Source organism: Roseicyclus sp., assembly GCF_018402035.1.
Taxonomy (GTDB): Bacteria; Pseudomonadota; Alphaproteobacteria; order Rhodobacterales; family Rhodobacteraceae; genus Roseicyclus.
Genome location: NZ_JAGYJN010000001.1, coordinates 341,789 through 397,210 on the forward strand (window position 1 = coordinate 341,789; position 55,422 = coordinate 397,210).

The window sequence follows — 55,422 nt, forward strand, 5'->3', positions numbered from 1 at the left end:
CTTGCACCGCCGATTTGAGATGGTGGTAGTCCTCCTCCACCGAACGGAAGACCGTCGGCAAAAGCATGCGGTTATAGACGGTGTAGGCGCTGACGCCTGCGGCCTCGACCCCGTCGGAAAAGGGCGTGCGGCGCAAGCGGCGCGAAGGCGAGATCAACGCCATTCGGGCACCTCATCAGGCATGAAGGGGATATCGGTATCATCGGGGCGCGCACCTGCCGCGGTCAGCATGGCATGCACCTGACCGCGATGATGGGTCTGATGATTGAACAGATGTGCGACGCAAACCGCCGTGGGTTTGGCCAAATCGCGCCCCAGCGCAAAGGAATGCCAGCGGATCTCGCCATCCAGCTCATCTTGGGTCACCATCCACGACCACGCCGCGATGCGTGCATCAAGCTTGGGGCGTTCGGCGCAAATTGTTGGCCAATCATAGCGGTCAGGCGATGCGGTAATCGTGCCACCCGGCCCCTCGGCCCCCTCGAAGCGCGCGATCCAGATCAGATCGGCCCACATCAGATGGCTGAACGTGGCGCGGATCGACCCAAAAAACGCCCCGCGATCCATCTCGCGCGCTCCATCCGTCAGCCCTGCTGCCGCTTGGAATAGCGAATGGTTCTGCCACGCGTTATAGCGCGCCATCATCTGGCAATAGGAAGGCGTGATCATCGCTTACTTGCCCGCGCTGCCCGACCAGTCGATGGCGCAAATCTCGGCGGAACGGCCCGTGAGATCCCAGACGCGCCCGAAATCGCGCACCTTGGATTTCAGACCGCGCGCCGCGATCACATCGGGGCCCATCCAGTAGCGGGTATTGGTCATGACCACGGGCTCATCGGGATTGGCCCCTTCCAGCATCTCGATCTCGCCTTGGATCTTCTTGCCGACGTAAAGGCCGCGACGGCGCCCCTCACGCACGATCTGAACCTTTTCGCGTTCGGCATGGATGATTTCCGATACCAAGATCGTGAACAACCCCGTTGTGCCGCCCGCGGCCCCTGACAAGATCTGCAGCAGGCCGTTGTAAGCCTTGCCGCTTGCAGCCTCATCGATATAGGCGGCGACTTTCCAATTGCCCTCGGCCATGCGGCCGGGGATCTCGACCATCAGCCCGACATTCAGCCCCGACAGGCTTTCGCCCTCGTAATGCCCCTCGTCGATGGCAATGGCCATCCATGCCTTGCACGACCCTTCGGTCGGCGGGTGCTTGCCAAGGCTGACCACGCAGGGGCAAAAGACGGTGCAGTTGCAGTTGAGGAACAATTCTCCCTTGATCGCCCAATCGGTCGGGCGCATCTGGCGGCGCTTGGGGCTGTCCATGCGTTGATCGATGCGTTGGCTGACGGGCAAGCGGTCTGCCTCGGGGCGGTGTCTGAGCGACATGGGTACTCTCCTCTTTATCCGATAAGGCCAAAGCCAAGGCTTGCTGCGCCCGATGCGATCAGCAACACCCCCAAAGGCCGTGTGATATGACGCCCGATCTCGGGCAGTTTTTCCAAAGCCATCAGCACCATCGCCACCGCCATGAAGGCAAGGTTCATCACCCCGCCCACAAATGCGAGCAGCATCAAGGCCCAGCAACAGCCCAAGCAGACAGCACCCAGCCGCACCCCATTGCGCAGCGGCCCCTCGGTCCAATGGCTCATGAAAAAGGCCAAGGGCGCGCGGCATTGCGTCAGACAGGCATCCTTGAGCGCCGAGAATTGATAGGCCCCCGCCAGCGCCAACAACACCCCAGACAGCAGCAGCGATTGGCTATCGCCAAAGATGCTCAGATATCCCAACTGAAACAGCGCCATCTGGAGCGCGGCGGCAAGTATCGCAAACCCCAGCCACACGGCCAAAAAGCCGATGATCAGCCAACCAAAACCGCCACCGGCGCGCGCGCTGATGTCGTCATAGGCGGCGAATGCGGGCAAAGCCGTGGGCGCCATCATCGCCGCCGACATGATCGCCCACATCGCGACAAGGCCCAGATAGCCCGCCGCATCCGGCGTCACGATACACAGGCTTGCCAAGAATTCAGCGCCATAGACCGCACCGGCCGCCCGCAGATCGGCAGGCAAGGCCATCAGGTAAAGCGCGCCCCATGACAGCAAGATCGCACCGTAAAGCGCAAGCCAATGCGGGCTGCCCATGGATCTGATGCGCGCGGCGATCATCGCAATGCCGCCCTCCCCGACGAGTCGTTTTGCTTGCCAAAGAATTGTCAGACTTTTAAATGTCTGACAAATGAAAATCGATCCAGACAATCCCGCCGATCTTTCGGCCCAGATCGCCACAGCGATCCGCGATGCCATCGTCTCGGGGGCGTTGATCGTGGGCGACCGCCTGCCGTCCGAGGCGGAACTGGCCGAACAATTCGCGGTCTCGCGCCCCACGGTGCGCGAGGCGCTGAAACGGCTGGCCGCGCAATCGCTGATCCGCACCCAGCGCGGCGCCTTTGGCGGGGCTTTCATCAATCGGCTGAGTTATGCCGATGCCCATGCCCAACAGATCACCACATCGACCCTGCTTTTGGGCATGAATGACATCAGCTTTGACACCGCCTGCGAGGCACGCTTCGCGATGGAGCGGGCTTGTGCGCTTTTGGCCGCCGCACGTCGCAGCCCCGATCATCTGGCCACGATGCGCGCCGAGATCACACGGCAAGCGCAGCCCGGCCTGAGCGATGAATCGTTCTGCGCCTCCGATGTCGCCTTTCACCGCGCTCTGGTGGATGCGGCGGGCAACCCGGTTTTGTCCTACCAGCTTGCAGGGGCGGTCGAGGCGATGCAGCCTCTGATGAATATGATCACCTTTTCGGCCCGCTCACGCGATGCGATCATCGCGCTGCACGCCCGAATCGCCGATGCAACAGAGGGGCGCGACGGCGACCAAATCATCGCTGCATTGGAAGAGTTGGAGCGTTATACCCGCCAGCTTGCCCAATCCGTGTTCAATGCGCGCGCCGCGCGTCCACAACCCGCGTAACCACCCCTTGGCAAACAAGGGTATCGGCCCTAGTTTCTTTCGCGGTTCTGCCAATATTCACTCCAATAGGGAAATCGCCATCATGACCCATCGCATGGCCCTCGGCACCGCCATGGCCCTCGCGCTCACCGTCCCCTCGATCGCAGCGGCGCAAGACCTGCTCGTGTTCGATTATTCGGGTTTCGAAGAGCCGTCTTTTCACCAGCCCTTTATCGACCAGCACGGCGCAAGCCCCGAGTTCGTCTTTTTCGGCGATGAGGATGAAGCGTTCCAGCGCTTGCTTGCGGGTTTCCGGTCGGATGTGACCCATATCTGCGCAGGCTCGGTGCCACGTTGGCAGGAATCGGGCATTATCGAGCCTTGGGATCGGTCGCGCGTCGCGGCTTATGCATCGCTCAACGCTGACCTGTTGGGCCAAGATGTGCGCGCAGGCACCGCCGATCTGTTCTTCTTGCCCACCGATTACGGCACCACGGCTGTCGCCTATAACGCTGAGACGGTTCCGGCGGCAGATGTCGCCACGCTCGAGATCTTCAACAACCCCGCCTATGCGGGCCGCCTGTCGATCCCCGACAATGTCGATGATGCCTATGCGCTGGCCTATCTCGCCACCGGCGTGAGCGATTGGTCGACCGCGACCGATGCCCAGTTCGAGGCCGCAACCGCATGGCTGCGCGGCATCCACGGCAACCTGCTCAACTACTGGGTCGATCCGGCCGAAATTCAACAGCTCATGGCATCGGGTCAGGTGCAGGCCGCTTGGGTCTGGAACGAAGTGCCCGTGTCGCTCGCTGACGAGGGCTTCCCCGTCGGCTTTAACCGCAACACCGCCGAAGGGTCTTCGGTCTGGCTTTGTGGCTATGTGAACATGGCCAATGGCGAAGGCTCGGAAGATCAGGCCTATGATTACGTCAACGCGATGCATGCCGATGTTTCGGCCCTGCCGCTGTTGGAGAACGGCTTTGGCACCGCGAACCAAGCCGCACTTGTCGCGCTGGGCGCCGAAGCGATGGAAGCGGCTGGCTTGGGCGAAGTGACCGTGCCGGTTCTGGCGCAGTTGCCCATCTCGAACGAACAGCGCGAGCGGCAGGCCGAAGCCTTCGAGCGTATCAAGGCTGGTTTCTGATCCATCGATCATCGATCACGAAAACGGGCGCCCTCATGGCGCCCGTTTTTTTACGTATGTCCGCCACCCAAGCGGCGGTCACGCGCAAGACACGCCGCCTCGGCCCGGTCAAGCCGTGCGCGGGCGCGGGCGGGGCATCCCTCTTCGCGCAAGGCACGCTGCCACAGCCTGAGACAGGACAAGGGCGACCAAGGCAGCGCCGCATGTGATATCCAAGCACGCAATTCGGGCGGCAGACTGTCATAGACACGCATCGGATCGCCCTGCCGCGCCTTGGCACGCAACCGCGTTGCCCCCAGATTGCCTCCGCACCTCATGCGGCGGCCTCTGGCCTTCGCCATTGCGGAAACGGGTCCGGCAAATCGTTGCCATTCATCCCTTCGGACAAAAGGCAGGCATCCAGCCGCGCCTTGAGCGCGGGCCAATCGATGCCTGTGCCGATAAAGACCAATTCTTGCCGCCGGTCGCCCCAAGGTTCGACCCAATGCTCGGCGATGTAGCGGTGCGCGCTGTCATGCGTAGGCCACCGCGCCTTGGGAACGGCGGCCCACCATGTGCCAAGCGGCGTCACCCCCGACAATGCACCCGCAAGCGAAAACTCGGCCACCCAATCGGGGCGCGTGGCGATCCAGAAATGCCCCTTGGCGCGGATCACGCCCGGCAACTCCCCATCAAGCAGCGCAAGGATCGCCGCAGGCACAAAGGGGCGGCGCGCGCGATAGACATGAGAGGTGATGCCGTATTCCTCGGTTTCGGCGGTGTGATCAGCAAAGCCGTTAAGCTCTTTCGCCCACATCGGATGCAAATGGGCGCGATCAAGATCGAACAGGCCCGTTTCGAGCACATCGCCAATCGCCACATCAGAGAAATCGGTTTCCAATATGCGGGCATCGGCATTGAGGCTGCGGATGATCTTGCGCGCGGCATCGACGCGCGCAGCACCTGCTGCGGTCACCTTGTTCAAAACAATCACATCGGCAAATTCGATCTGGTCGGTCAACAGATGGACCAAGCGCCGCTCATCCCCCTCGCCCATGCTTTCGCCGCGCGCCGCGATGAAATCATGGCTGGAATAGTCGGCCAAGAGATTTACCGCATCGACGACCGTGACCATCGTATCAAGCCGGGCGACATCCGACAGGCTGACCCCATCCGCGTCGCGGAAATCAAAGGTTGTCGCGATCGGCAGGGGTTCGGAAATACCGGTCGATTCGATCACCAACGCATCGAAACGCCCCGCTTCGGCCAAGCGCCGCACCTCGATCAAGAGATCCTCGCGCAGCGTGCAGCAAATGCAACCGTTCGACATTTCGACCAAGCTTTCCTCAGTCTGCGACAGCCCGCCGCCTGCGCGCACCAGATCGGCGTCGATATTGATCTGGGCCATATCGTTGACGATCACCGCCACCCGGCGGCCTGACCGGTTTTGCAATATGGTGTTGAGAAGCGTGGTCTTCCCGGCCCCCAGAAAGCCGGACAACACTGTGACGGGTAGGCGTGGATCAGACACGGCATCACCTGTTATGTTATACTATAACAACTCTATGCCAGAACCCCGCCGCTCAGGCAAGAACGCAAACGGGTCGATGGGCAGCGCTTGAAATTCACCGGATGGCTGCGTATGTTCAACAGGCCTCGGAAACGGGGCTATGGACATAAACGCGCTTGGAATAAGCGGCTCGGACCCGGGGGCGGTACCCGGCGGCTCCACCAAATATCCGTCATTTGCGGATCATGGGGCCGAAACAGGATCGACGAACGTCTAAAGAGGTTAGCTTTGTCTCGGTGAGGTACCACCGTTATCGGTCCGAAACGTACAGTTGCAAATGACAACCGTGCTCCGGCAATGGCTCTGGCAGCGTAAGCTGCTCAAGTCGCCGAAACTAAGCCCTTGCGCCTAGCAGCGTAAGGCGGGGTTCGCAGGCACCTGGCAACAGAAGCCTGCACTTTCCCCATTCCCTCGCACGCGCATCCGCGCTGGTTGTTTTTTTCACGCGCAAGTGATCCGCACGCCTTTGGCCTACGTTTAATCAGCACAACCATCCTGTGCGACGGACCAGAGGGCCAATATGACCGCTTTCGATTTTATCAATTACGCGGTTGCGATCCTGACGATCGCTTTGGGCATGATGGGCTGGTTGGCACCACGCTGGACCATGCAACAACTCGACATGCAGGCCGGGCCATCGAACATGGCCTATACCGAGGTCTCTGCCGCCTCGGGCTGCTTGTTCGTAGGTCTGGGCTTGGGCGCGCTGATCTTGGACCAACCGCTGGCTTGGGTCGTGGTGGGGCTGGCCTATGCGGGTGCGGCGACGGGGCGCGTCACCTCGATCCTGCGTGATGACGCGGCAAGCCGCCAAAGCTGGACCTTTTTCGCCTGTGAAGCAGCTTTGGCCGCATGGCTTGTACTGGGCAATTTCCCGGCTGTCTGAGTGGCGCGGCAAAGCCTTGCCTTTCAAATCGCAACGAATCTTCTATGGTGCGTAAGCCATTGCCGGGATGCCACGACCATGTCAGACAAATCGTCCACAATCGCCTATGGTCGCCTCATGCATCGGGCGATGCGCAGCCTGATCCAGAATGTTTTGAGCGATGTGGCGCAAAGCGGGCTACCCGGTCAGCATCATTTTTTCATCACCTTCGACACCGGCGCGCCGGGGGTTAGCTTGGCCGATTGGCTGCGCGACCGCTATCCCGAAGAGATGACCATCGTCATCCAGAATTGGTATGATGGTCTCACCGTCGATGATGATGGGTTTGCGATCATCCTCAATTTCGGCGATAGCCCTGAACATCTGCGCATCCCCTTCGATGCAATCCGCACCTTTGTTGATCCTTCGGTCGAGTTCGGCCTGCGGTTTGAAAGCACGGATCATGGCGATGATGCCCCCGAGCCCGAGGATGAGCCGCCCAGCCCCGGCAATGGCCAAGCCGACAGGGCCAAATCCCCCCCCCAGCATGCCGAGGTTGTGCGCCTTGACACCTTTCGCAAGGGGAATTGATGTCAGTTGCCGCCGTGGATCATGCGCTTCATTGACAGCCATGGGGCAGTTTGGGTGAGGCATGGCGCAGCGTGACTGATTTCGCACTCTTCATGGGCCAGATTTTGCGCCGCCCCGGACAGGTTGTGGCCTTGGCCCCCTCCTCGCCTGCGCTTTGCGCGGAAATGACCGCGCAGCTTGATCCCGCCAAGGGGCCAGTGATCGAATTGGGCGCGGGCACCGGTGTGATCACCAAAGCGATCCTTGATCGTGGGATCGCGCCCCATCATCTCCATACCATCGAGATGAACCCGACTTTTCACGCCCATTTGCAACGCCAGTTTGCAGGGGTGAACCATCACCAGATGAGTGCGGCCGATGTCGGTGATCTGGGCCTGTCTAATGTGCAAGCCGTGATCTCGGGCCTGCCGCTCTTGTCGATGCCGCTGACTTTGCAACGCGCGATTCTGGGCGGAAGTTTCGCCCAACTCGCGCATGATGGTCGCTATGTGCAATTCACCTATGGCGTTACCCCGCCCGTGGCCCGCGCCTTGCGCGATGATATGGGCTTGGAATGGGAGCGCAGCGCGCGGATTTGGCGCAATATGCCGCCTGCCCGTGTCTATCGGTTTTCGCGCAGTACTCCGCCAAACTGAGGCATTGCTGCACATTGCACGGGACAGATGCTGGCGTTAAACGGCATACAACAGCATACCGGAGACAGGCCCATGACCACGACCCGCACCGAAACCGATAGCTTTGGCCCCCTCGAGGTGCCCGCCGACCGCTATTGGGGCGCGCAAACCCAGCGCTCGATCATGAATTTCCCCATCGGCTGGGAGAAACAGCCCGTCGCCATCGTGCGCGCGCTGGGCGTGATCAAGCGTGCTTGTGCCGAGGAAAACAAAGCCAATGGCAAGCTTGACGCGACCCTTGCCGATGCAATGCTCGCCGCCGCGCAAGAAGTGATCGACGGCAAGTTGGACAGCCATTTCCCGTTGGTCGTGTGGCAAACAGGATCGGGCACGCAGTCGAATATGAACGCCAATGAGGTGATTTCCAATCGCGCGATCGAGATGTTGGGCGGCGTCATCGGCTCCAAAAAGCCGGTCCATCCCAATGATCATTGCAACATGGGCCAATCATCAAACGATACCTTCCCCACCGCCATGCATATCGCCGCCGCCGTCACCGCCCATGAGGTGCTGATCCCTGGGCTGGAAAAGCTGGCCGAGGGGCTTGAGGCCAAATCCGAGGCGTTCCGCGACATCATCAAGATCGGCCGCACCCATACCCAAGACGCCACGCCGCTGACCTTGGGGCAGGAGTTTTCAGGCTATGCGATGCAGATCCGCAATGGCATCGCCCGCATCAAGCTGGCGCTTCCCGGCATCTATGAGCTGGCCCAAGGCGGTACCGCCGTGGGCACAGGGCTGAATACCGACAAGGGCTGGGATGTGGCGATTGCAAGCCGCATCGCCGATATCACCGGCCTGCCCTTTGTCACCGCGCCGAATAAGTTTGAAGCACTGGCCGCCCATGACGCGATGGTCTTCATGTCGGGTGCAATCAAGACGGTTGCCATGGCCGCTTATAAGATCGCCAATGACATGCGCTTTTTAGGCTCTGGCCCACGTTCGGGCCTTGGCGAATTGATCTTGCCCGAGAATGAGCCGGGCTCGTCGATCATGCCGGGCAAGGTCAACCCGACACAGGCCGAGGCGATGACGCAGGTCTGCGCCCATATCCTTGGCAATGATGCAGCGATTGCTTTCGCAGGCAGCCAAGGCCATTTCGAGTTGAACGTCTATAACCCGATGATGGCCTATAACCTGCTGCAATCCATGACACTTTTGGGCAATGCCGCCGACAGCTTCACAGAACGAATGCTGATTGGCACCGAGGCGAATGTCGAGCGGATCGAAAAGCTGATGCGGGAATCCCTGATGCTGGTCACGGCCTTGGCACCCACCATTGGCTATGACAACGCCACCACCGTGGCCAAAACCGCGCATAAGAACGGCACCACGCTGAAGGAAGAGGCGATCCGCCTTGGTTTTGTCGATGCCGAGACCTTTGACCGCGTCGTGCGGCCCGAACAGATGATCGGCCCATCTTGACGGCCAAGATCGTCAACCTGTCGCGCGCGCGCAAATCCCGTGCGCGCGACGACAAACGGCAAAAGGCCGATGCCAATGCTGCCCGTTTTGGCCAGACCAAAGCAGAACGCGAGGCCTCAGCGCTTGAAGCGGCGAAAGCGGCCCGCCACCTCGACCAGCATAAGCGCGAGAGCGACGAGACATGACCGGGCGGCCGCGGAAACACTCGCTCACCTTGCGCGGGCATCGTACCAGCGTCTCGCTCGAAGCTGCTTTTTGGCAGGAATTGCAACGCTTGGCCGCAGCGCGCGATCTGTCGGTCAATGAGTTGGTGGCCGAAATCGACACAGGGCGCGGTGTCAGTTCTGGGCTCGCGGCGGCGATCCGGCTTTATATTCTGGAAGCGGTCAAGGCCGGGCGTTAGGGCGCGGTTAACCGGAATCGGCCCAAGCTTGCGCGATGGAGAAACTGTCGCCGCATAAATCGCCCCAAGCTTTTCTCGCCGATGTTTTCGGCTCGAAACTGGTGCGCGATGGCAAGGTGCTGCGCCGGTCCTTGCGTGACATCGAACGCTATTTTGGGCGCGATGCCTTTATCGAAGAGGTGTATCGCCGCGGCTTTCGCGCCATCGAGAATGCGGGCCATGTGATCATATTTTGCAACCAAGAACCCGTGCGCATTCTTCGGCCCAAAGCAGCCCTTCTGAAACAGAGCGGAAAACCCAAGTTTTCCGCACAGGAAATCTCGAGATTTCCCGCGCGTTTTCCTTGAGGAAAACGCGCCTCTCCACGGCCACGCAAATGTGACGCCTTGGCGCGTGACGATTGCCACCCAAACCGCTACACCGATCCTTATGTTCGGGATCGATCTTTTTGACGCCAGCCTTTTGCCCGCAATGCTGGTGGCTTTTGCCGCTGGCATACTGAGTTTTCTCAGCCCTTGTGTGCTGCCCATCGTGCCGCCCTATCTGGCCTATATGGGTGGCATTACCATGGCCGAGATCAATGGCGATGCCCGCGCAGCCCGACGCAAGGCATTGCTTGCCGCGCTATTCTTCGTATTTGGCCTGTCGACGGTCTTTGTTTTCTTGGGCTTCACCGCCTCGCTCTTTGGCCAATTCTTTTTGCAAAATCAAATCTTGCTGGGCCAGATTGCCGGCGCGGTGATCATCATTTTCGGGCTACATTTTCTGGGCGTCATCACCATCCCGCTGCTTAACCGCGAGGCGCGGCTGGATGCGGGCGACCGGGGCGGCTCGGCCTTTGGGGCCTATGTGCTGGGCTTGGCTTTCGCCTTTGGCTGGACGCCTTGTATCGGCCCGCAATTGGGCGCGATCCTTTCCATCGCCGCGACCGAGGCTAGCATCAGCCGTGGCACGACGCTTTTGGCGGTTTATGCGGTTGGGCTTGGCATTCCCTTTCTCTTGGCCGCAGGCTTCATCGACCGGGCAATGGGGGTGATGAGCCGCCTGAAACGCCATATGAAAACCATCGAACGGGTGATGGGGCTTTTACTGATCGGGGTGGGTGTGGCGCTGATCACAGGGGCGTTTTCAACCTTTTCCTTCTGGCTGTTGGAAACTTTTCCAGCGCTTGGGCTGTTGGGCTGACGTTTCGCCTTAAGCCCGCCCTTATTCCGCGCTAAACTCTGCGGCATGACGAGTACCGCGCCGCCGATTGTGATCGCCAAGCGCCGGGTGATGTATATCCCCGGCTATGATCCTGTGCCGCCGCGCGCCTATCGCGAACGCTATCGCCGCGAGGCGGCCCGGCAGGCGGCACTCTCGGGATATACAATCGCGCTCGGGCCGCCCCATAGCAAGGCGCACTTTGGCTGGCATGTCAGCGCAGAGATTGAGGGGCACCAGACCGAAACACAGGTCGCGGTGATGGTCTGGGCCGATATCGTGCGCGCCTCCATGGATCAGGGGGTCTTGGCCAGCTATGGCCAATTGGCGCGCACCGCTTGGGCCTATCTCGGCTCGGGCGCGCTGTTTCGGCTCATGCGGCTGCGCAAGGGGCCGGTGATCGCCGCACTCTACCCTGTGGTGGTGCTGTTGGTGCAAGCCATGCTGGCGCTTTTGCTTGGCTATGGTGCGTATCGCGGCGTGACGGCGTTGGGCCATGGGCTGGGCGATTGGGGTCGCCTCGCGCCGCTTCTGACCGCGGCGGGTTGCGCTGTGGGGACCGTCAGCCTGCTTGCCTTTCTACGCTGGTGCCAAAGGCGCGATCATCTTTTGGCGTGGTACCTGACGCATGATTACGCCTTTTCGGCGCAGGCCCAAGGTGCCTATCCCCCGGCACAAGAGGCGCGGATGGCCCAGTTCGCCGACACCATCGCCGAAGCACTGACCACTGACACCGATGAGGTGCTGATCATTGGTCATTCCTCGGGCGCCTATATCGCGATCTCGGTTTTGGCCGATCTCATCCGGGTGGGCCGTGTGCCCGCCAACGGCCCCGCTCTCGCGCTTTTGACCTTGGGCCATGTGGTGCCGATGGTCAGCTTTCTGCCCCGCGCCTATCGCTTGCGGGCCGATCTGGCCTATCTTGCCGCAAGCGACGCGCTGACATGGGTGGATGTCACCGCCCCCGGCGATGGCTGTTCCTTTGCGCTTTGCGATCCCGTCGCGGTGTCGGGCGTGGCCCCAAAGGACAAACGCTGGCCGCTTGTCATCTCGGCCGCCTTTTCCCAAACCTTGCGCCCCGCGACTTGGGCGGCACTGCGTTGGCGGTTGTTCGAGGCGCATTTTCAATATCTCAACGCCTTCGATAACTTGCCCGGTCGGACGGATGACTACGATTATTTTCGCATTACCGCAGGGCCAAGAACCTTGGCCGCGCGGTTTGCCGGGCGCGCCCCCTCGCCCGCGCGGATTGACCGGGCGGTCAACCGCTACACAGGACGCGCCGCATGAGCGCGCCCGACCTGCCGCCCAAGCCGCAAGCGCGCGCTGATCGCGTCTCGCTTTGGCGCTATATGCGGCTTTTCCGCCAAGATATCCTTTCGGCCCAACCCGCACGGCTTTACCGCGCTTGGATGGCCGAGTTCCGCACACCGTTCTTCCGCTCATACCTGATCAACCAACCCGCGCTGGTCGATGAGGTGCTGAAAGCCCGGCCCATGGACTTTCCCAAATCCGACCGCGTGGGCGAAGGGTTGCGGCCGCTTTTGGGCGCGTCGGTCTTTTTGACCAATGGCGCGGAATGGCAACGCCAGCGCCGCATCATCGACCCGGCCTTTGAGGGGGGGCGGCTACGCGACACCTTTCCCGCGATGTGGGCCGCCGGTGAGGCAGCGGTGGCGCGTATCTCCCCCGGCCTGCGCGAGGTCGAGGCCGATATGAGCCATGCGGCGGCCGATGTGATCTTCCGCACGCTGTTCACGCTGCCTATCGAAGACAAGATCGCGACCGAGGTTTTTCACCAGTTCCGCGCCTATCAGCGCACCCAGCCGATCTTGAACGCAGCGGCCTTTTTGCCCCTGCCCAAATGGATGCCGCGCGGTCATCGCGCCAAGACGCGGACCACGGCAAAGGCCATCCGCGCGCTCATCACGCACCTGACACAAGCGCGGATGGATCAGATCCAGGCAGGGACCGCCCCCGACGATCTGGCGACCAAGATCATTACAACCCACGACCCCGAAACCGGCAAAGGCTTCAGCACCCAAGAGATGGTCGACCAAGTCGCGATCTTTTTCCTTGCGGGCCATGAAACAAGCGCCTCGGCCCTTGGTTGGGCGCTCTACCTTTTGGCACGCGACCCATCATGGCAAGATCGTCTGGCCGAGGAGGCTGAGGCGGTTTTGACCGACAGCCCCGATTTCGCCGTGATGGGAAAGCTGCGCCTTGCCCGCGAAATCTTCCGCGAAGCGCTGCGCCTTTATCCGCCCGTGCCCATGATGGTGCGCGAGACGACCTGCCCCGAACGGTTCCGCGACCGCGATCTGTCCAAGGGCAGCCAGATCGTGATCTCGCCTTGGCACCTACACCGGCATGAACGACTTTGGGACAATCCCGACGGTTTCGACCCCGCCCGTTGGGTGACCGAGAACGGCAAGACCTGCCTGCGCGAGGCGTTTATTCCTTTCTCGACAGGCACCCGCGTCTGCACCGGCGCAGGCTTTGCCATGGTCGAGGGGCCGCTGCTTTTGGCCATGCTCATGCGCAAATGGCGGTTTGCGACGATCCCGGACCGGGTGCCCGTGCCGGTTGCCTATCTGACGGTGCGGGCCAAGGATGGGATCTGGCTGGAGGTGAGCGGCCGCTAGGGGCGCGGAAAACCCGGGTTTTCCGCACGGGAAATCTCGAGATTTCCCAAGCGTTTTCCATTAGGAAAACGCATCCCTAGCTGAACAGCACCATCGCGCGCGGATCCCAGGCCAACCTTGCCCGCGCGCCAAAGTCGAGCACTTTACGGCCCGGCATGTTGCGCATCGACACGCGCACAGGCGCGGGCGTGCCGTCGAGCAAGATATCGTAATAGGTCATGTCCCCGTAATAGACGACTTCGCGCACCGTGCCCGATGCCTCGCGCCCGCCCTCGGCCGTCTGGCCATCATAGAGCAGCGTCAGGCTTTCGGGGCGCACGCCGATCTCTGCCGTACCGGGCTTGGCACCGCTGGGGCATTGCGCGGCTTCCAGCTCGGCGGGGCCAAGCCCCTGCACCTCGACGCCCACGCGGCCGCCTGCCTCACCCTTAACGGTTGCGGGCAGGAAATTCATCATCCCGATGAACTCGGCCACGCGGCGGGATTTGGGGCGGCGATAAAGGGTTTCAGGATCGTCGAGCTGGGCAATCTCACCCTCGAACATCACGGCGATCCGGTCGGACATGACCAGCGCCTCTTCCTGATCATGGGTGACAAGGATAAAGGTGATGCCCACCTCGCGCTGCAGCTTGATCAACTCGACTTGCATAACCTCGCGCATCTTCTTGTCGAGCGCGGAAAGTGGCTCATCAAGCAGCAACACCTTGGGCTTGAGGATCAAGGCGCGCGCCAAAGCGACCCGCTGGCGCTGACCGCCCGAAAGCGCATGGGCCGCGCGGGTTCCGAATTTGCCAAGCCCCACCATCTCGAGGGCTTGGCCAACGGCGGCGCGCTTTTCGGCCACGCTCATCGACGATTTGCGCAGGCCGAAGCCCACGTTTTCAGCCACGCTCATATGCGGAAAAATGGCGTAGGATTGAAACACCATATTGGTGGGGCGACGGTTCGGGGCCACCCCTTCCATATCCTTGCCATCAAGCAGGATTTGCCCTTCGGAAATATCCTCAAACCCCGCGATGGCGCGCAAGAGCGTGGTCTTGCCACAGCCCGAGGGGCCAAGCAGCGAGAAAAACTCGCCCTGCCCGATATTGGCGGTGATGCCCCTGAGCGCGTGATAATCGCCATAGTATTTCTGCACGCCGGTCAGCGTGACGATCGGGGTGCGGGTGCTGGTCTGGCTCACAAAAAGCCTCCGGTATCTTTGAGGCCCACGCGTTTAAGGCCGCGTCGGCGAAAGGTTTCGGCAATGATCAGAAGGGCGACAGAGAGCAGCACCAAAATGGTGCCAAGCGCCATGACAACCGGCAAGCGCGCAGGAAAGCGTAGCTGGCCCCAGAGATAGACAGGCAGCGTCGGCTCGTTGCCTGACAGGAAGAATGCGATGATAAACTCATCAAGCGAGATGGTGAAGCAGATCAGAAGGGAGGCAATGATGCCCGGGCTGACCAAGGGCAGCGTGATCAGGCGAAAGGTTGACCAAGGCGTTTCGCCCAGATCGATCGCCGCCTCCTCGAGGCTTTTGTCCATGTTGGAAAAACTGCCCTGCAAGATCGCAATCGCAAAGGGCGTGCAGATCAGCGTGTGGCCCGCGATGATCGACCATGTGCCGCTGTTCAGCCCAAGCTGCATCAGCACGATCAACAGCGAAATGGCGACGATCACCTCGGGCAAGACCAAGGGCAGCATGATGAAACCGACGATCCCCCCCTTGCCGGGAAAGCCGTAGCGCGTGGCGGCGCGCGCGGCGAAAAGCCCAAGGATGGTCGAGAACACCGCCGTCGAGATGGCGATGATGAGCGAGTTCAGCGTCGCCTCGTGCAAGGCGGGCGTATTGAGCAAGGCCGCGAACCACTCCAGCGTAAAGCCCTGCAGCGGAAAGGCGATGATCGTGCCGGAATTAAAAGCAAAAAGCGGCAAAAGCGCGATGGGCGCATAAAGCACCAACAGGTAAAGCACGGTGAAGACCGCCAGCGCGTTGAGCTTCATATCCCCCACCTCCCCTTGGGCAGGCGGAGCAAGATCGCCACCGACAGCGCGGTCGCTGTCAAGACCAGCGCAATCGACGCCGTGGCCGGACCCAAAAGCGCCGGGCCATGCAAGAATGCCGCGCGGATCGCAAGGACCTCGATCAATGCAAGGCCACAAGCCACCAGCGTACCGCGCGCGCCACCGCCCATCCGATCTGCCAGCCAGAGCCAGAACCGTGCCCGCGAGATGCCCCAAAGCAGCACCATCGCCACCAAGAGCATCGCCAGCACAGCCAGCGTCGCCCCCATCGGCCGGTCGTTCAGATCGAAAATCTGCGCATAGATCATCGTGGCGATCATCGTGCCGCCCGACCCGCCGACAAGGCGCGGGGTGACGTAATCGCCCACCGTCGGGATGAACACGATTAACACCGCCGCCAGCACGCCGGGCATCGCCAAGGGCAGCGTCACGCGCAGAAATGTCATGGCGTAGCTTTCACCCAGATCGCGCGATGCCTCGAGCAGCGCGCGGTCGATCTTTTCCAGCGTCACGAAAATCGGCAAGATCGCAAAAGGCGCAAACGCATGGGCCAGCGTGATCACCACCGAATTGGCGTTATAAAGCAGCCAGCCCAAGGGTTCATCGATCACCGGGCCGCGCAACACCCCACCCGCGGGCGCCACCAGCCAGACAAGACACGCCGCCCCCGTCAGGCCAACAGCGGCAAGCAAAGCCCGCAGGGATAGCTGCCCCATCATCCAAAACACCAGCGCGCCCAAGGCGATAGCGGCCAAAATCAGCGTGACGATGGCGATCACCGGAACCAAGGTCAGCCCGCTATTGATCGGCCCATCATAGGCCAAGATCACCCGCCACAAGAACACACGGATCAGGTAGCTGGTCCAAAAGGGAATGGTGATCAAAAACAGCCAGAGCGATTTTCGCTCGGGCCTGACATGGAACGAGATGAAATAGGCCACCGGAAAGGCCAGCGCGACGGTAACCAGCGTCACCGTCCCCGAAATCCTGAGCGAGCGCAGCATCAACTCGCGGTAAAGAGGATCTGTCAGCGCCTCGGTGTAATTGGCCAAGGTGAAATCACGCTGGATGGTCAAAAACTGCTGGGTCCAAAAGCTCAACAGCACAATCGCCGCCAAGGGGGCGGCCAATAACAACAGCGCATAAAGAAAGGTGGGGCTGACAAGTGTCAGCCCCTTCGCCGCGTCAGTGCGCATCAGCTTCGTGTATGTACTCACCCGTCGCCGACCCTCACGCTATGGGCTGATTCCGCCTCTGAAAATGAGGCTTTCACGCCTGCGCCGCAAGCGGTTTGCTGCATAGCGGCAAAGCGACAGGGCATGAGGCCGCCAAGACGCGGGAAAGGAAAGAAAAAGGGGGGCTGAGCCCCCCTTTGCTAGACCGCAGATAGGGTTTCTACTGTGCAGCCACCGGGTCATCGTCACGCAGGCGCAAGGCCCGCATGTAATCGGGGGTGCCGATGACCGCCCCATTCTGGCCGCGCCCGCGCTTGATGGCATCGACCACCTCCATGCCGCCGACAACTTGCCCCACGACGGTGTATTGCCCGTCAAGAAATGGGCCCGGTGCAAACATGATGAAGAATTGTGAATTGGCGCTGTTGGGGTTTTGCGCCCGCGCCATGCCGATCACACCACGATCAAAGGTAATCTCCGAGAACTCAGCCGGTAGATCGGGGTATTGCGAGCCGCCGCGCCCAGCATAGCGCATATCTTGGCCCATGCGGCCATATTCGACATCACCCGTCTGCGCCATGAAGCCATCGATCACGCGGTGAAACACGACCTCATTATAAGCCCCTTCCTGCACCAAGGTGGCGATGCGCGCGACATGCAGGGGGGCAACCTCTTCGAACAGGTCGATGATGATCGTCCCCTCCGCCTCGCCCGCGATGTCGATCTCCAGACCCGTGGCATAGGCCGGACCACAAAGCAGGCAAAGCGCAAAGACCAGCTTACGCATCGGCGGCCACCTTGACCGAGATCATCTGATCGGGATTGGCCGGCGGCTCACCGCGCGTGATGGCATCGACATGTTCCATCCCTGCAATCACGCGCCCATAGACGGTGTATTGGCGGTTGAGAAAGTGATTGTCGGAAAAATTGATGAAGAACTGGCTATTGGCCGAATTGGGATTGGACGAGCGCGCCGCACCAAGCGTGCCGCGATCATGCGGAATGCCCGAAAACTCGGCCGGAAGATCAGGCTTGTCCGATCCACCCGTGCCCGCGCGGCGCAAATCGCCACCGGCAAGCCCATGCTGCACATCGCCGGTTTGCGCCATGAAACCATCAATCACGCGGTGAAACACCACGCCATCATAGGCACCCTCGCGGGCCAATTCCTTCATCCGCGCGCAATGCGCAGGCGCGATATCGGGCAAAAGCGCGATTGCCACCGTGCCGGATTTCAAGGTGATCACAATCGTGTTCTCGGGATCTTCATAAGCCGACATGCGCCGTGCCTCCTATTTAATATTAATGACTTTTGTTGGGATACTTCACATCGAGCGCCGCTTTGACCGCCGGTGTGACAAAGGGTGAGACATCGCCGCCCAGCCGGGCGATCTCTTTGACCAGTTTCGACGCGATGGCTTGCCGGTCAGCCTCGGCCATCAAAAAGACCGTATCGACGCCCGAGTTCAGTTTTCGGTTCATGCCGACCATCTGGTATTCATATTCGAAATCCGCCACCGCGCGCAGCCCGCGAATGATGATCGAGGCGCCCACATCTTGCGCGCAATCGATCAACAGATTTTCAAAGGGATGGGCCACGATCTGGGTGCCGGTCAGCGCGGCAAGCTTGGCCGATTCCGCCTCGACCATGGCGACGCGCTCTTCCAGAGTGAAAAGCGGGTGCTTGTCGCGGTTGATGGCGACACCGATCACAAGACGGTCGACCAACAAGCTTGCGCGCTTGATGATATCGATATGCCCCAGCGTGATCGGGTCGAATGTCCCCGGATAAAGACCTGTGCGCATCGCCTAACCCCCGCCGGTGCCTTTCCTTGCGGGCCGGACCCAACCACCCGGTGCGCGCCAATGCAAGCCCCCGCTTGGCACAAAGGCCAAAAAGACTGTGTTCAGAAACCCTTGATCATGCCTTCAAGCGCCTCTTTCTCCATCTCAAGCGTGGCCAGCTGCGCCTTGACCACATCACCGATCGAGATCAGCCCGACCATTTCAGCCCCCTCAACAACCGGCAGATGACGAAACCGGCCCTGCGTCATCAGCCCAAGCACTGCATCCGCCGTGTCGTCGCGCCGACAGGTCACGATATCGCGCGTCATCACTGCGTCCAGCGTATCGGCAAGGCAGCCCACGCCTTTATGGGCGATCTCGCGCACGATGTCGCGCTCGGATACGATGCCGACGACCCGCTTGCCATCGGGCGAGACCACGACCGCCCCGATCCGCCGCGCCGTCAACAGTTTCGCGGCCGCCGACAGGCTTTCGCCCGGCGCAATGGTGACGACACCGTCATCGGATTTGGATTTCAGAATTTGTTGTACCAGCATCTGGCCCTCCCTTGGTCCGCGATGGTTGAGAGTGCGAGCGTCCACGCGCAGGGGTTGTTGTGTCAAGCGTCCTTCGCGCCTTGGGCGACAAAGCTCTCACGCTGCGCGATCTCGGCGCGCAGCCCATCGCGCAAAAGTCGCGAGACAAGCCCCAGCCGCGCATCGCGTGGCCCTGCATGGGTGACAAGCCAAAAACTGCGTTTGAGCCTGAGCCTGTCGGGGAAAAGGCGCACCAGTTCCGGCGCATTGGGCAAAGCGAAATCATGCACGATGGCAAGCCCCGCCCCCGCGCGTGCAAGGTTAAGCTGCACCGACACCGCGTTCGAGGCCAAGGCCACGCGGGTGATGCCGAACTGGGCCAGATAATCCAGCTCGGCGTCAAAAATCATGTCGGGAATATAGCCGATCATCCTTGCCGCCTTCAAATCCTCGGGGCCAGACGGCGCGCCATGCGCGGCCAGCCACCCGCGCGAGGCGGCAAGCGACAAGTGATAATCCGACAAAAGCTCGGCCTGTAGGCGTTGGGTGGCAGGCGGTGAGACGGTGATGGCCAAATCCGCCTCGCGCCGCGACAGGTTAACCACGCGCGGCAGGGCCAAGATTTGCAGATCAAGCGCGGGATGGTCGGCCGCAATGGCGGCGCATACCTGTGGCAAAAGGTAATTGGCACAGCCATCGGGCGCACCGATCCGGATCGTGCCTGACAATTGCCCTGCCCCATCGCTGCTTTGCGCACCGAAGCCCCCCGATAACGCCACCTCGGCCGCCTCAGCGCGCGGTAAAAGCCGCTGTCCCGCCTCGGTCAGCGTGTAGCCTTGCGGGGATTTGGCGAACAGCACCGCGCCAAGACTTTGTTCCAGCCGCGCGATCCGCCGACCCGCCGTGGCGGGATCAAGGCGCAGGGCCTTGGCCGCGCCTGAGAGCCCCTCGGCCCGGGCCACGGCCAGAAACACGCGCAGATCATCCCAATTCATCCCGCCCGCCCCGTGCTTACGCGTTTTCCGCAAGGAAAACGCACTGGAAATCTCGAGATTTCCTGTGCGGAAAACTTGTGTTCTCCGCCCGCTCCTCCAGCTTTGCATTTTTGCAAAACAACTTTGGCAACCTGCCCCTTCTCTTGGCATTCTTGCAAGGGTAGAAAGCGGCCAATCACAATTATTCCCAAGGGAGACGACGATGTACGAGATCGGACATTGGATCGACGGCAAGCATGTCGCCGGCACATCGGGCCGCAGCGCCGATATCATGAACCCCGCCACGGGCGAAGTGCAGGGCCGCGTCGCCTTGGCCTCCAAGGCCGAGCTTGACGCCGCTGTCGCCTCGGCCGCTAAGGCCCAGATCGCGTGGGGTGCCACCAATCCGCAGCGCCGCGCGCGGGTGATGATGGCGCTTGTGGGTCTCATCAACCGCGATATGGACAAGCTTGCCCTTGCCATCAGCCGCGAGCATGGCAAGACCTTTCCCGATGCCAAGGGCGATGTGCAACGCGGCCTTGAGGTGATCGAGTTCTGCATCGGCGCGCCGCATCTGCTCAAGGGCGATTTCACCGACAGCGCCGGCCCCGGCATCGACATGTATTCCATGCGCCAGCCGCTTGGGGTGGTTGCGGGCATCACCCCCTTCAACTTCCCAGCGATGATCCCCTTGTGGAAAATGGGTCCGGCCTTGGCCGCGGGCAATGCGATGATCCTCAAGCCATCCGAGCGTGATCCGTCATGCCCGATGCTCTTGGCCGAGCTGTGCCAAGAGGCGGGTCTGCCCGACGGCATCTTGCAAGTGATCAATGGCGACAAGGAAGCGGTCGACGCGATCCTTGACAGCGCGCCGGTGCAAGCCGTGGGCTTTGTCGGCTCCACCCCCATCGCGCAATACATCTACAGCCGCGCCACCGCGAACGGCAAACGCAGCCAGTGCTTTGGCGGTGCCAAGAACCACATGATCATCATGCCCGACGCCGATATGGACCTTGCCGCCGATGCGCTGGTGGGTGCGGGCTATGGTGCGGCGGGCGAGCGCTGCATGGCGATCTCGGTGGCCGTCCCCGTGGGCGAGGAAACCGCCGACCGGCTGATCGAAAAGCTGATCCCCCGGATCGAAGCGCTCAAGGTCGGCCCCTACACGGCAGGCAATGACATCGATTTCGGTCCCGTCGTCACGGCGGCGGCCAAGGCCAATATCTTGCGCCTTGTCGAAAGCGGCGTGGCGCAAGGGGCAGAGCTTGTCGTCGATGGGCGCGATTTCAAATTGCAGGGCTATGAGGACGGCTATTTCGTCGGCCCGCATCTGTTTGACCGGGTAACGCCCGATATGGAGATCTACCGCACCGAGATTTTCGGCCCCGTGCTGTCCACGGTGCGCGCGGCCAGCTATGAAGAGGCCATCGGCCTTGCCATGGATCATGAATATGGCAATGGCACCGCGATCTTTACCCGCGATGGCGATGCGGCGCGCGATTTCGCCAACCGCATCAACATCGGCATGGTGGGCATCAATGTGCCAATCCCGGTGCCGCTAGCCTATCACACCTTCGGTGGCTGGAAGAAATCGGGCTTTGGCGATCTGAACCAGCATGGGCCAGATGCTTTCCGCTTCTACACCCGCACCAAGACTGTGACCGCGCGCTGGCCCTCGGGCATCAAGGAAGGCGCGGCCTTTAACTTCAAGGCAATGGACTGAGCGGCTCAGCCGCCGGGGCGTCGGCCCCCGGCACCTGACCCGGTACAAGGATCGGCACCGCCTCGCCATGGGGCGGTGACGTTGGTTTTTGTGCAATGGCAAAGTCCCGCAGAGCCTCGGCTTGCGCCCCGCGATGCTGGCGCGCCTTGTTGCATTCGAAACTGCCCGCGCGAAAGGCGCGGCAAGCCTCGGGGCGGTCATCATAAATGGCACAGACCAAGCGCCCCTCTGGGGTCGCAACAAGCTGGGCGCAATGCCCGCATGACATGGTCATGAAGCGCTGGCCCGCGATGTCGGTCGTGGCTGTGGTGGGGATCATTCGGTCGCGATCTTGTGGCAAAAGCGCGATATAGCGGTCGTGACCGCCAAAGCAGCAGGCCCCGCAGGCCGTGCAATCAATTGTAGGGGAGGACACCGAGGCACCCAATTGCCGCGCCGGCTGGATCGGCACCATGCCGCCCGCGTTGCGCCAACACCTTGGCTATTACGCCGCCACGCCCGCCGCAAGCGGTTGTTTTCGTGCCCCCACCCTTGCAAAATTGCTGCAACAGTCGGAAATTAAACAAGCGTTCAATTCACGGGCAGATCGGGGGGATCGGGGGCATGGATTTCGCACTCAGCCAAGAAGCACAGGCCATGTTCGACATGGCCCATGATTTTGGCCAGGCCGAGATCGCCCCCCATGCACAAGCATGGGAGCGCGCGGGAACAATCCCCAAGGCGCTTTGGCCGAAACTGGCCGATTTGGGCTTTGGCGGGCTTTATGTGCCCGAGGAGAAGGGCGGCTCTGGCCTCTCACGGCTCGAGGCGACATTGGTGTTCGAAGCGCTTTCGATGGCATGCCCGTCGGTCGCGGCGTTTTTGTCGATCCATAATATGTGCGCCAATATGATCGCGCGCTACGGCTCGGACGCGCTACAGGCGCGGTTCTTGCCACGCGCCTTGGCGATGGAGTGTTTCTTGTCTTACTGCCTGACCGAACCCGGCTCTGGCTCGGATGCGGCGGCGCTCAAGACACGCGCAGAGCGGCGCAATGACGGCTACGCGCTGACGGGAAGCAAAGCCTTTATCTCGGGCGGCGGTTATTCGGATGCCTATCTGGTGATGTGCCGTACGGGCGATGCGGGTGCGGGCGGCATTTCGGCCGTCATTGTCGAGGATGGCGCGCCGGGCCTGTCCTTTGGCGGGTTGGAAGACAAGATGGGCTGGCGGTCGCAACCAACCCGCGCGGTACAGTTCGACGATTGCCATATCCCCGCAGAGAACCTGCTCGGTGTTGAAGGTCAGGGCTTTCGCTACGCCATGGCGGGGCTGGATGGTGGGCGTCTGAATATCGCGGCCTGTAGCCTTGGCGCGGCGCAAGCGGGCTTGGACAAGACGCTGGCCTATATGCGCGAGCGCCACGCCTTTGGTCAGCCCATCGACCAGTTTCAAGCGCTGCAATTCCGGCTGGCCGATATGGAGATCAATCTCCAAGCCGCGCGCGTCTTTTTGCGCCAAGCGGCGTGGAAGCTTGACGCGGGCGCGCCAGACGCAACCAAAGCCTGCGCCATGGCCAAGAAATTCGTCACCGAAACCGGCAGCGCCGTGGTCGATCAATGCCTGCAACTGCATGGTGGCTATGGCTATTTGGCCGATTACGGGATCGAAAAGCTGGTGCGCGACCTGCGCGTGCATCAAATCCTTGAAGGCACGAACGAGATCATGCGCCTGATCGTGGCGCGCCACATGCTGGCCGCGCGCTGATGGCAAAGGGCGCATGCGTATTTTTGGAAAGATGAAGGGATAAACAGCGCCATGTCGGATGAGATCGAGATCAAGATCCTGGGCCGCGCCGGGCGCATCACCTTGCGCCGCCCCGCAGCGCTGAATGCCTTGAGCTATGCGATGTGCCTTGCTGTTGAGGCAGCCCTCGATGCTTGGGCGAGCGACGACCGCGTCGCGCTGATCGTGATCGACGCCGAGGGCGAGCGCGCCTTTTGCGCAGGCGGCGATATCGCGCAGATGTATGACGCGGGCATGCGCGGGGATTACGCCTTTGGACACCGCTTTTGGTTCGACGAATACCGGATGAACGCCAAGCTCTTTCACTTTCCCAAGCCCGTGGTCAGCTTGATGCAGGGCTACACGATGGGCGGCGGTGTTGGCATCGGCTGTCACGGCTCGCACCGGGTCGTGTGCGAGACGAGCAAAATCGCCTTGCCCGAATGTGGGATCGGCCTTGCGCCGGATGTGGGCAGCACGCTGTTGCTGGCGCGCGCGCCGGGGCGTTTGGGTGAATACCTTGGCACGACCGGCACAAGGATGGGGCCGGGTGATGCGATCCATGCGCAATTTGCCGACTACTTTGTGCCGCGTGCCGATTGGCCCGCGTTGATCGCCACGCTGTGTGACAGCGGCGATTGGGCGGCGGTCGATCGCGCCGCCCTGCCCCCGCCTGCCAGCCCGCTGGCCGATCAGCAAGCCGAGATCGACGCCTTTTTCGGCGGCGAAACGATCCGCGATTGCGTCAATCTTTTGAAGCTAAGCGAGAGCGCTTTCGCCCAAAGCGCGCTGGCCGCGATCAATGCCGGTAGCCCCTTGGCCGTGGCTTGCACGCTCGAGTTGGTGCATCGCGCCCGCCTGCGCGGCACGATCGAGAATGCGTTGGAACAAGAATATCGCTTCAGCTACCGCGCGATGGAGCATGGCGATTTTCTCGAAGGCATCCGGGCCGCGATCATCGACAAGGACAAATCGCCCAAATGGCGCCACGCCAGCCTTGAAGATGTCGCCCCCATCACCGTTGCGGGCATGTTGATGCCTTTGGGGGCGGCCGGATGGAACATGCAGGCAAAAGGATATGTGGCATGAAGATCGGTTTCATTGGCCTTGGCAATATGGGCGGGCCGATGGCCGCCAATCTGGTGGCTGCTGGCCATGCGGTCACGGGTTATGACATCACCGGGCTTGGGCCTGACGGCGTCACCATGGCTGCCGATGCGCCCGCCGCCGCCGCAGGCGCGCAGGTGGTGATCACCATGCTGCCCAATGGCGCGATCCTGCGCCAAGTGGCCGCCGAGGTGATCGCGGCGATGGCACCCGGCAGCGTTTTGCTCGATTGCTCGACCGTAGATGTCGCCAGCGCGCGCGCCGTGGCCGCAAAGGCCGCATCCGCTGGGCTTGGCGCGCTGGATGCCCCTGTTTCCGGCGGTGTAGGCGGCGCACAGGCGGGCACGCTGACCTTTATGGTGGGCGGGCCTGATGACGCCTTTGCCATGGCCGCGCCGCTTTTCGCGGTGATGGGCCAAAAGGCGGTGCATTGCGGCGCGGCGGGCAATGGGCAAGCGGCCAAGATCTGCAACAACATGATCCTTGGGGCGACGATGATCGCCACCTGCGAGGCTTTCGCGCTGGCCGACAAGCTGGGGCTTGATCGGCAGGCGATGTTTGATGTCGTCTCGACCTCATCGGGGCAAAGCTGGTCGATGACCAGCTATTGCCCGGCACCCGGCATTGGCCCGAAAAGCCCCGCTGACAATGACTACCAGCCCGGCTTTGCCGCCGATCTGATGCTCAAAGATCTTAGGCTCAGCCAAGACGCGGCAGAGGGTGTGGATGCCGACACGCCGATGGGCCAGCTTGCCGCCACGCTTTATGCGCGCTTTGTCGAAGAGGAAGGCGGCAAAGGCCGGGATTTTTCCGCCATGCTGCCGCGATTCGAAAAGCGCGGCAGATCAAAACCATGATTTATCACTGAAAAACGAGCTTGGGATTGCCTGATTTCCATGGCATCCTGAACGCGACACTCCAAGATATGTCCGCAAAAGACCCGGTGCCGTGAAAATTTTTCGGTGCACCTCGACGACGGTGCCGGGTCGCGGGACATAAGCTTTCAGTGCCTTTCCCACGCAGTGTCATGCCATCGGCTTCAAGCGAACTCGATTGCGACGCGGCGGTTCAACCGGCCCTTTTTCTCGATCTTGGCGATGATGATCTTGCCGATCTCGGCGGTGCGCGCGACATGGGTGCCGCCGCAAGGTTGCAGATCGACCTGACCCGCCCCTTCACCGATCCGCACAAGGCGGATGCGCCCTGTCCCACGCGGCGGTTGCACCGACATGGTCTTGACCAGACTGGGTTGGGCATCCAACGCGGCCTCGGTGATCCATTCTTCGCTGACGGCCAGATCACGGGTGATCAGCGCGTTCAACTGCCCCTCGAGGATGGCGCGCGCGGCTGCGTCAGGCATTTCGGGCATGTCGAAATCAAGCCGCCCCTTGTCATGGGCGATGGCGCCACCCGTCACCGGAAAGGGCAAAACGACCGAGAGCAGATGCAGCGCGGTATGAATGCGCATATGGCCATAGCGGCGCTCCCAATCGAGGCGTTGCGCAATCTCGGCCCCGACGGGCGGCAAAGCCACAGGTTCGGCGGGCACCAATACGATGGCCCCACCCTCACCCTTAACGGCGGTGGCGATGGCGATGCGCTGATCGCCCCAGTCAAGCATCCCGCTATCGCCGGGCTGGCCACCTGCGCGGGGGTAGAAAATGGTGCGGTCCAGCACGATCCCACCCTCTTCGGTCAAGCCTGTCACGCAGCCTGTGGCGCTTTTGCGGTAGGGGTCGGTCATGAACAGGGGTTCGGTCATCATGTGGCTTTGTCCTTTGGAACCGTCTCGCTTACTGCCGCGGCCTGCGGCATCGCATGCAGCGCCTCGGGATTGCGCAGCCAAATATCACGCTGGGCAAAGGGGATCTCGATCCCTTCTTCCATGAAACGCTCGGCGATACGGTGGTTGATCTCGGTCTTCACAGCGACCAACTGGTTCACATCACGCAAGATCGCGCGGATACGAAAATCAAGGCTATCGGCCCCAAAGCCAAGGAAATCGACACCCGGCGCGGGATATGACGCGACACCCGGGACAGCGGCCGCGATCTCTTCCAAGATCGCCTGCACGCGGCGCGTATCCGTGCCATAGGCCACGCCCACGGTCACAATCGCGCGCCCGATGGTATTGCCGCGCGTCCAGTTGATCACCGTGCCCGAGATCAAATCAGCGTTCGGAACAATCACATCGGTCCGGTCGAAGGTCTCGATCACTGTCGAGCGCACCGAGATGGCTTTCACGATGCCCATGGTTGGGCCGACCTCGATCCAATCACCCTCTGTGATGGGGCGTTCGATCAACAGGATAAGCCCCGAGACGAAGTTGTTGACCACATTCTGAAGGCCAAAGCCGATGCCGACGGACAGGGCACCCAAAACAACCCCAAGGGCTGTCAGGTCAATCCCCGCCGTGGTAATGGCGATGACTGCCGCAAGCGCAATCCCGACATAGCCCACACCCGCCACCACAGCGTTGCGCGCCCCTGCATCCATTCTTGTGCGCGGCAAAACCGTGCCGCGCAGCGCCCCTTGCAACAGCCGGGTGGCGATCATCCCGATGGCAAAGACCAGACCAACCGCCAAAACGATGGCCGGGGTAATCCGCGTGCCGCCCAGATCGATACCGGCAAAGAACTGGCTGATGATCTCGCTGATCTGTTCGGGCCGCATCCCCCAGATCAAGGCCAACACCGGCAGGGCCACGAAAACCAAAAGCAGGTTGACCAAGACCGGCAAAAGCGCCTGTGCTGCCTCATCTTGGGTCTGGCCGGATACCAGCGCGTAAAGCGCGCGGATCGGGCTTTGCAGCACAACCAACGCGCCAAACAGACCCAAGGTCAGCGCGGTGGGCGTCATCACCGCCTCAGCCAGGTTGAGATACCCCGCCGCCGCAAGGCCAGTACCCAAGATCGCGACCACGCGCACGGCCACGATCACCCCCAAAAGCACGCGCGTGGCAAAACCGCCATCACCCGGCTCGGGGCCATCACGCATCTGGTGGCGATGCTGGCCGAGCAATGCCGCCAACCACAAAAACGCGCCCGCAAGACCGACATAAACCGGCAAGACGAAAACACCGCGCGCCGAAAGCGCGATCACTTCTTGCGCCGAGATTGTCTCGGCCAAGCTGCCCAGCCCAAAAAACAAGCCGATCAACAAGACCGCCCGGCGCAAGGATGGGCGCAAGCCGAGTGCCACCCCAAAGGCCGCGCCAATCGCGTCATTGGCGGGAAACAGCCGCCCCCCCATCCACAGCGCGAGATAGACCGCGACCAGCCCCGAGATCGCCGCGCGCAACAGCGCGCTGCCCGCCTGACCCAAAAGATCGAGCGTGCCAATCGCCGCCCCGAAGATCAGCAGACCGGTGATGGGAAACAACACCTGCAACAACGAGATCGCAAAGGCGAAAGCCTCGCGCCCCGGCCGCGCGGACCCGCCTTGTTGCAAGACATCGGTCCAGCGCCCCACAAACAACCGGCTGCGTAGCACCAAGAACAGCCCTGCAGCGCTGAGCAAGATCGCGAAAAAGGCACGGTCCCAAGGGCTGTCGCCCAAGCTGCGATAAGCCGCGATCTGCGCTGTCACCTCGGCGCTCAGGCGGGCAAGCAGATCGGCCATGCCGGTCAATGCGGGTGGCCAGTTCAGCGGATTGACCGGTGCGGGGTCGCGTTCGAACAGCGCGCGGGCTTGGCGGTCGGCCAAGATGGCGTCGATTTCCGTGATCAACCCATTGGCGCGGTTGAAGGCCTCATTGGCGGTCAGGCGGGGCAGTTGCGCCTGCGCCATCTGCTCGGTCAGCGCCGCGCGCCGCTCGGCAATCGCGGCGGGTTCGGTTTCACCCTCGGCAGGTAGCGGGCCCAAAGCGTCGATCTGGGCCTGTAGCGTCGCAATACGCGCGGCATTGGCATCTTGGGAGGTCAAAAAGCGCGTGCGCCAATTGGCCAATGTGACCCGAAGATTTTCCAAAAACGCCGTCGATGCGGTGCCAGCCGCGATCAGGTTCTCGGCGCGGACAGCCTCGACTTCCCATATCGCATAATCGATCTCGGCGGCTGTGCTTGTGCTTGCGGCTGGTGTGGTTTGCGCAAAAACAGGCTGCGGCGCGCCGCCAAGCGCCAATAGGCAAATAAACAGCGCAGAGATCAGAAAATGCTTCATCAATCTTCGAAGACCGAGGGAATATCCGCCGCCGGGCGGTCCAACCACGCAGGCACCGGCAACCCCTTTTCGCGCAGGAATTCGGGGTTGTAGAGCTTGGATTGGTAGCGCGTGCCATAGTCGCACAGAATGGTGACGATGGTATGCCCCGGCCCCATTTCGCGCGCCATGCGCACGGCACCGGCGAGGTTCACACCTGACGACCCGCCAAGGCAGATCCCCTCTTCGGCGAGCGTGTCAAAGACGATGGGCAGCGCCTCGGCATCGGGGATGTTATAGGCGAAATCTGGCCTGAACCCCTCAAGATTTGCGGTGATACGGCCCTGCCCTATCCCTTCGCTGATCGATGAGCCCTCGGCGCGCAGCTCACCGCTGGTATAGAAATTGTAAAGTGCGGCCCCGTCGGGATCGGCCAGCCCGATCTTGACGCCCTTAGGTTGCAGCGCCATCGCCACACCGGCCAAGGTGCCGCCAGAGCCTACCGCGCAGATGAAACCATCAACGCGGCCCCCGGTTTGTTCCCAAATCTCGGGGCCGGTCATTTCGATATGGGCCTGACGGTTGGCGGTATTGTCGAACTGGTTGGCCCAGATCGCGCCATTGGGTTCGGTTTGGGCCAGCGCCTCGGCCAGTCGTCCCGAGTAGCGGACATAATTGTTGGGATTGCGATAGGGGGCAGCGGGGACTTGGATCAACTCGGCCCCTGCCAGCCGGATCATATCCTTTTTCTCTTGGCTTTGCGTCTCGGGCATGACGATGACGGTGCGATAGCCCATCGAGGCACCAACCAAGGCCAGACCGATGCCGGTATTGCCTGCCGTGCCTTCGACAATCGTGCCGCCCGGCCCCAAAAGCCCGCGCGCCACTGCATCGCGGATGATGTAGAGTGCTGCCCGATCCTTGACCGATTGGCCGGGGTTCATGAACTCGGCCTTGCCCAAGATCTCGCAGCCGGTCAAATCGCTGAGCTTGTTCAGCCGGATCAGGGGGGTATTGCCGATCGCGGCGGCAAGGTCGCTATGGATGGTCATTGGCCGGGCTCCGCCATTGCAATGCGCGTTGACCTCAAGGGATAGGCGCGCAGCACAGAAAGCTCAACCCGATGCGCGCAATTGGGCGCGGTGAAGCTGTAGCCACTGCATACTCATGATCAGCGGCGCATTGGCCATATCGCCACCCGCCAGCATCGCGCAGGCCAGATCCCATGGCACGATATGCGACAAGATATCCTCGCCCTCGGCCAGATGCCCAGCGATGCCCGTGATGTCATCGGGTAGATCGGCCAAGGCCACATAGCTATGGAGTACCTGCGCGATCCCGCCCGGGCTGGGGTAGTAGCGCGCCACATGATGCAACGCGCCAAGCGTTAGCCCCGCCTCTTCCCTCGCTTCGCGCCGGGCGGCAGCCTCAATGCCTTCACCGGCATCAATCATGCCTGCAATCGGCTCCAAAAGCCAAGGATGGGGATCTTGCTGCACATAGGCCCCAAGGCGAAGCTGTTCGATCACCAAAATACGGTCGCGCAGCGGGTCATAAGGCAACACCGTCACCGCGTCCGAGGCACGAAACACCGCGCGCTCTTGTGGGGCGGACATGCGCCCGTCGAATTGGCGATGGCGAAGTGTCACCTCTTCGACGGCGAAAAACTTCGTGTAGGGAAACCTCTGCGCGACCATCGCAACATCGCTGCGCGGCGGATTTGCCCCAACCAAGGCAGGGCGACGCCAAGCTTGTGTGTTGACCATCGCCTGTGCGCGCGAGGCGATGATGCCAAAGCGGCGTCCGACCTCAGCCGGGGGCGCGGTTTGGAGTTGGCGCATCACCTCCTCTGCGGCAAACGCCTCGATCGCGCCCAAATCGCGCGCCCAATCGGCCAGCGACCAAGGGCCATCGGTATCTGGGATGCCCTGCGGCTGATCCGCGACAGGGCGATAGACCGAGACGCTCCGCGCCACACCGTCGATTTCGACCGTCAAAGGATAGCGCGCATAGCCAAAACACGCCTCATAAGCATCAAGCTGGGCGGTCGCCTGCGCATCGGCAAGGATCACCAGACCGCCGAGCCTTTGGCCCTTGGCCGCGACCAAGACAGGCCAGCCCGTCCCCCGCGCAGCCATCACCGCCGCATCTGGCAACGCGGCCTTGGCCACCACCACATCCCCCGCCACGATTCGCAGCACGGGTGCATGGCACAAGGTGCCAAAAACAAAGATTTCCGTCATGTCAGCCTCGCACAAGAGCGCCTTAGCGCCAGCGTCGTGCGACAGCTTCGCAGATCAGCCCACCGATGACACCCCCGGCCAGCAACACGCCCCAAATCGGGATGGTCAGGGATTGCACGCCATAGGCAATGAACTGCACCAAAACAGCCTCCATCGCATCGGCCAAGTCGTCATAACGCATGTTAAGCGCACGGAAATACACCGCGCGCGCCGAAAAAACGACCAGCCCGACAAAGGCCATCTGTACCGCGCAACGCAACCCATGGGCTACCGCAACAGCGCGCCCCTCACCCACACCGCGCCCGGCAACGGACCATCCATACCAAAGGCCGATCATTGCGATGCTCAGGGGGAAATAGGTTGCAGGTGTACCTTGCGGGAAGGTTGCAAGCACCTGCAGCGCGGCAATCCATCCGACGACAAAAAACCAAATGCCACCGGCCAGCCTTGCGGCGGTCGGGATCGCGATTGCGGCATTACGCCCACCAGTTTCCAGCGCAAAAAACATCGCCACCTTCTGGCGGGTAATTTTGGCCAGAATATGGCGAGCGGCTCAATTTGGGCGTGTCACCGTGATCTGGGTCACATCGGTATTGCCGAAATGAAAGGTCGCCGCACAAGACGTCAGGTAGAAATTCCACATCCGGCGAAACCGCTCATCAAAGCCCAGCTTGGCGACCTCGTCCCATTTATCGTTGAAGGTGTCGTGCCAACGGCGCAGGGTTTGGCTATAACTTTCGCCAAACTCGATGGAATGGGCAACGCGCAGGCCCGCGCGCTCCACCTCGGCGCGCAGGATTTTCGGCGCAGGCAACATGCCGCCCGGAAAAATGTATTTCTGGATAAAATCAACACCGCGACGATAGATCTCCCAGCGGCGATCTTGCACCGTGATGATTTGCAGCGTGGCGCTTTTTCCGGGTTTAAGATTGTCGCGCAACGTATTGAAATACGTTGGCCAATAGCGTTCGCCCACAGCCTCGAACATCTCGATGGAGGCGATGCCGTCATATTGGCCGCGCTCATCGCGGTAATCTTGCAGCTTGATCGTGACCTGCTCGGACAGCCCCGCCGCCGCGATGCGTGCCACCGCGTAATCATATTGCTCGCGCGAAATGGTCAGACCCGTCACACGCATGCCGCGTTCCTTGGCCGCATATTCGGCAAAGCCACCCCATCCACAGCCAATCTCAAGGATATGATCGCCGGGGGCGGCCCCCATCTGATCGACCATGGAGGCGTATTTGGCGATCTGCGCCGCCTCGAGGCTTTCTTGCCCGGTGGCAAACAGCGCCGAGGAATAAGTCATCGTCTCGTCCAGCCACAGACCATAAAATGCATTGCCCAGATCGTAGTGATAAGCGATGTTCTTGCGCGCCTGACGTTTAGAATTGGACTGCCACCAAAAGCGCAGTTTCTCAAAGGCGCGGACCACGCCCATGCCCATGAAGCCGTCATAGACATCTTCATTATCGGCATGCACAAGATCCATGAAATCTTGCAGATTGGGCGTAGACCACCAACCATCGAGATAGGCTTCGCAAAAGCCAAGATCGCCCTCGCGGATCAGCCGGGCAAAAATCTCGGGGTTATGGATATGCAAGGCCGCAACTGGACCCGGGCCGTGACCTGCTGCGCGAAACACCCGCCCATCGGGCAACACGATATCGAGCCGCCCATGCTGCATCTTGTTGGCGGTGTCGAAGACGGCCTGAAAATAGCGGGGGAGATTTTGCTCTCCCTTCGTGGTCGTTTTAACGTCCATGTGATCCTCGTATTTGGCACGCGATTTGGGCAGAAGCTTAACGCTTGCACAAGCCCTGATTGTATTTTGCGGGCTCAGAACCCTCTGTTTTCATAAGCATTCAATGCACGCTGCCGCCCGGACGCTGCATCAACCACGGCTTGGGCTGGATAGGCATCGCTTTGTGCCATTGCCCAGCTGCGTGGGATGGCCGCGAAATAGCTTTCGGCCGTTGGTGGTGCAGGCCGCGACAATTCGGCCACCCAAGCGCGCCTGTAGCGGCCCAAGGGGTCGAATTTCTCGGCCTGTGTTTCGGGGTTGAAGACGCGGAAATAGGGCGTCGCATCGGGGCCGGACCCTGCCGACCATTGCCAACCCATCGCATTGCTGGCCGGGTCCCAATCGACAAGGCACTGGGCAAACCAATCCATCCCGATCTTCCAATGCGTCAACAAATGCTTGGTAAGATATGACGCCACAAGCATGCGCGCGCGGTTATGCATGCGCCCCGTGACATACATCTCGCGCATTGCGGCATCGACCACCGCCATGCCGGTGCGCCCGCGCATCCATGCCTGCACATGCGGATGGTCCGGGTCGGTGTTCCAGCCGAATCCGTCCCATTCAGGGCGCCAATTGGCGGTCGTGATGTGCGGGGTGTGATAGACAAGATGATAGGCAAAATCGCGCCAGATCAGCTCTTTAAGAAAGGTCTCGGCCCCGGCTTTGCCCTCGGCCATGGCGCGGCGGCCCGCATGCCAGCATTGGCGCGCCGAAATCTCGCCATGGGTCAGGTTCTCAGACAGGCCCGATGTGCCGTCTTGGTCCAGCCGGTCGCGTGCCGCATCATAGCTGGCAATCGGCCCGTCGATAAACCGCGCCAGCCGCGCTGTGGCCGCCGCCTCACCGATCTGGCAGTGCGGGGCCACGATCGCCGCGCCGCGGTCCATCGCGCGCCCCAGATCCCAAGCGGCAAGCGTGTCACCCGCCGGAAAGGCCGCAGGCGTGGGCAGATGTGGCACCGCCAGACAAGGCGCGACATCGCGGTCGCGCAGGGTTTTCCAAAACGGGGTATAGACCTTGTAAAATCCACCCGTGCCGGTCTGCGCCTGCCACGGCTCATGGATCAGATGGCCCGCATGGCTGGTGGCGGTGATGCCCGCCGCGCGCAGTGCCGATTTGACACTTTCGTCGCGCTGACGGCTCTCGGGATCGTAAAGCCGGTTCCAGTGCACCTGCTCAGCGCCCGTCTCAGCGACCAGCGTCATCAGCACGCTACGCGCATCGCCGCGCCGCAAGACCAGATCGCTGCCCAAAGCGCGCAGCACATCCGCAAATGCCGCAACCCCCACCCCAAGCCGCCACTTCGGCGCAGCACCAAGGCCCGCGACACCCTCATCATTGATAAACACCGGGATCACAGGCGCGCCTTGCGCGCAGGCCGCCACAAGCGCCGGGTTATCGGCGAGGCGAAAATCCCGGCGGATCCAATAGATGACGGGTGCGGTCATGCGGGCGGCTGCTCATTGTTGTTTTCACCCCGCAAGCTAGGGCGCAGGTCGGCGGGTCAAGCATCCGCGCCTGCATCTTTCGACAAAGACGCAAACACGATCTCGTCAGCGGCGCATACTGCCCGGTATTTTCAAGCGCAGGGCGATCAAAACGGCCCTTCTTCCAACACGCCATCAGCCGACATCTGGGCATAAAGCAGCCCTTCGCGCAGGCCACGATCAGCCACGCTTAACCGATCCGTTGGCCATGCCCGCAACAACGCCTGCAAGATCGCGGCCCCCGACATGATCAGCGATTGCCGGTCACGCCCGATGCGCGGATCACGCCGCCGCCCCTCGGGGCCAAGTGTCAGATATTGCTGGATCACCCGGTCGATCTGGTCCGAAGTCATGCGCAGCCCATCAACCTTGTTGCGGTCATAGCGCCGCAGCCCCAGATGCGAGGCGGCGACCGTCGTCACGGTGCCGCTTGTGCCGATGATCTGGAACCCCTCGCGCGCCTGATCGGCGGCATCGTCATAGGGCGAAAAGGCTGCAAGCTTTTCTTCGAAAAACCAACTCATCAGCGCAAACCGCGCCCCGTCATCGGCGACATCGGCATACATATCCTTCAGCGTCGCCACCCCCAGCGGGATCGAGATCCAATCGACCACGCGGGCGCGTTTGAACAGCGTCTCCACATGGTCGAACCCTTGATGCAGCCGCATGATCGCGCGGGGGCGTTCAAGCCGGGGCACCTCGGACAGGTCGATCCAGACCAGCTCGGTCGAGCCGCCACCGATATCGACCACCAAAAGCTGCTCGGTGCGCGTCGAGACCAAAGGCGCACAAGACACGACCGCCAGCCGCGCCTCTTCCTCGGGTTTGATGATTTCCAGCACCAGCCCCGTCTCGCGCTCGACGACCGAGATAAACTCGGCGGCATTGCTTGCGCGGCGACAGGCCTCGGTCGCGACCAGACGCATCCGGCTGACGCGGTGCTTTTCAAGCTTGCGCTGACAGATTTTCAGCGCCCCCACCGCGCGCGCCATCGAGGTGCGGCTCAGCCGCCCCGATGCTTCCAGCCCTTGGCCAAGCTGCACGCTTTTGGAGAAGCTATCGACAACATGAAGCTGATTGCCTTTTGGCTGGGCGATCAGCATACGGCATGAGTTCGTCCCCAGATCGAGGGCTGCGTAAAGATCGGCCGGGTCGGGCCGGGTCTGGGGCGCAGGGCGCCGTTCGACAGGTGGCTCACCCGCCACGACAAGCGGGACGACGGCCGCAGAGCTGGTGAACGGACCGGCGCCGCCTTTGCGCTTGCGCGGCATTGCGGGCCTCCGAAATCATGAGTTGGGGGTAGTGTAGCAATCGCCGCGCGCGCTCACAATGACGATCACAGGCCAGCGATCATCGGGCCGACGCCTGCGTTCAAGATCATCATGAGAATTTTGGGCGCGCGCGCCCCTCGCACTGCACCCCCCGGCGGGCTATTTGTGGAATGTCGTCGTGGTCGCTCCCGCCACGATGAATGTCGAATTCGGCGCGTGAGAGGCCGAGGTGCTCGCCTATGGTGCGCGCCAGAGATGCCGCTTCGGCCAAGCGAAGGATGCTGCGCATGCCCAATGTCACCCATGTCTTCTGGCGCGATATTCCCGCCCAAGTCATCGTGGGCAAGGGCCGCAGCGCGACCAAAGCTGTGCTGCCCGAGCGGTTCGAGCAGGCGATTGATCGCTGCGCCATGAAGATCGGCGCAAAAGATCAAGATGCCTATCTGGCCGAATGGAAGCGCATCGATGCGGGCGAGATGGCGGGTGAACCCGCCGAGATCGCCGCAGCCGAGATTGCGCGTCTGGATGCGACCTATGATGCCGATCACCTGCGCCGCCTGATCGCGGCAGATGGTTTTGCATCAAACGACAACGATACCGCCTAACGGCATGCGCGCGTTCTGGGAGACAGCGATGGCACTTTTGAATTTTCGGAAAAAAGATAGCGCGACCGCATCCGCGCCGCAGTCGCTCGAAACGATTCTTGCGGGCTATTCGATCGAGGTGATGCCGCGCACCGCCGAAAAGGTCGAAGATTTCCGCGCGCTTTTGCCCACAGGCACGCGCGTCTATATCGCCCATATCGACGGCACCCCCTTTGACGAGATGCTGGCCACCGCCAAGCGCCTGCGCGCCGAAGGCTACGAGCCGATGCCGCATTTCCCCGCCCGCTCGATCCCCGACCGCGCCACGCTTGCCGATTGGATCGCGCGCTACCAAGGCGAGGCCGGTGTGACCCAAGGCTTGATCCTTGCGGGTGGCATTCCCTCTGCGCATGGCGAATATCACTCCTCGATGCAGCTGTTGGAAACCGGGCTTTTCGATGGGTTCGCGCGCTTGCATGTCGCGGGCCACCCCGAGGGCAACCGCGATATCGACCCCAAAGGCGGCGAGGCCGAGGTGATGGCCGCGCTGAAATGGAAGCAAGATTTTGCCAACCGCTCTGACGCGGCCTTTGCCATGGCGACCCAATTCGTCTTTGAGGCGGGACCGGTTCTAGAATGGACCGACCGATTGGCCGCACATGGCATCACCATGCCCGTGCATCTGGGTGTGGCTGGGCCTGCGAAACTTCAGACCTTGATCAAATTCGCCATCGCCTGCGGTGTTGGTGCCTCGCTTTCCGTGCTGCAAAAACGCGCCAAGGATGTGACCAAGCTTTTGCTGCCCTTCGAGCCGACCGAGATCTTGACCGATCTGGCCGCCGCGCGCGCCCAAGGGCTTGGGCAGCAGATCGAAGCGATCCATTTCTTCCCGCTTGGCGGTATCAAGACGAATGCCACATGGGCAACCGAACATGGCGGCGCTGCGGCCCGCCCCGCCATCGCCTCCTGAGAAAGGGCAAAACCAGATATGACCCGCACCATTATCGAGTCGAAGACCCGCACCACGATCATCGGCTTTGACCAGCCGTTTTGCGTGATCGGCGAGCGCATCAATCCCACGGGCCGCAAGATCCTGAACGAAGAGCTTGAGCGCGGCGATTTCTCCCGCGTGCAGGCCGACGCCATCGCCCAGGTCGAAGCGGGCGCCACGGTGCTGGATGTGAATTCCGGCGCGGTGTTTTCCAACAAGATGGGCGAAGACCCGCGCTATGCCGATAACAACTTCGTCGAGCCGATGCTGATGCCAGAACTTATCCGCGTGGTCCAAGAGGTCACCGATTGCCCGATCTGCATCGACAGCTCGGTGCCCGGCGCGCTGGAAGCGGGGCTTGCCGCAGCCCATGGCCGCCCGCTCGTCAATTCGGTGACGGGCGAAGAAGAGCGCCTTGAGATGGTGCTGCCCTTGATCAAGAAATACAATGTGGCGGTCGTCGCCATCTCAAATGACGACACGGGCATTTCCGAAGACCCCGAGGTCCGCTTTGCGGTGGCCAAAAAGATCGTCGAGCGCGCCGCCGATTACGGCATTCCCGCCCATGACATAGTGGTCGACCCGCTCGTGATGCCAATCGGCGCGATGGGCACGGCGGGCCAGCAGGTCTTTACCCTTGTGCGCCGCCTGCGCGAGGAGTTGGGTGTGAACACGACCTGTGGCGCCTCCAACATCTCGTTTGGCTTGCCCAACCGCCACGGGATCAACAATGCCTTCCTTCCCATGGCCTATGGCGCAGGTATGACGAGTGCCATCATGAATCCCGTGGCCCTGCCCGTTGGCCCCAAGGCCATCGCGGCCAAAAAGGCCGAGGTCGAGGCCGCAGGCATTTTCCTGCCGCCCGACATGGATGATGAGACATTCGTCAAGCTTTTCGGCATGGGATCAACCAAGCCCCGCCCCGGCAAGGAGATGGAGGCGATCCGCGCCGCCAATTTCTTGATGAACCAAGATAATGGCGGCGGCGCATGGATCCGCTTTAACCAAGACCCCGACGCCGCCCTTCGCGGCGGGCGCGCGGGCGGTCGGCGACGCCGTGAGGCATGATGGCGGTTAACCGCATCTTTACCAATTCCACAGAACTTGGGGCGCATGAACCACATGCGCCCCGTGATCGCTTTGCCAGCCGCCCCTTGGGTGGATCAGGTGTTTTCGGCCAAGGCCGTGCGCTATGGCGGCGTGGTGCGCCGCTCGCTCCATTGGGTAGAGGCCGAAGTGGGCCGCGTCACCTTCGAGGACGAGGTGCGCCGCCGCGGCTGGCATCTGGTGGAATGCAACGGCCAGCTTGTGGTCTTTTGCACCAAGCGCCCCATCAACATTCTTTTTTGACCCGAAAATTCGTACGAATTTTCGCAACACACGAATTTTCGTACGAAAATTCGCAAGATTTGGCCGAGTTCAAACAATGACCCAAGATCCTCTCGTCATCTTTACCCCCTCAGGCAAGCGCGGCCGTTTTGCGATGGGCACCCCCATCCTGACCGCCGCACGGCAATTGGGGGTCGATCTCGATAGTGTCTGTGGCGGGCGCGGCATCTGCTCGAAATGTCAGATCGCGCCATCCTATGGCGATTTCCCCAAGCATGGCGTGACTGTCCATGACGGCGCGCTGTCGGAATGGAACGCGGTCGAGGACCGCTATCAGCGTGTGCGCGGCCTCAAACCCGGCAGGCGTCTGGGCTGTCAGGCAACCGTGCAGGGCGATATCGTCGTCGATGTACCGCCCGAAAGCCAAGTTCACCGCCAAGTCGTGCGCAAAGCGGCCTCGGCCCGCCATATCACCATGGATCCGGCCACGCGGTTGGTGCTGGTCGAGGTGGTCGAGCCCGACATGCATGAGCCCTCGGGCGATTTCGAGCGGCTGCAAGACGCGCTACGCGACCAATGGCAGATCAGCGGCGTGACAGCCCCGCTCAGCATTTTGCAACAGCTGCAACCGGCGCTGCGCAAGGGCAATTGGCAGGTCAGCGTCGCGCTGCATCAGCCAGCAAATAGCCAAGAATTCCAGATCGTCGGCATTTGGCCGGGGCTGCATGAGGGTGGTCTTTATGGCCTCGCGATCGACCTGGGATCGACCACGATTGCCGCGCATCTGTGCGATCTGTCCGATGGGCGGGTCTTGGCCTCCTCCGGCCTGATGAACCCCCAGATCCGCTTTGGCGAAGATCTGATGAGCCGCGTCTCCTATGTCATGATGAACCCCGGCGGCGACCGCGAAATGACCGAGGCGGTGCAAGAGGCCATCGCCAATCTGGCCGTTGAGATCGCGGCCGAAGCAGGGATCGACCCCGCCCTGATCTTCGAGACGGTGATCGTGTGCAACCCGGTCATGCATCATCTGCTTTTGGGGATCGACCCGGTGGAACTTGGCCAAGCTCCCTTTGCGCTTGCCACCTCGGGCAGCATGACCTTGCCCGCCCGCGAGCTTGGGCTGAATACAATCGCACCCACGGCACAGGTCTATCTCTTGCCCTGCATCGCGGGCCATGTAGGGGCCGATGCGGCCGCTGTGGCGCTATCAGAAGAACCCGATCAGGCCGAGGTTTTGACGCTGATCGTCGATGTCGGCACCAATGCCGAGATCCTCTTGGGCGACAAATCGGGCGTGCTGGCCTGTTCCTCGCCCACGGGCCCCGCGTTCGAGGGCGCGCAGATTAGCGCAGGCCAGCGTGCCGCGCCCGGCGCGATTGAACGGATCGAGATTGACCCCGCGACCAAAGAGCCGCGTTTCCGCGTCATCGGCTGCGATCTTTGGTCGAATGATCCGGGCTTTGCCGAGGCCACGAAAGACACGGGCGTCACCGGCATCTGCGGATCTGGCATTATCGAGGCGGTGGCCGAAATGCGCATGGCGGGGCTGCTTGATGCCTCGGGCCTGATCGGCGGGCCGGAGGCCACCGGCACCGCGCGTTGTGAGCCCACAGGGCGCACCTTTGAATACCTGGTCCATGACACGACCGAGACAGGTGGGCCGCGCATCACCGTGACCCAAGGCGATATCCGCGCCATCCAGCTTGCCAAATCCGCGCTCTACGCGGGCGCGCGGCTGCTGATGGACAAGCGCGGCGTTGACCGTGTGGACCGCGTCGTTCTGGCAGGTGCCTTTGGCGCGCATATCAGCCCCAAGCATGCGATGGTTCTGGGCATGATCCCCGATGTCGCGCTTGATCATGTGACGAGTGCGGGCAATGCGGCGGGTCATGGCGCACGGATCGCGCTGTGCAACCGCGCCGCGCGCACGCGCATCGAGGCGGTGGTCAAAACCATCGACAAGATCGAGACCGCGATCGAGCCACGCTTTCAAGAGCATTTCGTCAATGCAAACGCGATCCCCCATGCAACCGATCCCTTCCCGGAATTGGCCAAGATCGCCCACCTGCCCCATGTCGCCTTCGGGGCATCGGGCATGGCACCGGGCGATGGTGGCGGACGGCGACGTCGGCGCGGTTGAGCCTTTGGTCGGGCCTTGACGGGCCCGCCCCTGCGGGACTATGCCAACGCTTATAGGCGGGTATGATGTAATGGTAGCCTGTCAGCTTCCCAAGCTGAACGCGCGGGTTCGATTCCCGCTACCCGCTCCAGTTTCCTGACATCGCATAGACCAAAATCGCTGCGCGCGGTCGGGCAAAATACCCCGAAATTGTTTCCCCATCGCCGCAATGTCGCCGCAACAGGCGGGCATTGTCGGTGTCATGGAAACGGCGGGCGCCTCCCTTCCCGCAATGATCCGACCTCCCTGTCCCTCGTAAGGGCCGCGCTCCCTCCAAGACGCGGCCCTTTTTTTCATCCGCGCCGGGCCCAAACAACCATGACCGGCACCATCACGGTCAGCGCCAAAAGCCGAAACACGTGATGGGCAGCGACAAAGGCGGGCTCTAGCCCCGTCTCGATGGCAATCGCGGCCATCACCTCGACCCCGCCGGGCGCAAAGGCCAAAAGCAACACCGCAGGCGGCAGTCCCACGATCTCAGAGGCCAGCACCGCGCCAAGTGCTGCCACGCCACAGGCGATGAAGGTGCACACGAGCCCCGCCATCAACGCGCCCAGCAATCCGGCACGATCCACGCCAATGAAGCGCGTACCGATGAGTGAGCCCATCGCGATAAAGGCCGCCCCGATCACCCAAGCGGGCAGCGCGCCGGGGGTCAGATCACTCGCCTGGCCCAAGGCCGACACGGCCATCGCGCCCAGCAAAAGCGGGGCCGGGATCTGGAGGCGTTTCAACACCCAGCCCAAGGCGAGCGATAGCGGAAAGATCAGCGCCAAACCCCAAATCGCGATCATCCCGCGATCGGCCAATTGCGACGTCCCCTCAACCCCCCAAAGCGCCACCAAGACCGGCACCACAAGGGTCAAGAGCAACACACGCATGGATTGCACCAAGGCCACGCGCGGCACATCTGCCCCCATATCCGTGGACAGGCCCAGCACATAGCTCAGATGGCCGGGCGTGGCTGATAGCATCGCTGTCATGCGGTCAAAGCGGAATATCCGCTCTAGCGCGATCATCGCAAAGACCAGCACAAAGACCAATGTCACCAGCAAAACAGCCAGCGACAGCGGCCATGCCATCGCGGTCGAGATCACCTCGGGGGTGACCGTGCTGCCGATGGAGACGCCGATCAGCAAAAATACGCCATCGCGCAAGGCGGGTGGAATGATGCAGCGCACCCCAAGGATCGTGGCGATAGACACGGCCGTGGCCGGGCCGGTCAACAAGGCGGCGGGAAAGCCGATGGCCCAAAACAGCGCAGCCCCCGCCGACCCGATGATCAAGGCCATGGCGGCTGCACGCCAGTCTGGATGAATTGCTTGCACGCCAATGGCCTCGCGTTGTCATCGTCCCGTGCAAGATGTATCCGACCCATCGGCGAATGGAAGCGCGATCAACATTGACCCAAGTGCCAAGCCCGGCCCGCAATCTGTTTGCGCATGGGCAGGCGTCGCGCCACAGAAAGGTGATGCAGTTGGATTATCTCACACCAATCACGCCCGAAGGGCTGCGGCGCGCAGGCATTGGCGCACCTTGGGGCTTCGGCATCGCCGACCGCGTCCGCTTTAGCGAGTTGGACGCCTTGGGCCATGTCAACAACACCGCCTATCTGCGCTGGTTCGAGAACTTGCGCCTGTCTTATCTGGCGGCGCGCCATGTCACCGATTACGGCCCCGACAGCCCAAAGCTTGTCCTTAAGCGCACAAGCTGTGACTACATGGCCGAGATGTTCCGCGGGATGGATTACATCGTCACGGGCCGCACGCGGGCCTTTCGCACCACGTCGTTTACCATGGAGTTCGGCGTGTTTTTGCCCAACCACGATGGGCCAGCGAAACAGATGGCGGCGGGCGAGGCGATCTTGGTCTTGCTCAACCGCACGGGCGACGGGCGTTTTCCCATTCCACCCGCTGGTTGCCAAGCCTTTGTGACCGAAGATGGCGCGGTGGCTGAACGCGCCTGATACGCTTCAATGCCGCGCATGCAACCGCCCGTAAGGGGCGCGCCCCTCAGTGACCGCGCACGAAATCGATGAGTTGCCTTGTCGAGCCGTCCTTATCTGCGCCATCGGCCTCGCCTGCCAAAACGGGTTCCAGCGCGGTGGCCAAGACCTTGCCCAACTCCACCCCCCATTGATCGAAGCTGTTGATCCCAAGGATCACACCCTCAACAAAGACGCGATGCTCGTAAAGCGCGATGATTTGGCCCAAAACGAAGGGCGTCAGCTTGCGGTAGATCAAGGTGGTTGAGGGGCGATTGCCCGGAAAAACGCGGTGGCGGGCCTGCATCTCCAATTCCGCGCCGCCCAAACCTTGGCCGGCCATCAATTGCCGCGCCACATCCAAGCTGCGCCCCCGCATCAGCGCCTCGGATTGGGCAAAGCAATTGGCCAAAAGCAGGCGATGATGATGGGCCAGCTCTGGCTCATGGCCTTCGGCGGCGATCAAGAACTCACATGGGATCACCCGCGTGCCTTGATGGATCAGCTGGTAGAAGGCGTGCTGGCCATTGGTGCCGGGTTCACCCCAAACGACCGGGCCGGAGTGGTGGGCAAGATCGCTTCCATCCATTGCCACGCGCTTGCCGTTACTTTCCATCTCAAGCTGCTGAAGATAGGCGGGCAAGCGTGCAAGCCGTTGATCATAGGGCAAAACCGCGCGTGTGGCATGGCCCAAAACCTGATTGTGCCACAGCCCGACAAGCGCCAAGATGACTGGCATATTCTGATCGATGGGTGCCGTGCGGAAATGGTCATCCATCGCGGATGCCCCATCCAAAAACGCCGCGAACCGCTCTGGCCCAATCGCCAAGACCAGCCCAAGGCCGATGGGGCCCCAAAGCGAATAGCGCCCGCCCACCCAATCGGCAAAGCCAAAGACGCGATCAGGCGCGATGCCAAAGGCGCTGGTGCGCGCAAGTGCGGTCGAAACGGCCACGAACTGCGCCGCCGGATCATCAACGCGACGCGCCATCCATGCGCGCGCGGTTTCGGCATTGGTCATGGTCTCGATGGTGGTAAAGGTCTTGGAGGCGACGATCACCAAAGTTGTTTTTGGATCAAGCTCTTGCAAGGTGTCGTTGATATGTGCCCCATCAACGTTCGAGACGTAATGCACCCGTGGTCCATCATGATATGGGGCCAGCGCCAATGTCGCCATCGCAGGCCCAAGATCCGAGCCGCCGATGCCGATATTGACCACATCGGTATAACGCCCGCCCGCGCCCGTGATCGCACCGCTGCGCACCCCGTCGGCAAAGGCGAAAAGCCGCGCGCGCGTGGCCATGATCTCGGGCAAAACATCTTGGCCATTCACGACAATCGGCCCTGACGGCGCACGCAGCGCGCAATGCAGCACCGCGCGCCCCTCGGTCTGGTTGATCGCCTCGCCCGCGAACATGGCGGCGCGACGCCCCTCCAGATCGGCGGCCCGCGCCAGATCGCACAAAAGCGTCAGCGCCTCGGCGTCGAGATTGGTTTTCGAGGCATCAAGCAGCATCTCGCCCAAGCGCCACGAAAACCGCTGCGCACGGTCCGGCGCATCAAAGAGCTCCAAGATACTGCGCGCCGCGGTCTTGGCGGCGTGGTCTTTGAGTGCTGTCCAGATCGCGTCCATCATTCCTACTCCGCCCAATGCACGACCGCTTGGCCCAAAACACAGGCGACAGGCGCCTCAAGCGGTGAAAGCGTTGCGGCCCGTTCGATGGCCGCACGCTTGGCCGCCCCGGTGATCACGATATGGGTCGCAAGTGCCGCGCGCAGCACCGGCGCGGTCAGGGTGATGCGCGGCTCGCCCGCCGCATCGGCCCGCATCGCCATCAAGGGCGGCGCGTCATCGGCCAAGGCCGCGGCCAGATTGTCGGCACCGGGAAACAGGCTTGCGGTATGCATATCCTCGCCCATGCCGAGCAGCAGCACCGAGAGCGGCAAATGCGCCGCTACCCCATCGCAAAGTGCCCCGATCTTTTCCTCAGGCGTCGACGCCTCGGCATAAAGCGGGATGAAGGTTGCGCGTTTCGCCTTTGAAATTAAGAGACGTTTCTTGATCAGCGCGGTGTTCGAGCGCGGGCTATCCTCTGGCACCCAACGCTCGTCGTTCAACACCACGGCGACCCGGTCCCAATCCAGATCTTGGGCCGCCATTACATCGAAAATCGGCCCCGGCGTCGTGCCACCCGGCACCGAAATGGTCACGTGCTCTTGGCTGCGCAGCGCCATGGCCAGATCGCCGGTCAGGCGGTCGGCTAGGGCCAGCATCATCATCTCGCGATCCGGGTAGGCGATGAATTCCATCTCAAATATCCTGCCAGCGGCGGCCATCTTGATGCATCAAGATCGCGGCCTCTTCGGGTCCGGTGCTGCCCGGCGCATAGGGCAAGGGGCGGGTGCCTTGCGCCTCCCATGCGGCGATGATGGGGTCGGTCCAGCCCCAAGCGGCCTCAACCTCGTCGCCGCGCATGAAGAGTGTCTGATTGCCCCGGATCACATCCATGATTAGCCGCTCATAGGCATCGGGCACATCGGCGGCCTCTGGCCCCAATGCCTCGGCAAAGCTCATGTCGAGCGGCACATCGATCAGCCGCATGCCGCCCGGCCCCGGTTCCTTGATCGTGACGCGTAGATCGATCCCCTCGTCAGGTTGCAAACGGATCGACAGCACATTGGCCCGCCGCCCGGCATCGGCATCAAAGATCGAATGGGGCGGTGTCTTGAAATGGATCACGATCTCGGATTTGCGCGCCTTCATCCGCTTGCCAGTGCGCAGGTAAAAGGGCGTGCCGTTCCACCGCCAATTGGCGATTTGCAGCTTCATCGCGATGAAACTTTCCGTGCGGCTGGCGGGGTTTTCAACATCATCCAAATAGGATGGTTTGACGCCTGCCTGATACTGGCCGCGCACGATCTGTTTCTGCGCAACGGGCTCCAAGGCACGGATCACCTTGAGTTTTTCGTCGCGCACGGCATCGGGTTCAAAGCGCGCCGGTGGCTCCATCGCGGTCAGGCACAACAGCTGCATGAGATGGTTTTGCACCATGTCCCGCATCGCCCCGGATTTGTCGTAATAGGCACCGCGCCCGCCCACGCCCACCTCTTCGGCGACCGTGATCTGCACATGATCGACATATTGCGCGTTCCACAGCGGCTCGAACAGCGTATTGCCGAAACGCACCGCCATCAGGTTTTGCACCGTCTCTTTGCCCAAGTAGTGATCGATGCGGTAAATCTGTGTCTCGTTGAAATGCGCGGCCAGCGTCGCATTCAGTGCGCGCGCCGTTTCGCGGTCACGGCCAAAGGGTTTTTCAACAACGATCCGCGCATCTTGGCGCGCGATGTTAAAGTGATGAAGCCGCTCGGCCAGCGCCCCAAACAGGCTGGGCGCGACCGAAAAGTAAAAGGCCTGCACCACATCGGGGCGCATCATCTGTGCCAATTCGGCCCAACCACCCTCGCCCATCGCATCCACGGCGACATAGCGCAGCCGTGCACAGAAAGCCGCAAGGCTGTCTTGGTCGCGCTTTGTTGCGGGCAAGAATGTCTCGATCGCCTCGACCACCTGCGCGACAAAAGCAGCGCTGTCTTGCTCAGTGCGCGCAGCCCCGATGATACTTGCATCAGGCGGCATCTGGCCGTCACAGAACCGCCGATACAGCCCGGGCAAGATCTTGCGCCGCGCCAGATCGCCGGTTGCACCGAAAATCACAAGGTCGAATGGCTCGACCGGGATGACACGCGAAACCATTTTTCGCCTTCCCACTTCAGCAAAACCGAGGCCGTTAGCGCTAACGGCCCCTCTTGCCCCGGCAATATACGCAGCCGCCGCGCAAGTCCAGCAAAAGCGGCGAATGCGCGTTCACGGCTGCATGGCGCAGAGCAGTTCGAACATCACCGACGCGCCCAACCATGCGGTAATGCCGCCGTTGTCAAAAGGCGGCGAGACCTCGACCAGATCGGCACCGATGATATCCAGCCTGCGCAGTGCGCGCACGCATTTGATCGCCTCGAAACTGGTGGGTCCGCCCACCTCAGGCGTACCAGTGCCGGGCGCATAGGCGGGATCGATGAAATCGATATCGAAACTCACATATGTGGGGCCGGTCCCCACCACTTCGCGCGCGATCTGCATGACCTTTGTCCAGCCAAGGTCCATGCATTCCTCGATCGGCATGATCCGCACGCCCCGTTCGATCCCGTAATCGAAATCGGCGGTGTTGTAAGATGTCCCGCGCATCCCCGCCATCACGCAGCGCGTCGGGTCAAGGCAGCCCTCTTCGATTGCTTGGCGAAACGGGTTGCCATGGGTCAGGGTGCGACCGCCGAAATAGGGCGGGTAAAGGTCGGTGTGACTATCAAGCAGCACCAGCCCAAATGGCGCACCACGCGCCGCGCGCAAGGCGCGCAGCACGGTCAGCGTGCATAGGTGATCGCCGCCGACCATAAAGGGCCGGATATTTTGCGCCAGCATGCCCGCGACAAAGCTTTGGGCATTGCCAAGGGCCTCGTCTTGGTCAACCGGGCTCATCGCGACATCGCCCAGATCGGCGATGCGCGCGGTCTTGAACGGCTCTTGCGCGGTGGCGCGGTTGCGCTCGCGGATCATGGTCGAGGCATCGCGCAAAGCGCGCGGCCCATGCCGCGCCCCCGGCCTATTCGATGTCGCCCCATCCCACGGCAGGCCGAATATCCCGATATCCACATCTGCGCGACGCGGGTGGTCGGCCGGCAGATAGGGCAACCGCATGAAACTCGGCACGCCCGCATAACGCGGAAGATCGGTGCCAGAGGGCGGCTGAAAGAATGGATCAGACATGTGCATCGCTTTCGAACAGGGCTGGGGCGATGTTACCGGGTCAAGACGGCGCTGTCACGCGGCCTGCACCTTGAGCGCCCTGAACATGCGCAAGCAGCACAAGCCAGCGGTGGCGATCACGCCTCCAATTCGCTGTCCCAATAGAGAAAGTCGAGCCAGCTTTCATGCAGATGGTTGGGCGGAAAGCGTCGGCCCATGTTGCGCAATTCTTCCGCACCCGGTTGGCGCGGCGGTTTGCGCAAGCTCAACCCCGATTGGCGTAGGCTTTTGGCCCCTTTGCGCAGATTGCAGCGCGAACAGGCGGCCACGACATTTTCCCAGCTGGTCACGCCCCCCCGCGCACGCGGCACCACATGGTCAAAGGTCAAATCGCCCTTTGATCCGCAGTATTGGCACGAGAATTCGTCCCTCAAAAAAAGATTAAAGCGCGTGAAGGCCACGCGCTTTTGCGGTTTAACGTAGTCTTTCAGCACCACAACCGAAGGTATTCGGATCTCGGTCGAAGGCGATCTGACAACCTCGTCATATTCGGCCACGATCTCGACCCGGTCGAGCCATGCGGCCTTCACGGCCTCCTGCCACGGCCAAAGCGACAGGGGATAGTAGCTTAAGGGGCGATAATCGGCATTCAGCACCAGCGCAGGGTGGCTTTTCAATGACCCCGGCGCGCGCACGAACTGGGTTCTGAAATCAATCTCTATTTCCGCGTCCATCAGCTTGTCCGCCTCCAGCCTGCTTGCCCGCGCAACGAGCACCAGAGCGGGCACCCCGCCCCAGACATATCCACACTATATATAGGCTACCTTTCAGGGCAAGCCCAACAATATGCTGTGTCCTTCGCAAGAAGGGCTAGACCGAAACGCTGACAGTTTCGTGACAATCGCGCCTATTCAGTCGTCTCAAAGCGCTCTTGCCCCAGCACTTGGCGCAAAAATGCCAGCGCCACCGATAACCCATCGGGCGCGATCCCATGGCCCGTGCCGCGCATCACATGGGCATAGACCTCTTTGAAGCCTGCAGCCTCCAGCGCCCCGGCCGCCTCGGGCAGGGCTTGGGGCGGCACAACATCATCGGCATCGCCGTGGATCAGCAAGATCGGTGGGCGCACCACCACCTCGTCGATCAGCGCCTCGGGGGCCAACAGCCGTCCTGAGAAACCGACCACACCCGCCAGCGCATCCTCGCGGCGGGGTGCGACATGCAGGCTCATCATCGTGCCTTGGCTGAAACCCACCAACGCCACCTGTTCGGGCAGCATATCGTGATCGACCATCACCCGGTCGAGAAAGGCGTTGAGATCGGCACTGGCGCGCGCAAGCCCTGCGGCGGCCTCCTCCTCGGAGGAGCCATCAAGCCATGGGATCGGGAACCATTGAAACCCCATCGGGTTCATGGCTGAGCGTTCCGGCGCATTGGGGGCCAAAAACATCGTATCGGGCAAATGCGGGCCAAGCGGATCGGCCAGACCCAAAAGATCGGCCCCATCGGCCCCATAGCCGTGCAGAAAAATCACCATGCTGTCGGGCTGGCCCGATTGCGCCGGCACCGTGCCGTAATCCAAAACCCGCGTCACGAGATACCCTCCCGGTTGGTTGCGATCCGGTAGTAGGCCCAAAGCGCGCGCGCGGCAACAGCGCGCACAGGTGCCCATTCTTGCGCCATGCGCCTGAGTGCGGCCTCATTTGGCCGCGCGGGCAGCGCAAAGGCGCGCGCCGCCGCCACTTGCAGCGCCAAATCACCTGCCGCAAAGACATCCGCATGGCCAAGCGCGAAACAGGCATAAATCTCGGCCGTCCAGCGCCCGATACCGGGAAGTGCTGTTAGCTGTGTCACCACCGCCTCGGTCGGCATGGCGCGCAAGCTTTCGTAATCCAGATCAGCATGGGCCAAGGCGCGCGCATAGGCGATCTTGGGCCGCGACAGGCCGGCGGCGCGCAAGACCGCATCGGGGGCATGGCGCAAGGCGCCCGCATCGGTCAGCCCCGCATCGGCCAACCGCGCCCAGATCGCGCTTGCGGCATGGGTTGAGACCTGTTGGCCAACGATGGCTGACAAAAGCGCGCCGAACCCATCGATCTGCCGTCTCAGGGGCAAAGGCCCAACTGCCTCCAGAATGGGGCCAAAGCGCGCGTCGCGGGCCACCAGCACCACAGCGCCTGCCTTTAGATCGGCCTCACTCTCGATCCGTTCGGCTGCGTGTTGCAAATGCGCGCTCCTTCATCTTTCCAAAAAGACGCAGATCCCGCCCTTTGTCACAGCCCGCCCCCCTCTGGACGGGCACTGGCAAAGGCGCTAGGCAAACTGCATGACAATGACAAACACCGCCCCCGCAAGCCCAGCACATGACGACCGCCGCGCCAAGCGTAATGTCGCGGTGCTGGTCGCAGCCCAAGCCATTCTTGGCGCGCAGATGCCGCTGATCTTTACGGTGGGCGGGCTTGCCGGTCTGATGATCGCCCCCTCGCCTGCGTTGGCGACCATCCCCATCTCGCTCATCGTTTTTGGCTCGATGACCACGGCACCGTGGCTTTCGGCCTTGATGCAGCGCTTTGGGCGGCGCTTGGGTTTTGTCGTCGGCGCGATGGGCGGCGCGCTTGGTGCGGGTGTCTCTGCTTGGGGGCTATGGATCGACAGCTTTGCGCTGTTCTTGATCGGCTCTTACCTCACCGGCATCTACATGTCGGCGCAAGGCTTTTACCGCTTTGCCGCGACCGACACCGCGTCCGAGGCGTTTCGCCCCAAGGCGATCTCCTATGTCATGGCAGGCGGGCTTTTGTCCGCACTTGTTGGCCCGCAACTGGTGAAACTCAGCGTCGATGCGACGGTGATCCCCTTTGTCGGCTCTTATGCCTTTGTGGTGGTGATCAATCTGGTCGGCGCATGGCTTTTCGCCTTTCTCGATGTGCCCAAACCTGCCGCTCCCAAACCGGGTGACGCCAAGGGGCGTAGCCGCGCCGAGTTGCTGCGCGACCCGCGTATCGCGGTTGCCGTGATCTGCGGCATGGTCTCTTACGCGCTGATGAACCTGATGATGACCTCGACGCCCTTGGCGGTCGTGGGCTGTGGCTTTACCACCGGCAATGCCGCCGATGTCGTCTCGGCCCATGTGATCGCGATGTATGCGCCTTCGTTCGTCACCGGCCATCTGATCGCGCGCTTTGGCGCGATGCGGATCGTGGCGCTGGGGTTGGCACTTTTGGCCGCAGCGGGCGTTGTGGCGCTCAGCGGTGTGGCGCTGACGCAATTCTTCATCTCGCTGATTTTGCTGGGTGTGGGTTGGAATTTCGGCTTTATCGGGGCGACCGCCATGCTGACCCAAGCACACGCGCCCGAGGAACGTGGCCGGGTCCAAGGGATGAACGATTTCCTCGTTTTCGGCTGCGTCACCTTCGCCTCGCTGTCATCGGGGCTGATGATGAGCTTTGGCGATGATGTACAAACGGGCTGGACAGCGGTGAACCTGGCCATGCTGCCTTTCTTGATCTTGGCGGGTGCCGCGCTGATCTGGCTTGCGCTCCGCCCCAAGGATGCGCTGGCCGCCTAAACGGTCCTACACCTACCAGCGTCCCGTTGCAGCCATCGCGGCCAAGCGCAGAGCGTCGCGCAATCCCGTCCCCGGCAGCGCCCCTGCACCCACCCGCGCCGGATCGGCCTTGGCCGCGCGCAATGTCGCCTCGGCTCGGAACCCCGCGAAAAGCGCCGCAATAGCAGCACGCGGCACCAACCCGCGCGCGCCCCGCGCACGGGCAAGTCGCGCAAGCCCCTCACCCGCGAGATCCGCGACCGCCTCTGCCCTGCCATCGACCAAGGGCAGCCGCCCTGCCGAAGCAAGCGCAGGGATCGCCCTGAGGTAATTGGCCAGCCCAAAGGCCCAGCCTGCATCGCGCAAAACCGCCTCCGCAGCCTTGGGCGCACCCAAGGCGCGGCCCGCCACACAAACCAGCGTGGCGGCGGTGTCGTCCAAGTAGGCATCGAACGCGGCCCTATCGGCAAAGGGTTCGCGGTAGACATCCCACCGACGCGCGACCACCAGCCGATCCAAGCCACCGATCAGCGCAGCCGGGATCGCCGCCGCCAAGGGGGCCACCACCTCATGGGCGCGCGGGGGGCGGCCTTGGGCCAGTTCCTCGATCACATCGCGCCAGAATTGCAGGCGCATCTCGGCGATGATCGGCTCATCCGTGACCCAAGGGGCGCGGCTGACCTCGATATTGAAGGCATAAAGCGGAAAGAGCACCGACCGCGCGGCGACGGGGGCGGCCATCGTCGCGCGAAAGCGGTCGGGATCGCCCCGCGCCACCAGATCAGCGCAGGCCTGAAGGCTCATGACGCGGGCGCGCCATCGCGCACCAGCTTCCACATGATCGCATCCAAAAGCGCCTCGAAACTCGCATCGACGATATTGGCCGAGACACCGACCGTGGACCAGCGCCGCCCCTTGGCATCTTCGCTGTCGATGATCACGCGGGTCACGGCCTCGGTCCCGCCTTGGGTGATGCGCACCTTGAAATCGACGAGCCGGATATCCTCGATATAGCGCTGATAGGGGCCAAGATCCTTGGCCAAGGCTTTGGCCAACGCGTTGACCGGCCCGCGATCGGTGCCCGCCTCATCCATGGACTCGCTGACCGACAGCATCTTGGCGTCCCCGATTTTCAGCACTACCACCGCCTCGGACAGGCTGACCATCTGGTCATACTTGTTCTTGCGCCGCTCCACCGTCACCCGGTAGCGCTTGACCTCGAAGAACCGGGGCATGTCGCCAAGGGCCCGACGCGCCAGCAATTCGAAACTCGCCTGCGCGGTGTCATAGGCATAGCCCTGATCCTCGCGCGCTTTGATCTCATCCAAGATCCCGGCCAGCGCGGGATGATCACGCGCCACATCAAGGCCCATCGCGCTCAAGCGCTGGCGCAAATTCGATTGGCCCGCTTGGTTCGACATCGGGATGATGCGCGCATTGCCGACCAGCGCGGGGTCGATATGCTCATAGGTCGTGGGGTCTTTGGCAATCGCCGAGGCATGCAGCCCCGCCTTGTGCGCAAAGGCAGAGGCCCCCACATAGGCCGCCTGCCGCATCGGCACACGGTTCAAGATATCGTCGAGCATGCGCGAAATGCGGGTCAGGTCGCGCAGGCCATCTTGCGTGATGCCGGTGTGGAACTGGCTGGCGTAAGGCTCTTTCAGCAAAAGCGTGGGGATGAGCGCGGTCAGATTGGCATTGCCACAGCGCTCGCCCAAACCGTTGAGCGTGCCTTGGATCTGGCGCGCACCCGCCATCACGGCCGCAAGCGCACCCGCGACGCCCGTTTCCGTGTCGTTATGGGTATGAATGCCCAAGTTATCGCCGGGAATGCCCGCACGGGTCACGGCAGCGGTGATCTCACCAATCTCGACCGGAAGCGTGCCGCCATTGGTGTCGCACAGCACCACCCAACGTGCGCCCGCGTCATAGGCCGCGCGCAGGCAGGCAAGCGCGTAATCGGGATTGGCCTTGTAGCCGTCGAAGAAATGCTCAGCGTCAAACAGCGCCTCGCGCCCTTGCGCCACGCAATGCGCGATGGAGGCGCGGATATTGGCGATATTTTCATCCAGCGTGATGCCAAGCGCCTCGGTCACGTGGAAATCATGCGCTTTGCCAACAAGACACACGGCCTTGGTGCCCGCGTTCAGAACGGCGGCCAGCACATCGTCGTTCTCGGCCGAGCGCCCCGCGCGCTTGGTCATGCCAAAGGCGGTCATGGTGGCACTTGTGTGCGGCGCGGACTCGAAAAACGCACTGTCGGTGGGGTTGGCGCCGGGCCAGCCACCCTCGATATAGTCGATCCCCAAGGCATCGAGCGCGGTCGCAATGCGGATCTTGTCGAGTGTCGAGAATTGCACGCCTTGCGTCTGCTGCCCATCACGCAGCGTGGTGTCGTAGAGGTAAAGGCGGTTAGTCATCTGCGTCTTTCCGCATCAGGGGGGAGACACGAATTTTCGTACGAAAATTCGCACCCGCCGCACCCGGTCATAGCAGGCCCTCGAGCTTGGCGGGGTCAAAATCCATTTCCGGACGAAGACGGACACCCGCCTTGGTCATCTGAACACTCACATGCGCCAATGTGAGCCGGGCTTTCAACTGATCGACTGCGGTGAAATCCTTGGATTGCATGGCGTCATCCCGCAAAAGCGACAAGCGGCGTTCAAGCGCGGCAAGCATCTGCACGCCCTTTTTGTAGTCATCGACCCGCGCGCGCAGTGTCGTTTCTGTGAAAAACCCCAGAAAAACGAGATTTCGGGCCAGCTTGGCCGCATCCGCAGCGCCGTCCATGTCACCCAAAGCCTTGAGTGCCTCATGCGTATTCAAATCATCCTTCAAGGCATCAAGGACGGTCTGCTCAGGCGCGAGGTCCATTGCTGTATCGAGATCGGCATAATCCGCGATGTTCTGCACATATCGGAACAAGCGTGCCGCGGCTTCTACCGCCTTCTCCTGCGTCCAATCCATCGGCTTGGAATAATGCGTCGAAAGAAACACAAACCGGATCACCTCGCCCGGGATGCCTTGATCGAGCAGATCGCGCACGGTGAAGAAATTGCCCAAGCTTTTGGACATTTTCTTGCCTTCGACCTGCAGCATCTCGTTATGCATCCAGATGCGCGCGAACTTTCCCTCGGGATGGGCGCAGCAGCTTTGCGCGATCTCGTTCTCGTGGTGGGGGAACATCAGGTCGTTGCCGCCGCCATGAATGTCAAAGCTTTCGCCCAATAGCTCATGCGCCATGGCCGAGCATTCGATATGCCAGCCCGGCCGCCCGCGGCCCCATGGGCTGTCCCATCCCGGCAGATCGTCGGTCGACGGTTTCCACAGCACGAAATCCATCGGATCGCGCTTATAGGGGGCAACCTCGACCCGTGCGCCTGCGATCATATCATCGACCGAGCGGCCCGATAGCTGGCCATAATCGGGGTAGCTTGCGACGGAAAACAGCACATGGCCATCGGCGGCATAGGCATGGCCTTTGGCGATCAGCGCCGCAATCATCGCGATCATCTGGCCGATATAGGCGGTGGCGCGGGGCATATGGGTGGGCTCTCGCACGCCAAGTGCTGCCATGTCGCCCAGATACCATCCGATGGTTTCTTCCGTGATCTCGGCGATGGGGCGCCCCGTCTCAGCTGCGCGTGCGTTAATCTTGTCATCGACATCGGTGAAATTGCGCACATAGGTGACGGCATCCGGCCCATAGACATGGCGCAAGAGCCGATACAGCACATCGAACACCACCGCAGGCCGGGCATTGCCCAGATGCGCGCGATCATAGACCGTGGGTCCACAGACATACATCGCCACCCGTCCCGGATGGGCGGTGGGTTCCAGCGGCACGACCCGCTTGGTGCGTGAGTCTCTGAGACGGATCTCGACCATGATATGCCTTTCAGCCATCCAAGGCGCAGTTTCGGCCAAGTATCAGCTTGTGCATCTGTTGAAAACCGCGACAAGCCCCCACCGCCCTGCGTCAGCATGTCCTTTCTTTCCAAGCGGATATGGCCAAGATCGTTTTGACACGGGCTTTGGTATATATTTGTATACGCAAACAATGCGCCATGAATTCGTCGATAGATTCTGTCGGACCCTCCCCGAGGCTCAAAAGGAACAACCTTTTGGCCCCGACACGGTCGTATGGAAAATCCATGGGCATATGTTCGCCGCCTATACCGAAACGGGCGCGGGCCTGTCGGTGCGCACTGCGGGGATGTCGCATGCGCTGGCGATGATCCGGCGTAGCCGCCCTGCCTCGGCCCCCTATCTGACCGGGGGGGGATGGGTGCTTTTGCCATGGGAAACACCGCCCGAAGAGCTGCGCGCGCGGCTGCGTGAAAGCTATGATCTGGTGTTGCGCGATTGGCCGACCGCCACCGTGCGCAAGCTGGAGCCTGATGACGAGGCTTAAGCGGGGCTTGCCCGGCTGCACGGGCTATGCGCATCTAGACCACATCCCCGACCCGGAGGTCTTGTCATGCCATCACCCTCACAACGCATCGCGACACTGACAGGCGATGGTGATGAT

The 55,422-nt window shown here is 61.9% G+C and carries 59 protein-coding genes, 1 tRNA gene and 1 other RNA gene (2 of these 61 only partly in view); 27 read left to right on the forward strand and 34 right to left on the reverse strand.

The window, feature by feature from the left end:
- The 4 genes in view from KG698_RS01610 to KG698_RS01625 are tightly spaced (at most 14 nt apart) and all read right to left on the reverse strand, a layout consistent with a single transcriptional unit that may run on beyond the window.
- Positions 1–163, reverse strand: partial view of a dimethylsulfoniopropionate demethylase gene (locus KG698_RS01610; protein WP_213683813.1) — the 5' end (the start) only. It extends 941 nt beyond the left edge of the window; only the first 163 of its 1,104 coding nucleotides appear in the window; its start codon is at positions 161–163; its stop codon lies beyond the left edge, outside the window.
- Positions 154–669 (reverse strand): DinB family protein, encoded by a 516-nt coding sequence (locus KG698_RS01615; protein WP_213683814.1) that lies wholly within the window; start codon positions 667–669, stop codon positions 154–156. The genes KG698_RS01610 and KG698_RS01615 overlap by 10 nt, the downstream gene beginning before the upstream one ends.
- Positions 670–672: 3 nt before the next feature.
- Positions 673–1,383: a DUF1326 domain-containing protein gene (locus KG698_RS01620; RefSeq protein ID WP_213683815.1), complete on the reverse strand. Its 711-nt coding sequence runs from the start codon at positions 1,381–1,383 to the stop codon at positions 673–675.
- Positions 1,384–1,397: 14 nt separating this feature from the next.
- Positions 1,398–2,138 carry a DUF2182 domain-containing protein gene (locus KG698_RS01625; protein ID WP_300982803.1) on the reverse strand — a complete coding sequence of 247 codons (741 nt, stop codon included), beginning with the start codon at positions 2,136–2,138 and terminating at the stop codon, positions 1,398–1,400.
- Positions 2,139–2,232: 94 nt separating this feature from the next.
- Here KG698_RS01625 and KG698_RS01630 point away from each other — a divergent pair, with 94 nt between their 5' ends.
- Together KG698_RS01630 and KG698_RS01635 are read left to right on the forward strand one after the other, a co-directional pair.
- Positions 2,233–2,973, forward strand: a complete 741-nt coding sequence (locus KG698_RS01630; RefSeq protein ID WP_213683817.1) for a GntR family transcriptional regulator — start codon at positions 2,233–2,235, stop codon at positions 2,971–2,973.
- A gap of 82 nt (positions 2,974–3,055) precedes the next feature.
- Positions 3,056–4,099, forward strand: a complete 1,044-nt coding sequence (locus tag KG698_RS01635) for an ABC transporter substrate-binding protein (protein ID WP_213683818.1) — start codon at positions 3,056–3,058, stop codon at positions 4,097–4,099.
- A 50-nt stretch (positions 4,100–4,149) separates the two neighbouring features.
- Here the strand turns inward: KG698_RS01635 and KG698_RS01640 are convergent, their stop codons facing one another.
- Both KG698_RS01640 and KG698_RS01645 read right to left on the reverse strand, forming a co-directional pair.
- Positions 4,150–4,416, reverse strand: coding sequence for a DUF6525 family protein (locus KG698_RS01640; protein ID WP_213683819.1), 267 nt, complete (start codon positions 4,414–4,416; stop codon positions 4,150–4,152).
- Positions 4,413–5,609, reverse strand: coding sequence for a GTP-binding protein (locus KG698_RS01645; protein ID WP_213683820.1), 1,197 nt, complete (start codon positions 5,607–5,609; stop codon positions 4,413–4,415). Before KG698_RS01645 ends, KG698_RS01640 begins: the two co-directional genes overlap by 4 nt.
- A gap of 83 nt (positions 5,610–5,692) precedes the next feature.
- Here KG698_RS01645 and ssrA point away from each other — a divergent pair.
- From ssrA to KG698_RS01700, 11 genes are all read left to right on the forward strand, one after another.
- Positions 5,693–6,047: a transfer-messenger RNA gene (gene ssrA, locus KG698_RS01650) on the forward strand.
- A gap of 121 nt (positions 6,048–6,168) precedes the next feature.
- Entirely contained in the window at positions 6,169–6,534 is a 366-nt protein-coding gene (locus KG698_RS01655; protein WP_213683821.1) for a DUF4345 family protein, read from the forward strand.
- 78 nt (positions 6,535–6,612) lie between these two features.
- Positions 6,613–7,104 (forward strand): SspB family protein, encoded by a 492-nt coding sequence (locus KG698_RS01660; RefSeq protein ID WP_213683822.1) that lies wholly within the window; start codon positions 6,613–6,615, stop codon positions 7,102–7,104.
- Between the two features lie 71 nt (positions 7,105–7,175).
- Positions 7,176–7,739, forward strand: coding sequence for a methyltransferase type 12 (locus tag KG698_RS01665; protein ID WP_213683823.1), 564 nt, complete (start codon positions 7,176–7,178; stop codon positions 7,737–7,739).
- A 72-nt stretch (positions 7,740–7,811) separates the two neighbouring features.
- Positions 7,812–9,203: a class II fumarate hydratase gene (gene fumC / locus KG698_RS01670; RefSeq protein ID WP_213683824.1), complete on the forward strand. Its 1,392-nt coding sequence runs from the start codon at positions 7,812–7,814 to the stop codon at positions 9,201–9,203.
- Complete coding sequence (locus KG698_RS01675; RefSeq protein WP_213683825.1) at positions 9,200–9,388, forward strand: DUF4169 family protein; 189 nt, start codon at positions 9,200–9,202, stop codon at positions 9,386–9,388. The genes fumC and KG698_RS01675 overlap by 4 nt, the downstream gene beginning before the upstream one ends.
- Positions 9,385–9,606 (forward strand): ribbon-helix-helix domain-containing protein, encoded by a 222-nt coding sequence (locus KG698_RS01680; RefSeq protein WP_213683826.1) that lies wholly within the window; start codon positions 9,385–9,387, stop codon positions 9,604–9,606. Before KG698_RS01675 ends, KG698_RS01680 begins: the two co-directional genes overlap by 4 nt.
- A 35-nt stretch (positions 9,607–9,641) precedes the next feature.
- The gene (locus tag KG698_RS01685; protein ID WP_300982805.1) at positions 9,642–9,953 is read left to right on the forward strand and encodes an aspartate aminotransferase; all 312 of its coding nucleotides are present in this window, start codon (positions 9,642–9,644) and stop codon (positions 9,951–9,953) included.
- An 82-nt stretch (positions 9,954–10,035) separates the two neighbouring features.
- Complete coding sequence (locus KG698_RS01690; protein ID WP_213684269.1) at positions 10,036–10,791, forward strand: cytochrome c biogenesis CcdA family protein; 756 nt, start codon at positions 10,036–10,038, stop codon at positions 10,789–10,791.
- A 45-nt stretch (positions 10,792–10,836) separates the two neighbouring features.
- A complete protein-coding gene (locus tag KG698_RS01695; RefSeq protein ID WP_213683827.1) occupies positions 10,837–12,099 on the forward strand; it encodes a hypothetical protein in 1,263 nt (420 codons plus the stop codon).
- The gene (locus tag KG698_RS01700) at positions 12,096–13,454 is read left to right on the forward strand and encodes a cytochrome P450 (protein ID WP_213683828.1); all 1,359 of its coding nucleotides are present in this window, start codon (positions 12,096–12,098) and stop codon (positions 13,452–13,454) included. The genes KG698_RS01695 and KG698_RS01700 overlap by 4 nt, the downstream gene beginning before the upstream one ends.
- A gap of 76 nt (positions 13,455–13,530) precedes the next feature.
- Here KG698_RS01700 and KG698_RS01705 read toward each other — a convergent pair whose 3' ends face one another.
- From KG698_RS01705 to KG698_RS01745, 8 genes are all read right to left on the reverse strand, one after another.
- Complete coding sequence (locus tag KG698_RS01705; protein WP_213683829.1) at positions 13,531–14,637, reverse strand: ATP-binding cassette domain-containing protein; 1,107 nt, start codon at positions 14,635–14,637, stop codon at positions 13,531–13,533.
- On the reverse strand, positions 14,634–15,440 hold the full coding sequence (locus KG698_RS01710; RefSeq protein ID WP_213683830.1) for an ABC transporter permease: 807 nt from the start codon (positions 15,438–15,440) through the stop codon (positions 14,634–14,636). Before KG698_RS01710 ends, KG698_RS01705 begins: the two co-directional genes overlap by 4 nt.
- Positions 15,437–16,657, reverse strand: coding sequence for an ABC transporter permease (locus KG698_RS15755; RefSeq protein WP_367114026.1), 1,221 nt, complete (start codon positions 16,655–16,657; stop codon positions 15,437–15,439). Before KG698_RS15755 ends, KG698_RS01710 begins: the two co-directional genes overlap by 4 nt.
- 199 nt (positions 16,658–16,856) lie before the next feature.
- On the reverse strand, positions 16,857–17,423 hold the full coding sequence (locus KG698_RS01725; protein ID WP_213683831.1) for a peptidylprolyl isomerase: 567 nt from the start codon (positions 17,421–17,423) through the stop codon (positions 16,857–16,859).
- Positions 17,416–17,916, reverse strand: coding sequence for a peptidylprolyl isomerase (locus KG698_RS01730; RefSeq protein ID WP_213683832.1), 501 nt, complete (start codon positions 17,914–17,916; stop codon positions 17,416–17,418). The genes KG698_RS01725 and KG698_RS01730 overlap by 8 nt, the downstream gene beginning before the upstream one ends.
- A gap of 22 nt (positions 17,917–17,938) precedes the next feature.
- Complete coding sequence (gene coaD / locus KG698_RS01735; protein WP_213683833.1) at positions 17,939–18,442, reverse strand: pantetheine-phosphate adenylyltransferase; 504 nt, start codon at positions 18,440–18,442, stop codon at positions 17,939–17,941.
- Positions 18,443–18,543: 101 nt separating this feature from the next.
- Complete coding sequence (locus KG698_RS01740) at positions 18,544–18,978, reverse strand: CBS domain-containing protein (protein ID WP_213683834.1); 435 nt, start codon at positions 18,976–18,978, stop codon at positions 18,544–18,546.
- 62 nt (positions 18,979–19,040) lie between these two features.
- Entirely contained in the window at positions 19,041–19,952 is a 912-nt protein-coding gene (locus tag KG698_RS01745) for a LysR family transcriptional regulator (protein WP_213683835.1), read from the reverse strand.
- Between the two features lie 202 nt (positions 19,953–20,154).
- Here KG698_RS01745 and KG698_RS01750 point away from each other — a divergent pair, with 202 nt between their 5' ends.
- On the forward strand, positions 20,155–21,654 hold the full coding sequence (locus KG698_RS01750) for a CoA-acylating methylmalonate-semialdehyde dehydrogenase (RefSeq protein WP_213683836.1): 1,500 nt from the start codon (positions 20,155–20,157) through the stop codon (positions 21,652–21,654).
- Here the strand turns inward: KG698_RS01750 and KG698_RS01755 are convergent.
- Positions 21,638–22,108 (reverse strand): YkgJ family cysteine cluster protein, encoded by a 471-nt coding sequence (locus KG698_RS01755; RefSeq protein WP_213683837.1) that lies wholly within the window; start codon positions 22,106–22,108, stop codon positions 21,638–21,640. The genes KG698_RS01750 and KG698_RS01755 overlap by 17 nt on opposite strands.
- A gap of 149 nt (positions 22,109–22,257) precedes the next feature.
- On the opposite strand from KG698_RS01755, the gene KG698_RS01760 reads away from it, so the two are divergent.
- Genes KG698_RS01760 through mmsB form a run of 3 tightly spaced genes read left to right on the forward strand, consistent with a single transcriptional unit; the run spans position 22,258 to position 25,382 of the window.
- The gene (locus KG698_RS01760; protein WP_213683838.1) at positions 22,258–23,400 is read left to right on the forward strand and encodes an acyl-CoA dehydrogenase family protein; all 1,143 of its coding nucleotides are present in this window, start codon (positions 22,258–22,260) and stop codon (positions 23,398–23,400) included.
- Positions 23,401–23,451: 51 nt separating this feature from the next.
- Positions 23,452–24,507, forward strand: coding sequence for an enoyl-CoA hydratase/isomerase family protein (locus KG698_RS01765; protein WP_213683839.1), 1,056 nt, complete (start codon positions 23,452–23,454; stop codon positions 24,505–24,507).
- Positions 24,504–25,382, forward strand: coding sequence for a 3-hydroxyisobutyrate dehydrogenase (gene mmsB / locus KG698_RS01770; RefSeq protein ID WP_213683840.1), 879 nt, complete (start codon positions 24,504–24,506; stop codon positions 25,380–25,382). The genes KG698_RS01765 and mmsB overlap by 4 nt, the downstream gene beginning before the upstream one ends.
- 182 nt (positions 25,383–25,564) lie before the next feature.
- Here mmsB and KG698_RS01775 read toward each other — a convergent pair whose 3' ends face one another.
- From KG698_RS01775 to KG698_RS01810, 8 genes are all read right to left on the reverse strand, one after another.
- Positions 25,565–26,287 (reverse strand): alanyl-tRNA editing protein, encoded by a 723-nt coding sequence (locus KG698_RS01775; protein ID WP_213684271.1) that lies wholly within the window; start codon positions 26,285–26,287, stop codon positions 25,565–25,567.
- Positions 26,287–28,686, reverse strand: coding sequence for a DUF3772 domain-containing protein (locus tag KG698_RS01780; RefSeq protein ID WP_213683841.1), 2,400 nt, complete (start codon positions 28,684–28,686; stop codon positions 26,287–26,289). The genes KG698_RS01775 and KG698_RS01780 overlap by 1 nt, the downstream gene beginning before the upstream one ends.
- A complete protein-coding gene (locus tag KG698_RS01785) occupies positions 28,686–29,717 on the reverse strand; it encodes a cysteine synthase A (RefSeq protein WP_213683842.1) in 1,032 nt (343 codons plus the stop codon). The genes KG698_RS01780 and KG698_RS01785 overlap by 1 nt, the downstream gene beginning before the upstream one ends.
- 63 nt (positions 29,718–29,780) lie before the next feature.
- The gene (locus KG698_RS01790) at positions 29,781–30,908 is read right to left on the reverse strand and encodes an NUDIX domain-containing protein (RefSeq protein WP_213683843.1); all 1,128 of its coding nucleotides are present in this window, start codon (positions 30,906–30,908) and stop codon (positions 29,781–29,783) included.
- Between the two features lie 22 nt (positions 30,909–30,930).
- Positions 30,931–31,416: a TrgA family protein gene (locus KG698_RS01795; protein ID WP_300982865.1), complete on the reverse strand. Its 486-nt coding sequence runs from the start codon at positions 31,414–31,416 to the stop codon at positions 30,931–30,933.
- Positions 31,417–31,461: 45 nt separating this feature from the next.
- Positions 31,462–32,673 (reverse strand): cyclopropane-fatty-acyl-phospholipid synthase family protein, encoded by a 1,212-nt coding sequence (locus tag KG698_RS01800; RefSeq protein ID WP_213683845.1) that lies wholly within the window; start codon positions 32,671–32,673, stop codon positions 31,462–31,464.
- A 74-nt stretch (positions 32,674–32,747) separates the two neighbouring features.
- The gene (locus KG698_RS01805; protein ID WP_213683846.1) at positions 32,748–34,163 is read right to left on the reverse strand and encodes a deoxyribodipyrimidine photo-lyase; all 1,416 of its coding nucleotides are present in this window, start codon (positions 34,161–34,163) and stop codon (positions 32,748–32,750) included.
- Positions 34,164–34,309: 146 nt separating this feature from the next.
- The gene (locus tag KG698_RS01810) at positions 34,310–35,473 is read right to left on the reverse strand and encodes a Ppx/GppA phosphatase family protein (RefSeq protein ID WP_213683847.1); all 1,164 of its coding nucleotides are present in this window, start codon (positions 35,471–35,473) and stop codon (positions 34,310–34,312) included.
- 287 nt (positions 35,474–35,760) lie between these two features.
- Between KG698_RS01810 and KG698_RS01815 the strand changes: the two genes are divergently transcribed.
- The 6 genes from KG698_RS01815 (at position 35,761) to KG698_RS01840 (ending at position 40,650) form a co-directional block, all read left to right on the forward strand.
- Entirely contained in the window at positions 35,761–36,078 is a 318-nt protein-coding gene (locus KG698_RS01815; protein WP_213684272.1) for a virulence factor, read from the forward strand.
- A gap of 28 nt (positions 36,079–36,106) precedes the next feature.
- Positions 36,107–37,027 carry a methylenetetrahydrofolate reductase gene (locus tag KG698_RS01820; protein WP_213684273.1) on the forward strand — a complete coding sequence of 307 codons (921 nt, stop codon included), beginning with the start codon at positions 36,107–36,109 and terminating at the stop codon, positions 37,025–37,027.
- A gap of 18 nt (positions 37,028–37,045) precedes the next feature.
- Positions 37,046–38,116 carry a dihydropteroate synthase gene (locus tag KG698_RS01825; RefSeq protein WP_213683848.1) on the forward strand — a complete coding sequence of 357 codons (1,071 nt, stop codon included), beginning with the start codon at positions 37,046–37,048 and terminating at the stop codon, positions 38,114–38,116.
- 45 nt (positions 38,117–38,161) lie between these two features.
- Positions 38,162–38,398 carry an N-(5'-phosphoribosyl)anthranilate isomerase gene (locus KG698_RS01830; protein WP_300982807.1) on the forward strand — a complete coding sequence of 79 codons (237 nt, stop codon included), beginning with the start codon at positions 38,162–38,164 and terminating at the stop codon, positions 38,396–38,398.
- 76 nt (positions 38,399–38,474) lie between these two features.
- The gene (locus tag KG698_RS01835; RefSeq protein WP_213683849.1) at positions 38,475–40,520 is read left to right on the forward strand and encodes an ASKHA domain-containing protein; all 2,046 of its coding nucleotides are present in this window, start codon (positions 38,475–38,477) and stop codon (positions 40,518–40,520) included.
- Positions 40,521–40,576: 56 nt separating this feature from the next.
- A tRNA-Gly gene (locus KG698_RS01840) sits at positions 40,577–40,650 on the forward strand.
- 202 nt (positions 40,651–40,852) lie between these two features.
- Here the strand turns inward: KG698_RS01840 and KG698_RS01845 are convergent.
- Positions 40,853–41,851, reverse strand: coding sequence for an AbrB family transcriptional regulator (locus KG698_RS01845; protein ID WP_213683850.1), 999 nt, complete (start codon positions 41,849–41,851; stop codon positions 40,853–40,855).
- A gap of 179 nt (positions 41,852–42,030) precedes the next feature.
- On the opposite strand from KG698_RS01845, the gene KG698_RS01850 reads away from it, so the two are divergent.
- Positions 42,031–42,525 carry an acyl-CoA thioesterase gene (locus KG698_RS01850; protein ID WP_213683851.1) on the forward strand — a complete coding sequence of 165 codons (495 nt, stop codon included), beginning with the start codon at positions 42,031–42,033 and terminating at the stop codon, positions 42,523–42,525.
- A 46-nt stretch (positions 42,526–42,571) separates the two neighbouring features.
- Here KG698_RS01850 and pgi read toward each other — a convergent pair whose 3' ends face one another.
- From pgi to KG698_RS01885, 7 genes are all read right to left on the reverse strand, one after another.
- Entirely contained in the window at positions 42,572–44,176 is a 1,605-nt protein-coding gene (gene pgi / locus KG698_RS01855) for a glucose-6-phosphate isomerase (protein ID WP_213684275.1), read from the reverse strand.
- A gap of 5 nt (positions 44,177–44,181) precedes the next feature.
- A complete protein-coding gene (pgl, locus tag KG698_RS01860) occupies positions 44,182–44,853 on the reverse strand; it encodes a 6-phosphogluconolactonase (RefSeq protein WP_213683852.1) in 672 nt (223 codons plus the stop codon).
- 1 nt (position 44,854) lies between these two features.
- On the reverse strand, positions 44,855–46,300 hold the full coding sequence (zwf, locus tag KG698_RS01865) for a glucose-6-phosphate dehydrogenase (protein WP_213683853.1): 1,446 nt from the start codon (positions 46,298–46,300) through the stop codon (positions 44,855–44,857).
- A 111-nt stretch (positions 46,301–46,411) separates the two neighbouring features.
- A complete protein-coding gene (gene speB, locus KG698_RS01870; protein WP_213683854.1) occupies positions 46,412–47,368 on the reverse strand; it encodes an agmatinase in 957 nt (318 codons plus the stop codon).
- Positions 47,369–47,484: 116 nt separating this feature from the next.
- The gene (locus KG698_RS01875; protein WP_213684276.1) at positions 47,485–48,069 is read right to left on the reverse strand and encodes an HNH endonuclease; all 585 of its coding nucleotides are present in this window, start codon (positions 48,067–48,069) and stop codon (positions 47,485–47,487) included.
- Positions 48,070–48,254: 185 nt separating this feature from the next.
- Positions 48,255–48,941 carry an alpha/beta hydrolase gene (locus KG698_RS01880; protein ID WP_367114016.1) on the reverse strand — a complete coding sequence of 229 codons (687 nt, stop codon included), beginning with the start codon at positions 48,939–48,941 and terminating at the stop codon, positions 48,255–48,257.
- A complete protein-coding gene (locus KG698_RS01885) occupies positions 48,938–49,519 on the reverse strand; it encodes a DNA-3-methyladenine glycosylase (protein ID WP_367114027.1) in 582 nt (193 codons plus the stop codon). Before KG698_RS01885 ends, KG698_RS01880 begins: the two co-directional genes overlap by 4 nt.
- Before the next feature lie 160 nt (positions 49,520–49,679).
- Here KG698_RS01885 and KG698_RS01890 point away from each other — a divergent pair, with 160 nt between their 5' ends.
- Positions 49,680–50,912: an MFS transporter gene (locus tag KG698_RS01890; protein ID WP_213684278.1), complete on the forward strand. Its 1,233-nt coding sequence runs from the start codon at positions 49,680–49,682 to the stop codon at positions 50,910–50,912.
- A gap of 12 nt (positions 50,913–50,924) precedes the next feature.
- Here the strand turns inward: KG698_RS01890 and KG698_RS01895 are convergent, their stop codons facing one another.
- The 3 genes from KG698_RS01895 to cysS all read right to left on the reverse strand — a co-directional run bounded on the left by KG698_RS01895 (position 50,925) and on the right by cysS (position 54,797).
- Complete coding sequence (locus KG698_RS01895) at positions 50,925–51,695, reverse strand: squalene/phytoene synthase family protein (protein ID WP_213683856.1); 771 nt, start codon at positions 51,693–51,695, stop codon at positions 50,925–50,927.
- Positions 51,692–53,311, reverse strand: a complete 1,620-nt coding sequence (cimA, locus tag KG698_RS01900; RefSeq protein ID WP_213683857.1) for a citramalate synthase — start codon at positions 53,309–53,311, stop codon at positions 51,692–51,694. Before cimA ends, KG698_RS01895 begins: the two co-directional genes overlap by 4 nt.
- Before the next feature lie 67 nt (positions 53,312–53,378).
- On the reverse strand, positions 53,379–54,797 hold the full coding sequence (gene cysS / locus KG698_RS01905) for a cysteine--tRNA ligase (protein ID WP_300982810.1): 1,419 nt from the start codon (positions 54,795–54,797) through the stop codon (positions 53,379–53,381).
- A gap of 154 nt (positions 54,798–54,951) precedes the next feature.
- Here cysS and KG698_RS01910 point away from each other — a divergent pair, with 154 nt between their 5' ends.
- Positions 54,952–55,305: an MmcQ/YjbR family DNA-binding protein gene (locus KG698_RS01910; RefSeq protein WP_213683858.1), complete on the forward strand. Its 354-nt coding sequence runs from the start codon at positions 54,952–54,954 to the stop codon at positions 55,303–55,305.
- A 66-nt stretch (positions 55,306–55,371) separates the two neighbouring features.
- Positions 55,372–55,422, forward strand: partial view of an aminotransferase class I/II-fold pyridoxal phosphate-dependent enzyme gene (locus KG698_RS01915; protein WP_213683859.1) — the 5' end (the start) only. Its footprint extends 1,125 nt past the window's final position; the window shows 51 of its 1,176 coding nt (coding positions 1–51); it begins with the start codon at positions 55,372–55,374; its stop codon lies beyond the right edge, outside the window.

Excerpts from the sequence above, each read along its gene's own strand:
- KG698_RS01615 (WP_213683814.1), bottom strand. The coding sequence starts at position 669 with ATGATCACGCCTTCCTATTGCCAGATGATGGCGCGCTATAACGCGTGG.
- KG698_RS01620 (WP_213683815.1), bottom strand. The coding sequence starts at position 1,383 with ATGTCGCTCAGACACCGCCCCGAGGCAGACCGCTTGCCCGTCAGCCAA.
- KG698_RS01625 (WP_300982803.1), bottom strand. The coding sequence starts at position 2,138 with ATGGGCAGCCCGCATTGGCTTGCGCTTTACGGTGCGATCTTGCTGTCA.
- KG698_RS01630 (WP_213683817.1), top strand. The coding sequence starts at position 2,233 with ATGAAAATCGATCCAGACAATCCCGCCGATCTTTCGGCCCAGATCGCC.
- KG698_RS01635 (WP_213683818.1), top strand. The coding sequence starts at position 3,056 with ATGACCCATCGCATGGCCCTCGGCACCGCCATGGCCCTCGCGCTCACC.
- KG698_RS01640 (WP_213683819.1), bottom strand. The coding sequence starts at position 4,416 with ATGAGGTGCGGAGGCAATCTGGGGGCAACGCGGTTGCGTGCCAAGGCG.
- KG698_RS01655 (WP_213683821.1), top strand. The coding sequence starts at position 6,169 with ATGACCGCTTTCGATTTTATCAATTACGCGGTTGCGATCCTGACGATC.
- KG698_RS01660 (WP_213683822.1), top strand. The coding sequence starts at position 6,613 with ATGTCAGACAAATCGTCCACAATCGCCTATGGTCGCCTCATGCATCGG.
- fumC (WP_213683824.1), top strand. The coding sequence starts at position 7,812 with ATGACCACGACCCGCACCGAAACCGATAGCTTTGGCCCCCTCGAGGTG.
- KG698_RS01680 (WP_213683826.1), top strand. The coding sequence starts at position 9,385 with ATGACCGGGCGGCCGCGGAAACACTCGCTCACCTTGCGCGGGCATCGT.
- KG698_RS01685 (WP_300982805.1), top strand. The coding sequence starts at position 9,642 with ATGGAGAAACTGTCGCCGCATAAATCGCCCCAAGCTTTTCTCGCCGAT.
- KG698_RS01690 (WP_213684269.1), top strand. The coding sequence starts at position 10,036 with ATGTTCGGGATCGATCTTTTTGACGCCAGCCTTTTGCCCGCAATGCTG.
- KG698_RS01695 (WP_213683827.1), top strand. The coding sequence starts at position 10,837 with ATGACGAGTACCGCGCCGCCGATTGTGATCGCCAAGCGCCGGGTGATG.
- KG698_RS01700 (WP_213683828.1), top strand. The coding sequence starts at position 12,096 with ATGAGCGCGCCCGACCTGCCGCCCAAGCCGCAAGCGCGCGCTGATCGC.
- KG698_RS01710 (WP_213683830.1), bottom strand. The coding sequence starts at position 15,440 with ATGAAGCTCAACGCGCTGGCGGTCTTCACCGTGCTTTACCTGTTGGTG.
- KG698_RS15755 (WP_367114026.1), bottom strand. The coding sequence starts at position 16,657 with ATGCGCACTGACGCGGCGAAGGGGCTGACACTTGTCAGCCCCACCTTT.
- KG698_RS01725 (WP_213683831.1), bottom strand. The coding sequence starts at position 17,423 with ATGCGTAAGCTGGTCTTTGCGCTTTGCCTGCTTTGTGGTCCGGCCTAT.
- KG698_RS01730 (WP_213683832.1), bottom strand. The coding sequence starts at position 17,916 with ATGTCGGCTTATGAAGATCCCGAGAACACGATTGTGATCACCTTGAAA.
- coaD (WP_213683833.1), bottom strand. The coding sequence starts at position 18,442 with ATGCGCACAGGTCTTTATCCGGGGACATTCGACCCGATCACGCTGGGG.
- KG698_RS01740 (WP_213683834.1), bottom strand. The coding sequence starts at position 18,978 with ATGCTGGTACAACAAATTCTGAAATCCAAATCCGATGACGGTGTCGTC.
- KG698_RS01745 (WP_213683835.1), bottom strand. The coding sequence starts at position 19,952 with ATGAATTGGGATGATCTGCGCGTGTTTCTGGCCGTGGCCCGGGCCGAG.
- KG698_RS01750 (WP_213683836.1), top strand. The coding sequence starts at position 20,155 with ATGTACGAGATCGGACATTGGATCGACGGCAAGCATGTCGCCGGCACA.
- KG698_RS01755 (WP_213683837.1), bottom strand. The coding sequence starts at position 22,108 with ATGGTGCCGATCCAGCCGGCGCGGCAATTGGGTGCCTCGGTGTCCTCC.
- KG698_RS01760 (WP_213683838.1), top strand. The coding sequence starts at position 22,258 with ATGGATTTCGCACTCAGCCAAGAAGCACAGGCCATGTTCGACATGGCC.
- KG698_RS01765 (WP_213683839.1), top strand. The coding sequence starts at position 23,452 with ATGTCGGATGAGATCGAGATCAAGATCCTGGGCCGCGCCGGGCGCATC.
- mmsB (WP_213683840.1), top strand. The coding sequence starts at position 24,504 with ATGAAGATCGGTTTCATTGGCCTTGGCAATATGGGCGGGCCGATGGCC.
- KG698_RS01775 (WP_213684271.1), bottom strand. The coding sequence starts at position 26,287 with ATGACCGAACCCCTGTTCATGACCGACCCCTACCGCAAAAGCGCCACA.
- KG698_RS01780 (WP_213683841.1), bottom strand. The coding sequence starts at position 28,686 with ATGAAGCATTTTCTGATCTCTGCGCTGTTTATTTGCCTATTGGCGCTT.
- KG698_RS01785 (WP_213683842.1), bottom strand. The coding sequence starts at position 29,717 with ATGACCATCCATAGCGACCTTGCCGCCGCGATCGGCAATACCCCCCTG.
- KG698_RS01790 (WP_213683843.1), bottom strand. The coding sequence starts at position 30,908 with ATGACGGAAATCTTTGTTTTTGGCACCTTGTGCCATGCACCCGTGCTG.
- KG698_RS01795 (WP_300982865.1), bottom strand. The coding sequence starts at position 31,416 with ATGTTTTTTGCGCTGGAAACTGGTGGGCGTAATGCCGCAATCGCGATC.
- KG698_RS01800 (WP_213683845.1), bottom strand. The coding sequence starts at position 32,673 with ATGGACGTTAAAACGACCACGAAGGGAGAGCAAAATCTCCCCCGCTAT.
- KG698_RS01805 (WP_213683846.1), bottom strand. The coding sequence starts at position 34,163 with ATGACCGCACCCGTCATCTATTGGATCCGCCGGGATTTTCGCCTCGCC.
- KG698_RS01810 (WP_213683847.1), bottom strand. The coding sequence starts at position 35,473 with ATGCCGCGCAAGCGCAAAGGCGGCGCCGGTCCGTTCACCAGCTCTGCG.
- KG698_RS01815 (WP_213684272.1), top strand. The coding sequence starts at position 35,761 with ATGCCCAATGTCACCCATGTCTTCTGGCGCGATATTCCCGCCCAAGTC.
- KG698_RS01820 (WP_213684273.1), top strand. The coding sequence starts at position 36,107 with ATGGCACTTTTGAATTTTCGGAAAAAAGATAGCGCGACCGCATCCGCG.
- KG698_RS01825 (WP_213683848.1), top strand. The coding sequence starts at position 37,046 with ATGACCCGCACCATTATCGAGTCGAAGACCCGCACCACGATCATCGGC.
- KG698_RS01830 (WP_300982807.1), top strand. The coding sequence starts at position 38,162 with ATGAACCACATGCGCCCCGTGATCGCTTTGCCAGCCGCCCCTTGGGTG.
- KG698_RS01835 (WP_213683849.1), top strand. The coding sequence starts at position 38,475 with ATGACCCAAGATCCTCTCGTCATCTTTACCCCCTCAGGCAAGCGCGGC.
- KG698_RS01845 (WP_213683850.1), bottom strand. The coding sequence starts at position 41,851 with ATGGCCTTGATCATCGGGTCGGCGGGGGCTGCGCTGTTTTGGGCCATC.
- KG698_RS01850 (WP_213683851.1), top strand. The coding sequence starts at position 42,031 with ATGCAGTTGGATTATCTCACACCAATCACGCCCGAAGGGCTGCGGCGC.
- pgi (WP_213684275.1), bottom strand. The coding sequence starts at position 44,176 with ATGGACGCGATCTGGACAGCACTCAAAGACCACGCCGCCAAGACCGCG.
- pgl (WP_213683852.1), bottom strand. The coding sequence starts at position 44,853 with ATGGAATTCATCGCCTACCCGGATCGCGAGATGATGATGCTGGCCCTA.
- zwf (WP_213683853.1), bottom strand. The coding sequence starts at position 46,300 with ATGGTTTCGCGTGTCATCCCGGTCGAGCCATTCGACCTTGTGATTTTC.
- speB (WP_213683854.1), bottom strand. The coding sequence starts at position 47,368 with ATGTCTGATCCATTCTTTCAGCCGCCCTCTGGCACCGATCTTCCGCGT.
- KG698_RS01890 (WP_213684278.1), top strand. The coding sequence starts at position 49,680 with ATGACAAACACCGCCCCCGCAAGCCCAGCACATGACGACCGCCGCGCC.
- KG698_RS01895 (WP_213683856.1), bottom strand. The coding sequence starts at position 51,695 with ATGAGCCTTCAGGCCTGCGCTGATCTGGTGGCGCGGGGCGATCCCGAC.
- cimA (WP_213683857.1), bottom strand. The coding sequence starts at position 53,311 with ATGACTAACCGCCTTTACCTCTACGACACCACGCTGCGTGATGGGCAG.
- cysS (WP_300982810.1), bottom strand. The coding sequence starts at position 54,797 with ATGGCTGAAAGGCATATCATGGTCGAGATCCGTCTCAGAGACTCACGC.
- KG698_RS01910 (WP_213683858.1), top strand. The coding sequence starts at position 54,952 with ATGCGCCATGAATTCGTCGATAGATTCTGTCGGACCCTCCCCGAGGCT.